Source organism: Micromonospora sp. AB353 (assembly GCF_049538395.1).
Taxonomy (GTDB): Bacteria; Actinomycetota; Actinomycetes; order Mycobacteriales; family Micromonosporaceae; genus Micromonospora; species Micromonospora aurantiaca.
In genome coordinates, this window is record NZ_JBMVFV010000009.1 from 1 (window position 1) to 55,381 (window position 55,381).

Below are 55,381 nucleotides of genomic sequence, written 5' to 3' on the forward strand. Positions count from 1 at the left end.
TCGACGTGGACGTGATCGCGGTCTGGGACGACGCCGGCGAGCCGGTGCTCCGCGACGACCCCGAGCTGATCCTGCCGCACCCCCGGGCCCACCTGCGCGCCTTCGTGCTGCGCCCGTGGATCGACATCGAGCCGCACGGCCGGCTGCCCGGGCACGGCTGGCTGACCGATCTGCTCAACGCCGAGCCGCTCGCCGCGGACGCCCTGGAACTGAGCCCGCGACCCGATCTGGCGCTAGAGTCGGACACATGACCCGGTGGATCGTGGCCCGGCAGTGGCGAGCTGAGGAGGTGCGGTGAGCACCGACCGCTCCCCGCAGGGGCCCGACCGCTTCCGGATGGGGCCGACCCGGGCCTCCACGCTCGTGGTGGCCGGCCTGGCCGCCGCCGCGGTGGCCTGGCTGCTGATCAGCGGCTTCTACTACGACTTCGCGCCCGACCTGCCCTGGTTGCCGGTGATCACGCTGGCCGGGCTGGCCGTGCTGGAGGGCTACGCGGCGGTGAACACCCGGGGCCGGATCGAGCGGCGGCCCGGCCGGGAGCCGGTCAACCCGCTGCTGGTCGCCCGGTTCGTCGTACTGGCCAAGGCGTCGGCGCTGGCCGGGGCCATCTTCGCCGGCTTCTACGCCGGGCTGACCGGCTGGCTGTTCGTGGAACGCACGAACGCCGCGATGGGCGATCGGCCGGCCGCGCTCGGCGGCCTCATCGCCGCGCTGGCGCTGGTAGTGGCCGCGCTCTGGCTGGAACGCTCCTGCCGGGTGCCGGAGCAGGAGGACGACGAGGACCGCGAGCCCGGTGACCGGGAGACGCCCCGCGGCCGTCTCTGAGGGTTCCCCCCACCCCGGCCCGGCGGTACCGTCCCTGGCGACCGGAGAGCGACGGCCGCCACCGGTCCGCCCGCCCGTGGGCCGGACGCGGCCACCTGGGGGAGGCGCGAGCCAATGGCGTACGACGATGCGGGCCGGACAGCGCCGCCGCCGGAGACGTCGTCCGGGGTGCCCGCTGCCGTACTGGAGAACGTCTTCGACGACCCGGCGCACGGCGAACCCGGCCGGGACCGGATCGCGGTACACGTGTTCTGGGAGTTCGTGCTGCTCGCCGGTCTGGTCGCGATGGCCTGGCTGCTCTGGCGGGAGGACTCGGACGCGCTGCGCGGCGGCTCCCTGAAGACGCTGCTCGTCGACGTGGCGGCGCTCGGCCTGCTCGCCCTCGCCGCCGGCCTGAGCCTGCGGGCCGGCGCGGTGAACCTGGCGATCGGGCCGGTCGCGCTGGCCGCCGCCCTGCACTTCGCCGAGCAGGGCGACCGGGGCATGCGGGAGGCGCTGCTGCCGGCGCTGGCGATCGCGGCCGCGGCCGGGCTGGCGCTCGCCCTGGCCGTGGTGGTGCTGCACGTGCCCGGATGGGCGGCGAGCCTGGCCGGGGCGGCCGGCGTGATCGTCTACCTGGAACGGCGGACCGCGCCGGTGACGGTGCAGGGCGACTACGACCCACGCGGCAGCGCGCTGTACTTCTTCGTCGGCTTCGCCGCGGTCGCCGTCCTGGGTGGCCTGTTCGCCGCGATGAAACCGGTACGCCGGCTGATCGGCCGGTTCCGCCCGGTCGCCGACCCGGCCCGGCGGCGCGGCGTGGCGGCCGCCACGGTGACCGCGCTGGCGCTCGTCGGGTCCACCGTGCTGGCGATGCTGGGCGGCGTGCTGATCGCGGCGAACGGGGACGGTCAGGTCGCGCCCGGCACCGGACTGGACTGGACCGTGCTGGCGGTCGGCACGGTGATGCTCGCCGGCACCAGCGCGTACGGGCGGCGCGGCGGCATCTTCGGCACCCTGTTCGCGGTCTGCCTGGTGGTGGTGTTCCTGGCCTGGACCGTGCCGCACGGCTGGACGGTCAGCCGGTGGGCGCTCGGCGGCGCCGTGCTCGGGGCCGGCCTGCTCGTCACTCGGCTGGTCGAGACGTTCGGCCGTCCCCGCCCGGCACCGCCGGGTCCGCTCGGCCCGGTCCGCCCGGCCCGGGACGGCGCGCTGAGCGGCGGCTGGACGATGACCCCGCCGCCCGAACCGGCCGACGCCTGGCCCTCGGTGCTCCCGGTACGCCAGCACGACACCCCCGTCGAGGCATGGGAGGCGCCGCGCTGGGACACCGAACCCCGGCGCTGGGACGCCGACGACCGCTGACCCCGGCGGTGGCCGTGCGTCCGGCGCGCCCGGACTGATCTCTCCGGTTAGGCTCGGCGGCATGACCGATACTCCTGCCCCCGGTGGCCGCACCTTCGACGAGCTCGACAAGCTCTCCACCGAGGAACTGCGCGAGCAGGCGTTCAACCTGGCGCGCGACCGCCGCGACGTGGGCTTCTTCTGGTCGGTCCTGCGGCACCTGCCCAACGCCGACGAGGCCGCCGCGCTGGACGGCGCGCCGAACTCGATCGGCCCGACCATCGACGAGGCGAACGCGCTCTGGCGTGAGCTGACCGGGCACGGCTACGACGAGTCCGCGCCGCTGCTGCGCGCCGCCTTCATCGACTACCTGATGAAGCACTGAGGTCGATGGCTGCCCGTCGGCCGACGGCGGCCGACCGGTTGCGCAGGTTTGCCCGGCGGGACCGGCCGGGAACTGACCGCCGCATGGCTCTGAGCAACCGCCCCCGCACCGTCCCCCGGTACGGCACGGCCGCCGGCACCGGCACGCTCGCCGCGTTCCTGCTCGTCGCCGTCGGCGGCAGTCCGTTGTACGTGGACTGGGCGCAGCGCGGCACCGACCCGACCGGCGCGGGTGGCTGGTTCCTGCGGCTGCTCGCCTGGCCGTCCTGGCGGTGGCAGGCCGACGAGGGCGTGTTCGCCACCAACCTGCGGGCGATCCTGTTGCTCGTGCTGGCGGCGGTCCTGCTGTACCTGCTGCCCGGCCCGCAGGTCGACCGCGTGACGTCCTCGGGCAGCCAGTTCCTCTCCGGCTGGGGCGCGTACGCGCTCGCGGGCGGGCTCAGTGCCCTGCTCGCCACGCTCCTCGGCCCGCACGGCTCGCTGTTCGCCGCGTTCCAGGCCGCCAGCACCGGCGTCACGTACGGCTTCTTCGCCGGCTGGATCGTCGGACTGGCCAGCCTCGGCGGCCGGGCCTGACCTCAGTCCACAGCACCGAGCGCCAGCACCCGGGTGCGGGTGAGCAGCCCCACCGCCCGGCCCTCCTCGGTCACCACCGCGTGCTCGGCGCCGGAGGTGAGCAGCGCGCCGAGCGCGTCGTACGCCGAGTCGCCGAGCGCGACGGTGGGCAGGCCGGTGCCGCCGTCGGCCGGGAGCGGGTCGAGCACCGCGCGGGTCACCGGCGTCACCGCGAGCCGCCGGATGCCCCGGTCGGCGCCGACGAACTCGCGGACGAAGTCCGAGGCGGGCGAGCCGAGCAGCGCGGCCGGTGTGTCGTACTGCTCCAGCCGGCCGCCCTCGGACAGCACCGCGATCCGGTCGCCCAGCCGGACCGCCTCGTCGAGGTCGTGGGTGACCAGCACGATCGTCTTGCGTACCTCGGCCTGCAACCGCAGGAACTCCTCCTGCAGGCGGGTCCGGACGATCGGGTCCACCGCCGAGAACGGCTCGTCCATCAGCAGCACCACCGGGTCGGCGGCGAGCGCCCGGGCCACGCCGACCCGCTGCCGCTGCCCGCCGGACAGCTCGTGCGGGTACCGCCTGCCGAACTGCGCCGGGTCCAGACCGACGAGTTCCAGCAGCTCGCCGACCCGGTCCCGGGTGCGCTGCCTGGGCCAGCCCAGCAGCCCCGGCACGGTCGCCACGTTCGCGGCGACGGTCTGGTGCGGGAACAGTCCGACGTTCTGGATGACGTACCCGATGCGGCGGCGCAGCGCCACCGGGTCGACCCGGGTGACGTCGTCGTCCCCGAGCAGGATCCGCCCGTCGGTCGGCTCGATCAGCCGGTTGATCATGCGCAGCACCGTCGACTTGCCGCAGCCGGACGGGCCGATCAGCACCACCAGTTCGCCGGCCGCGACCTCCAGGCTCAGCTCGCGTACCGCCTCGGTGCCGTCCGGGTAGCGCTTGCGGATGCGCTCCAGCGTGATCGACGCCGCGCCGCCTCCGGCGGCGCTTCCCGGGGTACCGTCCACGTGTGTCCCTCCACCTGAGCTACCGGGCCGACCCGGGTAATCCGTGGTTCTCCTGGCAGTACGTGCGGGACAACTCTGACACGATCCTCGCCGCGCTGCGGGAGCACACCTGGCTGACCGCCCGCGCCGTGGTGATCGCCGCGCTGGTGGCGCTGCCGCTGGCGGTGCTCGCGTACTGGTTCCGGTCGCTGTCGGCGCCGATCCTGGCGGTGACCGGGGTGCTCTACACCGTCCCGTCGCTGGCGTTGTTCGCGTTCCTCGCGCCGTACCTGGGCATCGGTGCGATCACCGTGCTCACCGTCGTCGCGCTGTACGCGCTGCTGGTGATCGTGCGCAACGCGCTGGCCGGGCTGAACCAGGTGCCGCCCGAGGTCCGCGAGGCCGCCGAGGGCATGGGGTACGGCAGGTGGGGCCGGCTGTTCCGGATCGAGCTGCCGCTGGCGCTGCCCGGCATCCTCACCGGCGTACGGCTGGCGACCGTGTCCACCGTCGCGCTCGTCACCGTCGGGGTGGTGGTCGGCCGGGGCGGGCTCGGGCAGCTCATCTTCGCGGGCTTCCAGAACAACTTCTACAAGGCGCAGATCATGGCCGGCACGGTGCTGTGCGTGCTGCTGGCGCTGGTGCTCGACCTGGTGCTGGCGGGCGTGGGCCGCCTGCTCACCCCCTGGCTGCGCGGGAGGTCCGCCCGGTGAACCCCGTCGAGCAGGCAGTGGTCTGGCTGAACGACCCGCTGAACTGGACCAACCCCGGCGGCGTGCTGGACCGCCTCGGCGAGCACCTGAGCATGTCCGCGCTGGCGGTGCTGCTGGGCTGCCTGGTGGCCTGGCCGATCGGGCTCTGGCTCGGGCACAGCGGCCGGGGCGGCGGGCTGGTCCTGCTGGTCTCCAACGTCACACTGGCGATCCCGACGCTGGCGCTGCTGACCATCCTGCCGCTGACGTTCCTCGGCTTCGGCCGCCCGGCCGTGGTGGTGGCGCTCGCGGTCTTCGCGATTCCGCCGCTGCTGGCGAACGCGTTCACCGGAGTGCGGCAGGCCGACCCGGAGGCCCGGGACGCGGCCCGGGGGATGGGCCTGTCCGGCGGGCAGGTGCTGCGCCGGGTGGAGCTGCCGCTCGCGGTGCCCTACCTGGCGGCCGGCTTCCGCACCGCGGCGGTGCAGGTGGTGGCCACCGCCGCGCTCGCCTCGTTCGTCAACGGCGGTGGGCTGGGCCAGATCATCCGGGCCGGGTTCGGGCTCGACATCGCCGCCGGCGGCGGCCAGATCATCGCCGGCGGGGTGCTGGTGGCCGGGTTGGCCCTGCTCGTCGAGGGGGTGCTCGCGCTGGTGGAGCGGGTGGTCACGCCCCGCCCGCTGCGTCGGGAACGTACGCGGGCGAACCGTCGGGCGACGGCGGCGACGACCGGCAGTTGAGCCGTCGGTGACGATCAGATGACGAAAACCGCTCCGAGTTTGTCGGTCGGGTCCGGAGGATATTGGCTGGAGTCGCGGGTGGCCGTCCGGATCGCCCGTCGGACACGCGGCCGGCCCGAGGGGGTCGCGCCGGGACACGGAAGGCGGGCACTGATGCGCGCGCGTACGACACTGGCCGCGGGGGCGCTCGGCGCACTCACCGCGGCTGTTCTCCTCACCGGCTGCGGCGACGCCGGCTCGTCCGGCACCGACGCGCCCGAGCAGGGCGCCTCGGGGGCGGGCTGTGCTCCGGTGGCCGGTGACCAGCTCGTCGTCCTGACCGACGACAAGAAGCTCCAGAACACCGACAACGTCATCCCGGCGATCAACGCGAAGGCGGCCACGCCGCAGCTCGTCGCCGCGCTGGACAAGGTCTCCGCGAAGCTCGACACCCCGAAGCTGATCCAGCTCAACCGGGCGGTCGACGTCGACCGCAAGACGCCCCAGGTCGCGGCGCAGGAGTTCGCCTCCGCAAACGGCGTGACCGACGGCATCGAGAAGGGCCCGGGCGGTCAGATCACCGTCGGTGCCGGCAACTTCAGCGAGAGCCAGACCATCGCCGAGCTGTACAAGATCGCGCTCACCGCGGCCGGCTACCAGGTCAAGGTGCAGACCATCGGCAACCGGGAGCTCTACGAGCCGGCCCTGGAGAAGGGCCAGATCCAGGTCGTCCCGGAGTACGCCGCCACCATGGCGGAGTTCCTCAACACCAAGGCCAACGGCAAGGACGCCCAGCCCGTCTCGTCCCCGGAGCTGGACAAGACCGTCGCGGCGCTGAAGACCGAGGGTGACAAGGCCGGCCTGGTCTTCGGCCAGCCGTCCCAGGCGCAGGACCAGAACGCGTTCGCGGTGACCAAGGCGTTCGCCGACAAGTACGGCGTGTCCACGCTCTCCGAGCTGGCCGCCAAGTGCTCCGGCCAGGCCACCGTGCTGGCCGGGCCGCCGGAGTGCCCGCAGCGGCCGAAGTGCCAGGCCGGTCTGGTCGAGGTGTACGACTTCAAGGCCGGCTCGTTCAGCTCGCTGGACGCGGGCGGCCCGCAGACCAAGAACGCGCTGAAGACCGGCTCGGCGAGCGTCGGCCTGGTCTTCTCCTCCGACGCGGCGCTGGCCACGAGCTGACGCGGCACCGCCGGCCGGCGCCACGTGTGCCGGCCGGCGGCACGGGTGGCCCGTTCGGCGGGCCGCTCATCGAGTGGCGCCGACCCGTTCCCCTCCGGTGGAACTCTCGGTACTCTGCTCAGCCATGCCAGCCTCGGTCGCGCCCGCCGACAAGAGCACGCCCACCCTGCTCACCGTCCTGTTCTGGGTCGGTGTGGGGCTGGCGCCCCTGGCCGCGCTCATCCTGCTGATCGCCGACGGAAACGGTTCGCTCCGGTTCGGCGCGGTCCTGGCGATCCTCGCGGTCGTGCTCATCGGCCTGTCCATCGCGTTGCGGCCGGACGGCGCTCCCGGGGGCGTGGCGTCCGAGGAGATGCGCGAGGAGCTGGCGCAGCTCCGGCGCGAGTTGCGGGCCGAGATCGTGGCCGCCGCCCAGCGCGGCAACCAGGCGCTCGACCAGGCACGACGGGCCGAGGAGGTGGCCGGCGCGGTACGGCACCGGCTCGACGCGGCCGCCGCCGGGCTGGCCTCCGCACCCGTGTCCGCCTCGGCGTCCCCCTCCGCGTCGGCGCCGGAGCGCCCGAGTGGCGCGGCGAGGGTGCCGGTCGCCGGCACGCCCGACGTCGGCCGGGCGCACCCGGCCGGCCGGGACGAGGACGAACCGGCGCGGGCCGGTCGGCACGACTCCGAGCCGGCGCGGGCCACCGCACGGCCGGACCGGCAGGCGAGCGGGGTGTACGGCGCGGCGCGGGTGTCCGAGCCGATGCCCAGGCCGGAGACCCGCCCGGTCGGCGTGGTCCACCACACCGAGACGGTGCACGTCACCACCCGGCACACGATCGTCGGCGGTGGTGAGCCGGCCGGAAGCCGGTACGGCGGATTCCCCGGCGGCTGGTCGGACGAGGAGCGGTCCCGGGGCACGGAGCCGGCCGGCCAGTGGCGCGCGGGCCATCGCGAACCGGGCCGGGACGACCGGGCAGGCCGTCGGGCCGGACCTGACGACGACGGCTGGGGCGCCGGGTCCGCCGACGGCGGGCCCTCGTGGACCGACCCCGGAGGTCCGGGTTCCGAGCATCCGTGGGCGGGCGTCGGCCGGGCCGCCGCCGGCGAACAGGGCTGGTCGGGGCCTTCAGCAGGCGAACCGGGCTGGTCCGGGCGTACCGCCGGGGAGCCGGCCTGGTCCGGGCCGTCAGCCGGGGAACCGGGCTGGTCGGGGCGTACCGCCGGGGGTGGATGGTCGACCGACCAGGGCCGCGCGGCGGCGGAGGAGCGGCGGCAGTGGTCCGGCGGTGGTGAGGACCGGGCAGGCCGGGCGGCGAGCACCTGGCCGGCGGCGGCGGGCGAAACGGCGGACCGGGCGAGCACCGACGGCGACCAGTGGTCCGAGATGCGTGCCGGCAATCGGTGGGCGGCGGTCCGCGACGACGGTGACGGCCGGGAGATCCGGCTCGGGGAACGGCGGGCCGCAGTGCACGCCGACGGCGGCGGCACCGAGTACCGGGTCGAGGATCGGTGGGCGTCGGTACGCGGCGGCAGGCCGGACGCGGGCGGGCCGGACGGAACCGGCGACCGCTGGTCCGGGGAGAGGGAGAGCCACCCGGCGCTGCCAGCCGGTGGGGTGCCGGTACCGGACGAGTGGCGGCCGCCGACGCAGCGCAGCGGCCAGCCGGAATGGCGTCAGCCGCCGCCCGAGTGGCACCGGCCCGAACCGGAGTGGACTCAGTCGGAACCGAACCGGCACCAGGCCGAACCGGAGTGGCGAACGCACCAGGTCGAGCCGGAATGGCGTCAACCGGACGCGCGGCAGCCAGAACCGGAGTGGCGTCAGCCGGAACCGCGGCAGACCGAGTCGCACTGGCGGCGGCCCGAGCCGGAATGGCGGCCGGCGGAACCGGAGTGGCGCAGCCCGGAGCACGGTGCGCACGGCCGGCCGTACCGGGACACCGCCGACCGCTGGCGCTGACCCCGCCGGCTACTTGTCGATGTCGCCCACCACGAAGAACATCGAGCCGAGGATGGCGATCAGGTCCGGCACCAGGCAGCCGGGCAGCAGCGACGACAGCGCCTGCACGTTGGCGTACGAGGCGGTGCGCAGCTTCATCCGCCACGGCGTCTTCTCGCCCCGGGACACCAGGTAGTAACCGTTGATGCCGAGCGGGTTCTCGGTCCAGGCGTACGTGTGCCCCTCCGGCGCCTTCAGCACCTTCGGCAGCCGGGTGTTCACCGGCCCGCTGATCCGGTCCACCCGGTCCAGGCACTGCTCGGCGAGGTCGAGCGAGACGTACACCTGGTCGAGCAGCACCTCGAACCGGGCGTGACAGTCACCGGCGGTCTTCGTCACCACCGGCACGTCGAGCTGGTCGTAGGCCAGGTACGGCTCGTCGCGACGCAGGTCGAGGTCGAGCCCGGAAGCGCGGGCGACCGGCCCGGACGCGCCGAACGCGGCGGCGTCGGCGGCGGAGAGCACACCGACCCCGACGGTACGGGCCAGGAAGATCTCGTTGCGCCGGATCAAGTTGTCCAGGTCCGGCATCCGGCGGCGTACCTCGGCGATGGCGGCGCGGGCACGCCCGGTCCAGCCGGACGGCACCTCCTCCTTCAGGCCGCCGACCCGGTTGAACATGTAGTGGATCCGGCCGCCGGAGACCTCCTCCATCACCGCCTGGATGGTCTCCCGTTCCCGGAACGCGTAGAACATCGGCGTGATCGCGCCGATCTCCAGCGGGTACGAGCCGAGGAACATCAGGTGGTTGAGCACCCGGTTCAGCTCGGCCAGCACCATCCGCAGCCAGGTGGCGCGCTCCGGCACCTCCATGCCCATCAGCCGCTCGACGGCGAGCACCACGCCCAGCTCGTTGGAGAACGCCGACAGCCAGTCGTGCCGGTTCGCCAGCACGATGATCTGCCGGTAGTCGCGTACCTCGAAGAGCTTCTCCGCCCCCCGGTGCATGTAGCCGACGATCGGTTCGGCGGCGACCACCCGCTCCCCGTCGAGCACCAGCTTCAGCCGCAGCACGCCGTGCGTCGAGGGGTGCTGCGGCCCGATGTTGAGCACCATGTCGGTGCCGAGCTGCTCACCGCCGGCGCCGGTACCGACTGTCAGCTCGCGGAGGTCGGCGGCGTCCGTGGTCATGCCCGTCATCGTGCCACGACCGCGTCGAGCGCGACGCCGACCGGCTGCCGCAGCCACAGGTGCCCGCCGAGCCCGGCCGGGTCGGTCAGCTCCGCCGCCGCCGACGCCGCGGCGAGCGCCCGCAGGTAGCCGGCCGGGTCGCGGGAGGCCAGGCTCAGCGGCGGTCGCCCGCCGTCGGCCCCGAGCGCCCGCAGCGCCTCCCGCTGAGAGACCAGGGAGTACGCGCACCGCGCGACCCGCTCACCGGCGGAGGCGACCGAGTCCATGGCGACGTGCGCCGTCACGTCGCACGACCCGTCCGGGACCGGCGGCACCTGCCGCCCACCCCGATACCCGGTCAACGTCCCGTCCGGGGGACGCGAGTCCCGCAGATGCCCGTAGTCCACCGCAAGCGCCAGCCCGCGCGTCACCTTCCCCACAGCCCCGGCCCAGGCCAGATCCCGTCCCGACCCGATCTCCGCCCTCCCGCCGCCCTGCCCGGCGTCGGTGATCAAGGAGTTCGTGTCCCGATCCGGGCCCTCCGCAGCCACAAACTCCTTGATCACCGGGGTGGGAGCGGGGGTGGGGACCGGGGGGAGGGTGGGGGGCCACCAGGTGGTCAGCCAGGTGGTGTCGGTGGGGGTAGGGGGCGGGCCCATCGTCTCCTCGCCGGTCTTCGGGTTCACCAGGAGGAGGCGCCAGCCCTCGGGGGTGGGGACTGCCACGTCCACGGGGACGTTGTCCAGCCATTCCGTCGCCACGAGCAGGCCGGTGATGCCGTCGGGGATGTCGGTGCGCCAGTCGATCTCCGGGGGCAGGTCCGGCGGGCGGGCGGCCCGTTCCACAGCCACCGGGTGGAGCCGGGCGGCCAGCTCGGGTGCGGCCTGGGCCAGCAGCGCCCGGAGCAGTTCGCCCCGGCCCGCGCCCACGTCCACCACGTCCAGCCGGTCCGGGTGCCCCAGCGCCGCGTCCACCGTGCCGAGCTGCCGCAGCACGCAGGCGGTGAAGACGGGCGAGGCGTGCACGCTCGTGCGGAAGTGCGCGGCGGGCCCGGCGCCCGAGACGAAGAAGCCGTCCGGCCCGTACAGCGCCCGCTCCATCGCGTCGCACCAGCGCAGCGGGGAGGTCACCGGGCCGACCCTACGGGACGTACCCGAACGAGCGGTTTGCCCGCCAGCGCAGCAGCCGCTTCCGGCGGTCGGTGAAGGTTTTCACACCTCCTTGTTCCGGGTCTGTCACCCGGGCGCATACTTGCCATCGACCGGTACCCCCTTCGAGGACTGGATCGCCGCCATGAGCGCACCGCTGCGCCCCCGGGCCACCGCTGCCCCGCTCGTCTTCCCGCGTACCCTCGCCGTCGGCGTCCTCGGCGCCGGCCGGGTCGGCGCCGTGCTGGGCGCGGCCCTCGCCGCTGCCGGTCACCGGGTGGTCGCCGCGTCCGGTGCCTCGGGCGCGACGAAGGCCCGGCTGGCGCTGCTGCTGCCGCAGACCCCGCACCGTTCCGCGTCCGCCGTGGCGCGCGCCGCCGCCGACCTGCTGATCGTCGCGGTCCCGGACGACGCGCTCGCGGGCGTGGTCGCGGACCTGGCCGCGAGCGGCGCGCTGCGCCCCGGCCAGGTGGTGGCGCACACGTCCGGCGCGCACGGGCTCGCCGCGCTGGCCCCGGCCGTCGAGGCGGGCGCCCGGCCGCTCGCGCTGCACCCCGCGATGACCTTCACCGGTACGCCGGACGACCTGTCCCGCCTGCCCGGCATCTCCTACGGGGTGACCGCCCCGGCCGAGCTGCGCCCGTTCGCGGCCCGGCTGGTGGCCGACCTGGGCGGCGTACCGGAGTGGGTCGGTGAGAACGACCGCCCGCTCTACCACGCGGCTCTCGCGCACGGCGCGAACCACCTGGTGACGCTCGTCAACGAGGCCGCCGACCGGCTGCGCGACGCCGGGGTGGAGCGGCCGGAGAAGGTGCTCGCCCCGCTGCTGCGGGCCGCGCTGGAGAACGCGCTGCGGCTGGGCGACGACGCGCTCACCGGCCCGGTGTCGCGCGGTGACGCGGGCACCGTACGCCGGCATCTGGACCGGCTGGCGCGGACCGCGCCGGAATCCGTACCCGCGTATCTGGCGTTGGCACGACGGACGGCGGATCGTGCCGTCGCGGTCGGCCGCCTTCGCCCGGCGGACGCGGCCGCACTGCGCAACGTGCTCGACGGAATCGAGGTGGCGGCCTGATGGCCGAGGTGCTGCACACGCGCAAGGAACTGGCGGCGGCCCGCGAGGCGATGGCCGGCCCGGTCGGCGTGGTGATGACCATGGGCGCGCTGCACGCCGGGCACGAGGCGCTGCTGCGGGCCGCCCGCGAGCGCGCCGGCCACGTCATCGTCACGATCTTCGTGAACCCGCTGCAGTTCGGCCCGAACGAGGACTTCGACCGCTACCCGCGCACGCTCGACACCGACCTGGAGATCTGCCGCCGGGCAGGGGTGGACGTGGTGTTCGCGCCCTCGGTGACCGAGATGTACCCGGAGGGCCGCCCGGCCGTGCGGCTCGACCCGGGTCCGCTCGGCGAGGACCTGGAGGGCCTGAGCCGTCCCGGCTTCTTCCACGGCGTGCTCACAGTGGTCATGAAGCTGCTCCAGCTCACCCGCCCGGACCTGGCGTTCTTCGGCGAGAAGGACTACCAGCAGCTCACCCTGGTCCGCCGGATGGTCCGCGACCTCGACGTGCCGGCCGAGATCGTCGGCGTGCCGACCGTACGGGAACCGGACGGGCTGGCCATGTCCAGCCGTAACCGGTACCTGTCGGCGGCCGAGCGGGAGACCGCGCTGAGCCTGTCCGCCGCGTTGCGGGCCGGCGCGACGGCGGCCGAGCGGGGTGAGGACGCGGGCGCGGTGCTTGCCGCCGCGCACCGGGCCTTCGACGCGCCGGACGCCCGCCTGGACTACCTGGTGCTCACCGACGCCGAGCTGGAACCGGGCCCGGTCGCCGGTCCGGCCCGGCTGCTGATCGCGGCCTGGGTCGGCGCCACCCGTCTGATCGACAACACGGCGATCCACCTCGCGCCGCGTCCCTGAACCCCACCACGAATGCGGAAAGGCACCCCGATGCTGCGGACCATGCTCAAGTCGAAGATCCATCGGGCCACCGTGACCCAGGCCGACCTGCACTACGTCGGCTCGGTGACTGTGGACGAGGACCTGCTCGACGCGGCGGACCTGATCCCCGGCGAGCAGGTCGCGATCGTGGACATCACAAACGGCGCCCGGCTGGAGACGTACGTGATCCCGGGGCGGCGGGGCAGCGGGGTGATCGGCATCAACGGCGCCGCCGCGCACCTGGTGCACCCCGGTGACCTGGTCATCCTGATCTCGTACGGGCAGATGGACGACGCCGAGGCCCGCGCGTACCGCCCGAAGGTGGTGCACGTGGACGCGGAGAACAAGGTCGTCGACCTCTCCGCCGACCCGGCGACCGCGGCCCCCGGCACCGCAGGCGCCCCCGTCCCCAACCCCCTCGCCGCCGCCCACAGCTGACCCTCCCGGCCGCGGGCGGGGCGCAAGGGCGGGGAACGCGGTCTGTCACCGGAAGGTCATTTTCGGCTACCCTGGGCGGACCGTCGGGGATCGACGGTCGTCGGCTGGGGGAGGCCGCGATGCGCCGTGCGATGAGCTTCCTGGTCGCCGCGATGGTCGCGAGCGCCGCCCTGACCGGCTGTGCCGGAACCGGCGGGCTGGACGGCGACCTCACCGACGACTGGGCCGCGATGGCCGCACCCGGGCCGTTCACCCCGGCGGCCGGGGTCTGCCAGGTCGCCGACTTCACTCCGAGCGTCGGCCTGGCCGCGTACGCGCCGGTCGGCTGCGAGCTGCCGCACCGGGTGGAGACCGTGCACGTCGGGGCCTTCACCGCCGACCGGCCCACCCCGCCGCCGCTCGCCTCGCCCGAGCTGCGTACCGCGTTCGCCGACTGCGACAAGCGGGCCGCCGGGTACGTGGGTGACGACTGGCGCGCCGGGCGGCTCCGGCTCGCGGTGGCGGTGCCGACGGGCACCGGCTGGACGGCGGGCTCCCGTTGGTACCGGTGCGACCTGTCCGAGCTGACCACGGTCGAGGCGGCGGCCACCGTGGTCACCCGGACGGGCAGCCTGCGCGACGCGCTCAAGGCGCACTCCCCGCTGCGGCTGGGCTGCCAGCGTTCGGTACGGGACACGAACCGCGTGGAGCGGCTCAACCCGGTCGACTGCGCTGTCGCGCACGACGCCGAGTTCGTCGGCGTGTGGGCCGCGCCGGACCGCCCGTACCCGAAGAAGCCCGAGGACTGGGTCCCGCTCTACGACGGCTGCTTCGGTGTGATCGCCCGGTACGCCGGGGTGCCCGCCGACGGGCTGCTGCGCTACCGCAGCGACGTGGTGGTCCGTCCGCCCGCTGCCGGTCGCTGGGCGGTCGGCGACCGGGGAGTGCGCTGCTACCTGTGGCTCAGCGACCGGACGGTGACCACCTCACTGAAGGGCGCCGGACCGGCCGGCCTGCCGCGCCGGACGAGGTAGCGGACCGCACTCGTCACGCCCCCCGCGCCCGAGCCGAGTTCGCTTCGGGTTGACTGTGCTCATGGACCTACCGACCGTCGACCTGCCGGCGCTGCCCCGGCTGCTCGCCGCGCCCGCCCCCGGCTGGGTGGAGACGACAGACGTGATCGTGGTCGGCTCCGGCGTGGCCGGGCTGACCGCCGCGCTGCACCTGCGCGAGGCCGGCCTGCACGTCACGGTGGTCACCAAGGTCGACATGGACGAGGGCTCGACCCGCTGGGCGCAGGGCGGGATCGCCGCCGTGCTGGACCCGGCGGACACGCCGGACGCGCACGCGTACGACACGGAGGTCGCCGGCGTCGGCCTGTGCGACCCGGCGGCGGTCCGCGCACTGGTGGCCGAGGGCCCGACCCGGCTGCGCGAGTTGATGCGGATCGGGGCGGAGTTCGACCGCAACCCGGACGGCTCGCTGATGCTGACCCGGGAGGGCGGCCACCGGGCCGACCGGATCGTGCACGCGGGCGGCGACGCCACCGGCGCGGAGGTGCAGCGGGCGCTGCACGACGCGGTCCGCCGCGACCCGTGGATCCGGCTGGTCGAGCACGCGCTGGTGCTGGACCTGCTGCGCGCACCGGGCGACGGACCGGACGGGCTCGGCCCGGCCTGCGGCATCACGCTGCACGTGCTCGGCGAGGGCAGCGAGGACGGCGTCGGCGCCATCCTCGGCCGCGCGGTGGTGCTGGCCACCGGCGGCATGGGGCAGATCTTCGCCGCCACCACCAACCCGGCGGTCTCCACCGGGGACGGGGTGGCGCTGGCGTTGCGCGCGGGCGCGGCGGTCACCGACGTGGAGTTCGTCCAGTTCCACCCGACCGCGCTGATCGTGCCGCCCGGCGGTCCGGGTGCGGGGCTGGCCCAGCAGCCGCTGGTCTCCGAGGCGCTGCGCGGCGAGGGCGCCCACCTGGTCGACGGCGACGGCAAGCGGTTCATGGTCGGCCAGCACGAACTGGCCGAGCTGGCGCCGCGCGACGTGGTCGCGAAGGGCATCCACCGGGTGCTCCTCGCGTCCGGCGCGGACCACGTGTTCCTGGACGCCCGCCACCTGGGCGGCGACTTCCTGGCCCGGCGGTTCCCCACCATCGTGGCGTCCTGCCTGGCCATCGGCGTGGACCCGGCGACCGACCTGATCCCGGTCGCGCCGGCCGCGCACTACGCCTCCGGCGGCGTCCGGACGGACCTGCGCGGCCGTACCTCCATCCCCGGCCTGTACGCCTGCGGCGAGGTCGCCTGCACCGGCGTGCACGGCGCGAACCGGCTGGCCAGCAACTCGCTGCTGGAAGGGCTGGTCTTCTCCCGCCGGATCGCCGAGGACATCGCCGCCGGGCTGCCCGAGCAGGCCCGCCCGGCGGAGACCGGCGCCTGGGTGGGCGGTCCTGGCGCGCTGGTGCCGGCGTCCGGCACGGCGGAGCTGCAACGGGCGATGACGCGGGGTGCTGGCGTGCTCCGCTCGGCGGACACGCTGGAAGCCACCGCCGCCACGCTCACCGGGCTGGGCGCGGGCCGGGGCGTGCCGCGTACCGCCGACTGGGAGGCGACGAACCTGCTGACTGTGGCGTCGACGCTGGTCGCTGCCGCGTACGCGCGCCAGGAGACGCGGGGCTGCCACTGGCGGGAGGACTTCCCGACGGCCGACGAGCGGTGGCTGGGCCACCTGGTGGCCGAGGTGGGCACGGACGGCATTGTGGCCGAGCGCTGGGAGGAGAAGCACTCATGAGGGAGCCGACGGAGCGGGCGCTGCGGGACGGCGGCCTGGACCCGGAGCGGGTCCGGCACGTCGTCGTCGACACGCTGCACGAGGATCTCGGACCCGACTTCCTCGACGTGACGAGCGTGGCCACCATCCCGGACGAGCAGCACGACACGGCCGACCTGGTGGCGCGCGCCGACGGCGTGGTGGCCGGGCTGCCGGTCGCCGCCGCCGTGTTCGAGCTGGTCGGCGAGGTGACCGGCGCGGGGCGTACGGTCGAGGTCTCGCTCGTGGCTCACGACGGGCAGCGGGTGGCGCGCGGCGACGTGCTGGCTACCGTGACCGGGCCGACCCGGCTGCTGCTGACCGCCGAGCGGACGGCGTTGAACCTGCTGTCCCGCATGTCCGGGGTGGCGACGCACACCCGGGCCTGGGCCGACGCGCTGGCCGGCACGAAGGCGATGGTGCTGGACACCCGCAAGACCACGCCGGGCCTGCGGGCACTGGAGAAGTACGCGGTCCGGGCCGGCGGCGGCACCAACAAGCGGATGGGCCTGTACGACGTCGCCATGATCAAGGACAACCACAAGGTCGCGGCGGGCGGGATCGGTGCCGCGTTCCGCCGGGTCCGGGAGGCGTTCCCCGACGTCGCGGTGCAGGTCGAGGTGGACACGCCGGCCGAGGCGGTGGAGGCGGTCGAGGCGGGGGCCCGGTTCCTGCTGCTGGACAACATGACGCCGGCGCAGTTGCGCGAGGTGGTGGCGTCGGTGGGCGACCGGGCGGAGCTGGAGGCCACCGGCGGGCTGACGCTGCCGATGGCCGCCGAGTACGGCGCGACGGGCGTCGACTTCCTCTCCGTCGGCGCGCTCACCCACTCCTCACCGATCCTGGACATCGCCCTCGACCTGCGTGACGTCTAGGCTGCCGCTGTGCTGCTCTGCATCGACATTGGAAACACGAACACCGTGCTGGCGACCTTCGACGGCGACAAGCTGGTGCATTCGTGGCGGATCAAGACCGACGCCCGTTCCACAGCGGACGAGCTGGGTCTGATGTTCCGCGGCCTGCTCGCCGGGGACGCCGTGGAGATCACCGGCGTGGCCGCCTGCTCGACCGTGCCGGCCGCGCTGCGCTCGCTGCGCACCATGCTCGACAGGTACTACGCCGACCTGCCCAGCGTGATCGTCGAGCCGGGCGTCCGGACGGGCGTGCAGCTCGCCATCGACAACCCGAAGGAGGTGGGCGCGGACCGGGTGGTGAACACGCTGGCCGCGTACACGCTCTACGGCGGGCCGTCGATCGTCGTGGACTTCGGCACCACCACGAACTTCGACCTGGTCAGCAGCCGGGGGGAGTTCCTCGGCGGCGCGTTCGCGCCCGGCATCGAGATCTCCTTCGACGCGCTGGCCGCCCGCGCCGCCCAGCTGCGCAAGGTGGAGGCGACCCGTCCGCGTTCGGTGATCGGCAAGAACACCGTCGAGTGCCTCCAGGCCGGGCTGTACTTCGGCTTCGCCGGGCAGGTGGACCGGATCGTCGAGCGGATGTCCGAGGAACTGGGCGGCGTCAAGGCGGTCATCGCCACCGGCGGCCTGGCCTCGCTGGTGCTCGGCGAGTGCCACACCATCACCCACCACGAGCCGATGATCACGCTGATCGGCCTGCGGATGGTCTACGACCGCAACGTCTGAGGTGCAAGGAAGGGCCCCCTGTTAACGCCTCCGGTAGAGGAGGGGCCCCTTCTTAACGCCGGCGCGCCCGGAGCACCATCGTGCGGTACGGCAGCTCGACCGTCTCCCGGCCGGCCAGGTCGGGGTGGCCGGCGAACAGCTCCGCCAGCTCCGCGTCGACCCGTCGCCGCTCGTCCGCGTCGGCGGTCAGCCAGAACGAGCGGGTGTGCAGCATGCCCACCACCTCGTCCGGCGTCAGTGTGGTGGCGTGCGCGAACTCGCCCACCTCGACAGCGGTGAAGGCGGCGCCGAAGTCCGCGTACCGCTGGGTCACGTCGCCCGCGTTGTCGCCGAGGTGGGCGATCCGGGTCAGCTCCGCCACCCAGCCGACCCGCTCGTCCCGGATGTTCCAGACCGGCGCGAACGTGCCGCCCGGGCGCAGCACCCGGGCCACCTCGGCGTGCGCCCGCTCCCTGTCGAACCAGTGGTAGGCCTGCCCGGCCAGCACCGCGTCCGCCGACCCGTCCGGCAGCGGCACCGCCTCGGCGCTGCCGGCCAGCGCCGTCGCACCCGGCGTCGCGGCGGCCAGTTGCGCCCGCATCCCCGGATCAGGTTCCACGGGTACGACCTGAGCCACCGGCCCGGTCAGCGCCAGGAGCCCGCGGGTGAGGATGCCGGTGCCGGCGCCGAGGTCCACCACCCGGGCGTCGTGCAGCCCGTCCAGCGCCCAGCGCAGCGCGGCCTCCGGATAGCGGGGACGGAACCGGTCGTAATCGGCCGCGGCGGCGCCGAACGAGAGGGCCGCAGTGGGGTCGGTCATGGCGGGCAGGTTATCCCGTAACGGCCGCCACGGCGCTTGAGTACGCTCATGTGCTGACCCCGCCGATGTCCCCAAGGCCTGAGGAAGCGTGCCGTGACCGAGCAGAACGCCCTGCCAACAGACCCCGCCGACGACCTTCCGGAGCAGATGAAGGTCCGCCGGGAGAAGCGGGACCGGATGCTCGCCGAGGGCGTCGAGCCGTACCCGGTGGGTTTCCCGCGCACCACGACGCTCGCGCGGCTGCGCGAGCGCTACGGCGACCTGCCCACCGACACCGCCACCGGCGACCGGGTCTCGGTCACCGGCCGGGTGATCTTCATTCGCAACACCGGCAAGCTCTGCTTCGCGACCCTGCGGGACGGTGACGGCACCGAGGTCCAGGCGATGCTCTCGCTGGACCGGGTCGGCGCCGAGCGGCTGGGGGACTGGAAGCGCCTGGTCGACCTGGGCGACCACGTCGGCGTGACCGGCGAGGTGATCACCAGCCGGCGCGGCGAGCTGTCCGTTCTCGCCGAGGAGTGGGCGGTGACCGCGAAGGCGCTGCGTCCGCTGCCGGTGGCGCACAAGCCGCTCAGCGAGGAGTCCCGGGTCCGTCAGCGCTACGTGGACCTGGTGGTCCGGCCGCAGGCGCGGCAGATGGTCCGTACCCGGGCCACCGCCGTCCGCAGTCTGCGCGACACCCTGCACGGGCAGGACTTCATCGAGGTCGAGACGCCGATGCTGCAACTGCTGCACGGCGGGGCGGCGGCACGCCCATTCGTGACCCACAGCAATGCGCTCGACACGGATCTGTATCTGCGAATCGCGCCGGAACTGTTTCTCAAGCGCGCGGTGGTCGGTGGCGTCGACCGCGTCTTCGAGATCAACCGCAACTTCCGTAATGAGGGCATCGACTCTTCGCACTCGCCCGAGTTCGCGATGCTGGAGGCGTACCAGGCGTACGGCGACTACCACACGATGGCGGAGCTGACCCGAAATCTGGTACAGCAGGCCGCAGTGGCGGTCGCCGGCTCGACGGTGGTGACGCACGCCGACGGGCGTGAGTTCGATCTGGGCGGCGAGTGGCGGTCGGTGTCGCTGTTCGGTGTTCTTTCCGAAGCGCTCGGTGAGGAGGTCACCGTCCGCACCGAAAGGGCACGCCTGGTCGAGTACGCGGACAAGGTCGGTCTCTCCGTCGACCCGAAGTGGGGACCGGGCAAGCTGGCCGAGGAGTTGTTCGAGGAACTGGTCGTGCCGTCGCTTCAGGCGCCGACGTTCGTCATGGACTACCCGGAGGAGACCAGCCCGCTGACCCGGGCCCACCGCAGCGAGCCGGGCCTGGCCGAGAAGTGGGACCTCTACGTGCTCGGATTCGAGCTGGGCACCGCGTACTCGGAGCTGGTGGACCCGGTCGTGCAGCGGGAGCGGCTGGTGGCCCAGGCGCAGCTCGCGGCGCGTGGGGACGACGAGGCGATGCGACTGGACGAGGATTTTCTCCGAGCGATGGAGTATGGAATGCCGCCGTCCGGTGGCATGGGAATGGGAATCGACCGGCTGCTGATGGCACTGACGGGGCTCGGAATTCGGGAAACGATCCTGTTCCCGTTGGTCCGGCCCGAGTAGGCGCTCGCCCGCAAGCCTTCTCCGGCTCGTTACCCGATCCTATTGACGGAACAAGCGCCGGACGGGTTATTGTGCTCGGAGTATTGCAGGAGTACAACCCTGCTCGAAAGGAATGTGGGACGTGGCCAAGCAGATCATTCACAAGCTGGTCGATGACCTGGACGGCGGGGACGCTGACGAGACCGTCAAGTTCGCGCTCGACGGTGTGCAGTACGAGATCGACCTCTCCGCATCCAACGCCGGTAAATTGCGTGACGTATTCGCGCCGTACATCGCGAACGGAACGAAGGTCGGTCGCGGGGGTGTGGTCGTGGGTGGCCGTGCCGCTCGTGGCCGGGGCGGCGCGACCGCCGACCGCGAGCAGAACCGGGCCATCCGCGAATGGGCCAAGAAGGCCGGCAAGGACATCTCCGACCGGGGCCGGATCCCGCAGGAGATCGTGGACGAGTACCACGCGAAGGCGGGGCACTGACCCGACCTCGTCACGGGCGACGCGACGCCGGACCGGAGTGCGACTCCGGGCCGGCGTCGCCGTTTCCGGTCCGCGGTCACGGTCGGACCGCGCCGTACCGGTCCCGTCGTCCCTGTGCCGGATGTCCGGTCCGGCCCACAGTGCCGCCCTCGATGGCGGCGGCAGGGAAGAAAACCCCGCCGGGGACGGTTGTCCACAGGCGGTGGAGACTTCATCCACAGGCTGTGGACGGCCCGGCGGACGCATCGGTTGCCGCCTCCGGTCCACTCGACCGGCCGTTCGGGTGCCGGTCGAATTTCGCTCTGCGCGTACAGGCAGGGGCCCCGGAACACCTCCTGAGCGTGGACGGTTGTCAGAAACGACGTCGGAACGGTCATTCGCGGGGGCACACGACCTCAGCGGAGACGGTCCGCGGCGATAGAGTAAGGAGGCACGGACGCCCGTCCCGGACGTCCGCGCACCGGCCCCGCCGAGATCTGACCATCAAGGCGCACGGCACGTGAGGAGCACGAGGGCATGTTCGAGCGGTTCACCGACCGAGCGCGACGGGTTGTCGTCCTGGCCCAAGAAGAGGCCCGGATGCTCAACCACAACTACATCGGTACGGAACACATCCTGCTGGGCCTGATCCACGAGGGTGAGGGTGTCGCGGCAAAGGCCCTGGAGAGCCTCGGCATCTCCCTGGAGGGCGTGCGTCAGCAGGTCGAGGAGATCATCGGCCAGGGCCAGCAGGCGCCGAGCGGGCACATCCCGTTCACGCCGCGGGCCAAGAAGGTGCTGGAGCTGTCGCTGCGCGAGGCGCTGCAGCTCGGCCACAACTACATCGGCACCGAGCACATCCTGCTCGGCCTGATCCGCGAGGGCGAGGGCGTCGCCGCCCAGGTCCTGGTGAAGCTGGGCGCCGACCTGAACCGGGTCCGCCAGCAGGTCATCCAGCTGCTCTCCGGCTACCAGGGCAAGGAGCCGGCCGCCGCCGGTGCCGCGCCGGGTGAGGCCGCGCCGTCGACCAGCCTCGTGCTGGACCAGTTCGGCCGCAACCTGACCCAGGCCGCCCGCGAGGGCAAGCTCGACCCGGTCATCGGGCGGGAGAAGGAGATCGAGCGGGTCATGCAGGTGCTGTCCCGCCGCACCAAGAACAACCCGGTGCTGATCGGTGAGCCCGGCGTCGGCAAGACCGCCGTGGTGGAGGGCCTGTCCCAGAAGATCATCAAGGGCGAGGTGCCCGAGACGCTGAAGGACAAGCAGCTCTACACGCTCGACCTCGGTGCCCTGGTCGCCGGTTCCCGCTACCGCGGTGACTTCGAGGAGCGCCTGAAGAAGGTGCTCAAGGAGATCCGCACCCGCGGCGACATCATCCTGTTCATCGACGAGATCCACACGCTCGTCGGTGCGGGCGCGGCCGAGGGCGCGATCGACGCCGCCAGCATCCTCAAGCCGATGCTGGCCCGTGGTGAGCTGCAGACCATCGGCGCCACCACGCTCGACGAGTACCGCAAGCACCTGGAGAAGGACGCCGCTCTGGAGCGTCGTTTCCAGCCGATCCAGGTGGGTGAGCCGTCGCTGGCCCACACCATCGAGATCCTCAAGGGCCTGCGGGACCGCTACGAGGCGCACCACCGCGTCTCCATCACCGACGCCGCCCTGGTCGCCGCCGCGACGCTCGCCGACCGGTACATCTCCGACCGGTTCCTGCCGGACAAGGCGATCGACCTGATCGACGAGGCGGGCGCCCGGATGCGGATCCGCCGGATGACCGCGCCGCCGGACCTGCGCGACTTCGACGAGCGCATCGCCCAGGTGCGCCGCGACAAGGAGTCCGCGATCGACGCGCAGGACTTCGAGCGGGCCGCGCAGCTGCGTGACACCGAGAAGCAGCTGCTGGGCCAGAAGGCGCAGCGGGAGAAGGAGTGGAAGGCCGGTGACCTGGACGTCGTCAGCGAGGTCGACGACGAGCAGATCGCCGAGGTGCTCGGCAACTGGACCGGCATCCCGGTCTACAAGCTGACCGAGGAGGAGACCTCGCGCCTGCTGCGCATGGAGGACGAGCTGCACAAGCGCGTCATCGGCCAGGAGGACGCGGTCAAGGCGGTCTCGAAGGCGATCCGGCGTACCCGGGCCGGCCTGAAGGACCCGAAGCGCCCGTCCGGCTCGTTCATCTTCGCCGGCCCGTCCGGCGTCGGTAAGACCGAGCTGTCCAAGGCGCTCGCCGAGTTCCTGTTCGGCAGCGAGGACGCCCTCATCCAGCTCGACATGTCGGAGTTCCACGACCGGTACACCGTGTCCCGGCTCGTCGGTGCCCCTCCCGGCTACGTCGGCTACGACGAGGGCGGGCAGCTGACCGAGAAGGTGCGTCGCCGGCCGTTCTCGGTGGTCCTCTTCGACGAGATCGAGAAGGCCCACCCGGACGTGTTCAACACGCTCCTCCAGATCCTGGAGGACGGGCGCCTCACCGACGGCCAGGGCCGGATCGTGGACTTCAAGAACACGGTCATCATCCTGACCACCAACCTCGGTACGCGCGACGTCGCCAAGGCGGTCTCGCTGGGCTTCCAGGCCTCTGAGGACTCCGAGTCGAACTACGACCGGATGAAGCAGAAGGTCAACGACGAGCTCAAGCAGCACTTCCGGCCCGAGTTCCTGAACCGGATCGACGACACCATCGTCTTCCACCAGCTGCGCGAGACCGAGATCCTCTCGATCGTCGACATCATGATCCAGCGCATCGAGACCCAGTTGCGCAACAAGGACATGGGCCTGGAGCTGACCGACAACGCGAAGAAGTACCTCGCGAAGAAGGGCTTCGACCCGGTGCTGGGCGCGCGGCCGCTGCGCCGCACGATCCAGCGCGACATCGAGGACAACCTGTCCGAGCGGATCCTGTTCAACGAGCTGACCCCGGGTCAGATCGTGGTCGTGGACTGCGAGGGCGACCCGGAGAACATCGACAAGTCCAAGCTCGTCTTCCGCGGTGCGGACCGGCCGGACGCCGTGCCGGACGCGGTCCCGGCGGACCTCGGCGGCACCGCCGCCACGGGCGCTGACGACGCCGCGTAGGTCAGCACAGTTCGAGGGCGACGGCCCCGGTAGGCGAAAGCCACCGGGGCCGTCGCCTTTCCGTGCCCACCCACCACGCCCTCCTCGCTCCAGCCCCGCCGTGGTCGATCATGAGGTTGACCGCACTTGGCGCCCGATTGGTCGCCGCTAACTTCATGATCAACGGGGCGAGCCGAGGGCGGGCGGAGGCGGAGGCGGGGCGGGGTCAGGGGAGGGGGAGGGGGACGGCAGGGCCGTCGCCGGCCAGGCGGAAGGACTCCTCGCCCACCGGTTCCACCAGGCCGTCGGTGACCAGGCCGGCCAGCGCCCGCGCCCGCTGCACGTCGTCGTGCCACACCTGGTCCAGTCGCTGGTGCGGCACCGGGCCGGTGGACTCCCGCAGCACCGCGAGCAGTAGTCCGCGTACCTGCCGGTCGGTGCCGGCGTAGCGCTGCGGCCGGCGGGTCGGTCCCGTGGGGGCGGCCTGCCCGGAGGCCCGCCAGGCGCAGCTCGACTCGACCGGGCAGATCGCGCAGCGCGGCGCGCGGGCGGTGCAGACGACGGCACCGAGTTCCATGAACGCGGCGCTGGCGAGCGCGGCGGCGGCCGGCTCGACCGGCAGCAGTTCCTCGGTGGCGACCAGGTCGGCGGGACGGGTGGTGGGGCCGGCGTCGGGTTCACCGGCGATCGCCCGGCACACCACGCGCCGAACGTTCGTGTCGACCACCGGGTGCCGCTGCCCGTACGCGAACGCGGCGACCGCGCGGGCCGTGTACGTGCCGACACCGGGTAGCGCCAGCAGTTGGTCGAGCCGGTCGGGCACCACGCCGCCGTGGCGTTCCACGATCGCCACCGCGCACTCGCGCAGGCGTACCGCCCGGCGGGGGTAGCCGAGCCGCCCCCACATCCGGATCGCCTCGGCCGGGGTGTCCTCGGCGAGCGCGCGCGGGTCGGGCCAGCGGGCCAGCCACGCCTCCCACGCGGGCACCACGCGGACCACGGGGGTCTGCTGGAGCATGACCTCGCTGACCAGGATCGCCCAGGCGCCGATGCCCGGCTTGCGCCAGGGCAGGTCGCGGGCGTTGCGCTCGTACCACCGGCTGACCTGGGTGGCGAATGTGGGATCGGACATCGCGTCGCCGATCATGTCACGGCTGTCTTTCCCGCAGGTTGGGCGGGCCGGGTGGCCGGGCGCGATCGATCATGGGCGACGGGGCAGAATGTCCGAATGAACGAGCTCGCGATCACCGTCATCGGCCGGGACCGGCCGGGCATCGTGGCCGACGTCGCGGAGGTCCTCGCCCGGCTCGGCGCGAACCTCACCGACTCGACGATGACCCGGCTGCGGGGACACTTCGCGATGACCCTGATCTGCGTGGGCCCGGCCGCCGCCGACGTCGAGGCCGCGCTGGGCCCGCTCGCCGCCGACGGCCACCTGCTGGCGACCGTACGCGAGGTGACGCCCGACGGCGGCAGCGAGCCCACCGGGGAGCCGTACGTGCTCGCGGTGCACGGCGCCGACCGGATGGGCATCGTCGCGGCGATGACCCGGGTGCTCACCGACGCGGGCGGGAACGTGACCGACCTGAGCACCCGGCTGACCGGTTCGCTGTATGTGGTGGTCGCCGAGGTCGAGCTGCCGCCGGGCGTGTCGGACGAGGTGGCCGGCCGGCTCACCCGGGTCGCCGCGGAGCTGGGCGTGGGGGTCAGCCTCCGCCCGGCGGACACGGATCTGCTGTGACCGGGCCGGAGTACGCGGGCCTGGGCGGCTGGACCCCGGAGAAGCTCGGCATCCCCGGCGCGGTACGACCGGTGGTCACCGCCCCGGAGCCGGTGCTGAGCCGACCGGGCCCGGAGGTCGACCCGACGTCTGCCGAGGTGGTGCGCCTCGCCGCCGACCTGGTGGCCACCATGCGTGTCTCGCCCGGTTGTGTGGGTCTGGCGGCGCCGCAGGTCGGTGTGAGCGCGCAGGTGTTCGCGGTGGACGTGACGGGGCATCCGAAGGCGGTCACCGTGCACGGCACGTTCGTGCTGTGCAACGCCCGCGTGGTGGAGGCGTCCCGGTGGAAGGCCGGCCGGGAGGGCTGCATGTCGGTGCCGGACCTGACCGGCGACGTGAAGCGGGCCAGCCGCCTGGTGGTGGAGGGCGCGCTTCCCGGCAGCGGCGAGCCGGTCCGGCTGGTGACCGACGGCTTCGAGGCGCGGGCGCTCCAGCACGAGATCGACCACTGCGCCGGGCTGCTCTTCCTCGACCGGGTGGCCGGCGCGCACGCGATCTACCAGCGCAAGGTCTACCTCTGACGGTGGCTGCCGGAATCCAGTGTGGACGAGCGTGGCCGTACGGCGGCGGGTCCTCGGCGCGTCGGATCGGCGAGCCGTGCGCCGCGCGGCTACGGTAGGCGCATCATGCGTCTGACGGTCGGCCCCCTGCCCCCTGCCGTGTACTGGCGGCGTCGTGCCGTCGTGCTCGGAGCGGGGCTGCTCTTCCTGATTGTCCTGTTGTATTCGTGCACCGGTACGGACCGCAACACCGGCGCGCCGGGCACTGACCCGTCGCCGACCGGTTCCGCCGGGGCGCAGCCCGACCCGTCCGGATCGGTGCTGACCCCGCAGTCGGGCAGCCCGTCACCGACATCCGGCGACGCGGGCGGCGGCAACACCGGCGGCGGTACGGGCGACGGCGGCACGAACACCGGTGGCGGCAACACCGGGGGCGGCACGAACAACGGGGGCGGCACCGGCAACGGCGGCGCGACCGGTCAGCCGGTCTCCGACGACGGCACCTGCACCGACTCCGAGCTTCTGGTGACGCCGGTGGCGGTCCCCGCCACCGCCCAGCGGGGCACTGTGGTCACGCTGCGCCTCAAGGTCAAGAACGTGTCGAACCGTACGTGCAGCCGGGACGTCGGCGCCGACCTCCAGGAGCTGTACGTCAAGTCGGGCGCGGAGAAGGTCTGGTCGTCGGACACCTGCGGCACCGGCAAGGGCTCGGACGTGCAGTCGTTCACGCCGAACTTCGAGCGCTCCTACGAGCTGGGCTGGAACGGCCGGCTGGACAACAAGTGCGCGAACGGGCTGGCGAACGGTGAGTTCGCCGCGATCGGCGCGTACCAGGTGTTCGCCCGGGTCGGCACCAAGATCAGCGAGCCGGTGAAGCTGACCGTCACCGGCTGAGCGGCCGGTCAGACGTACCGTTCGAGGATGCTGGCCTCGGCGAGCCGGGACAGGCCCTCGCGGACGCCGCGGGCGCGGGCGTCGCCCACGCCCTCGACCGCCTGGAGGTCTTCCACCGTCGCGCCGAGCAGCCGCTGGAGGCTGCCGAAGTGCACCACCAGCCGGTCGACCACGGCGACAGGCAGCCGGGGCACCTTCGCCAGCAGGCGGAACCCGCGCGGGCTGACCGCGGCGTCGAGCGCATCGGAGGCGGACGGGTAGCCGATCGCCTTCGCCACCGCCACGAGGTCGATGAGTTCGGTGGCGCTGAGCAGGTCGAGTTCGACGAGCGCCTCGTCGAGCGTGCGCGACTTGCGGCCGGTCGGCAGGTAGTCGCGGATGACCAGGGTGCGGTCGGCGTCCACGCCGGCCATCAGCTCGTCGAGCTGAAGGGCCAGCAGGCGGCCGTCGGTGCCCAGCTCCACCACGTAGCCGGCGATCTCGTCGGCGATCCGGCGGACCATCTCCAGCCGCTGCACCACCGCCACCGCGTCGCGGACGGTGACCAGATCCTCGATCTCCAGCGCGGAGAGCGTGCCGGAGACCTCGTCCAGCCGCAGCTTGTAGCGCTCCAGCGTGGCGAGCGCCTGGTTGGCGCGGGACAGGATGGCCGCCGAGTCGTCGAGGACGTGCCGCTGGCCGTTGACGTAGAGGCTGATGATCCGCATCGACTGGCTGACCGAGATGACCGGGTAACCGGTCTGCCGGGCCACCCGCTCGGCGGTGCGGTGCCGGGTGCCGGACTCCTCGGTGGGGATGGACGGGTCGGGCATCAGGTGCGCGCCGGCCTGCACGATCCGGGTGCCGTCGCTGGACAGCACCACCGCGCCGTCCATCTTGCACAGCTCCCGGACCCGGGTGGCGGAGAACTCCACGTCCATCGGGAAGCCGCCGGTGCAGATCTGCTCGACCACCTTGTCGTAGCCGAGCACGATCAGCGCGCCGGTGCGGCCGCGCAGGATCCGCTCCAGGCCGTCCCGTAGGGCGGTGCCCGGAGCCATCAGGGCGAGGTTGGCGCGCAGCGGATCGGCGCCGGCCCCGCCGCCCACGCTTCCGTTGACGCTCACGCTGATGGCACGAGCGGGGTTGCCGGTCACGGCGCCGGTACGGGCGTGCGGCGTCGCCGTTGCGGGCTTGGTGGCATCGCGGTCGATCGGCACGGGCACAGTCTACGGACTGCCATGCGGGGGGTGCTCGCGTGGTTACTGTGATGTGTCACGATGCGCGGCTCGGGCGGGTCGGTGCGGCCTGCGTGGCCTGCCCGGAAACGCCCGGCGGATCCCACCGTGTCACTCCGCCGACGCGCGCGCGGCCGCCTGGAGGGCGGCACGCACGTCAGTGACCTCGATCACGCGCATGTTCTCCGGCCCGGCGCCACTGCTCTCCGGCCCGCACCCGGGCGGCACGAGGGCCAGCCGGAAGCCGAGCCGGGCGGCCTCGGCCAGCCGCCGGGGCACCGCGCCGACCCGACGGACCTCACCGGTGAGGCCCACCTCGCCGATGGCCACCAGGTGCGGGTTGAGCGCCAGGTTGAGCCCCCCGGAGGCGACAGCGAGCGCCACCGCCAGGTCGGCCGCCGGCTCCACCACCCGGATGCCGCCGACGGTGGCGGCGAAGACCTCCCGGTCGTGCAGCGTGAGCCGCTCGGTGCGGCGCTGGAGCACCGCGAGGACCATCGCGAGGCGGGCGCTGTCGAGGCCGGAGACGGTACGCCGCGGCGAGCCGGCGACGGTGGCCCCGATCAGCGCCTGCACCTCGGTCACCAGCGCCCGGCGCCCCTCCATCGCCACCGTCACGCAGGTGCCCGGCACCGGTTCGGAGTAGCGGGTCAGGAACAGGCCCGACGGGTCGGCCAGGCTGCTGATGCCGCCCTCGTGCATCTCGAAGCAGCCCACCTCGTCGGCCGCGCCGAAGCGGTTCTTCACGCCGCGCACCATGCGCAGCGAGGAGTGCTTGTCGCCCTCGAAGTGCAGCACCACGTCGACCAGGTGCTCCAGCACCCGGGGGCCGGCCACCTGGCCGTCCTTGGTGACGTGCCCGACCAGCACGGTGGCGATGCCGCGCTCCTTGGCGACCGCGACCAGGGCGGCGGTGACCGCGCGGACCTGGGTGACGCCGCCCGGCACGCCCTCGGTGCCGGTGGTCGAGATGGTCTGCACCGAGTCGAGCACCAGCAGCCCCGGCTTGACCGCGTCGAGGTGGCCGAGCACCGCCGACAGGTCGCTCTCGGCGGCCAGGTAGAGCTGGTCGTGCAGGGTGCCCATCCGCTCGGCGCGCAACCGCACCTGGCTGACCGACTCCTCGCCGCTGACCACCAGCGACGGGCTGCCGGCACCGGCCGCCCACTGCTGGGCCACGTCGAGCAGCAGCGTCGACTTGCCCACGCCGGGCTCACCGGCGAGCAGCACCACCGCGCCGGGGACCAGGCCGCCGCCGAGCACCCGGTCGAGCTCGCTGACACCTGTGGGACGCGCCCGGGCGGGCGCGGCGCTGATCGTGGCGATCGGCCGGGCCGGCTCGGCCGGCATCCGCGAGCTGACCACCCGGCCGGAGACCATCGGGCCGGTGACGGTGCACTCGACCACCGAACCCCACTCGCCGCACTCGGGGCACCGGCCCACCCACTTCGGGGGCTGGTGGCCGCAGGCGTCGCACTCGTAGGCCGGGCGGGGTTCGCGGGTGGAGGCGCGACCGCGGCCGGCACCGGCGCGGGAGGGGGTCGATCGGGGCGTGGTCACCACCGGACGCTAACCGGCCCGTACGACGAAAGCCCACCCGGAACGGCGACACCGCCGGCGTGGCGCTGGCCACGACGGCGGTGCCGACGGAAGAAGGGGAGAGGTCAGTGGCCGCCCTCGACGCCGCTGTCCTCACCGACGTGCCGCGGCTCCACGATCTTCGACGGCGTGGCCTCCGGGGTCAGCGGGACGCCGATCGGCGCCGGGGTCGTGACGACCTTGCCGTTGCCGAAGTCGAAGGTCAGGTTGACCTGCTGGCCGACGAGCAGCTTCTCGTTCAGGCCGATGAGCTGGAGGAACCGCGGGTTGCCGGCGTTGAGCTGGGCGTAGCTGAGCGCCGGGATCTCGATCCGGGCCGGCTGGCCGGCGGGCGCGGACTCGCTCTCGCTCGGCGACGGGCTGGCCGACGGCGACTCGGACGTCTCCAGCGACTGGCTCGGCGACGCGCTCGGGTCGGTGGCGGTCGGCGAGGCGGTGGCCGGCTCGGTGGGCGAGCCGGTCGGGGTGGCCGCGCCGCTCTCGCCCGCGCCGGAACCGGTGAGCACGATCTCCCGGGCGCTGTCGGTGGTGACCGTCACGGTCACCGGCTTCTCGCTGTCGTTGTAGATCACCACGTTGACCGGCGCGTTCGACCCGGCCTCGTAGCCCTTCGGGCCCGGGAACTGCACGTACAGCCCGCGCACCTTGTAGAGGTTGTCGGAGGTCTGGACGTTGACGCCCTGGACCGACGGGATCTTGTTGGCGGTCTCGGAAATCTGCCCGGCGCCGCACCCGGACAGCAGCAGGCTCGCCGCCGCCGTGCCGGCCAGCAGCAGGGCCGGCCCCCGGGAACCCCTGATCGAGCGCGTCACGTCGGTCCTCCTCGTCACGATCCCCGCCCGGTCGACCCCCGGGCACGGGGTGGCCATACCCGCGCAGACCGCGCTCCAGGGTAGTTGGAGCTGATCGAGGCCCGCACGCGGACCCGGCAATACCACCTCGGGAGGGACCGCTCAGACGACCCGGCCGCTCGTCACCAGCAGCACCACATCGATCAGCGCCACCACCAGCACCGCCCGGAAGGCGGTCGCCGAGCGTCCGGCGGTCGCGCGTCCCGCGTACCAGCCGACGGCCGGCACGGCCACGGCGGCCGCGACGGCCGACAGGCCGGTCCACGACGGCGGCCCGGGCGGGCCGAGGACCAGCGCGACGGTGGCCGCGAGCAGCAGCCCGGCGGCGGCCAGCCGGCTGCCCACCGGCCCGAGCCGGTGCGGCAGGCCGCGCACCCCGGTCCGGGCGTCGTCGGCCAGGTCCGGCAGCACGTTCGCGAAGTGCGCGCCGGCGCCGAGCAGCGCGGCGGCGGCCACCAGCCAGGCCGGGGGCATCGGCGAGCCGGGCAGCGCCAGCACCACGAACGCGGGCAGCGCGCCGAACGAGACCGCGTAGGGCAGCACCGACACCGGCGTCGACTTCAGCGGCCGGTTGTAGAGCAGCGCGGAGACCAGGCCCAGCGTGGCGCAGGCCGCCGCGGCCGGGCCGCCGGCCAGCGCCAGCACCGGCACGGCGACGGCGGCCACCGCTGTGGCCCGGGCCAGCGCCGGCCGGGCGACCTCGCCGGTGGTCACCGGTTTGTCGGTACGCCCCACCGCGGCGTCCCGGTCGGCGTCGATGAGGTCGTTGCTCCACCCGACGGCGAGCTGGCTGGCCAGCACCGTCAACGCCACCGCGGCGACGCCCGCCGCGGAGTGCCCGACACCGGCGGCGAGCAGCGCGGCGACCACTGTGACCGCCGCCGCGGGCTCCGGATGGCTCGCCCTGACCAGCCCTAACACCCGTGTCGACATAAGGGAAGTCTGGTCGTTACCGGGCAGTCGTGCCACGCTCGACGCATGCCCGACGCGTCGCCGGTGTCCACTCCGTACCGGGTGCTGCCGCCGAACGACCCCCGGCAGTACGACGACCTGGCCGGCGAGTGGTGGCGGCCGGACGGCGCGTTCGCGATGCTGCACTGGCTGGCCCGGGCCCGGGCGGCGCTGGTACCAACGGCGTCCACGCCGGACGACCTGCTCGTCGACCTGGGTTGCGGCGCCGGGCTGCTGGCCCCGCACCTGGCCGGCAAGGGCTACCGCCACGTCGGGGTCGACCTGACCCGCTCCGCGCTCGACCAGGCCGCCACGCACGGCGTGACGGTGGTCCAGGCCGACGCCACGGCGGTGCCGCTGACGGACGGCTGCGCGGCGGTGGTCTCCGCGGGGGAACTGCTGGAACACGTGCCGGACTGGCGGCGGGCCGTCGCCGAGGCGTGCCGGCTGCTGCGCCCGGGCGGCCTGCTGGTGCTGGACACGCTCAACGACACGCTGCTGGCCCGGCTGGTGGCGGTGGAGCTGGGCGAACGGCTGCCCACGGTGCCGCGCGGCATCCACGACCCGCGGTTGTTCGTCGACGCCCGCGCGCTGGTCGCCGAGTGCGCCCGGCACGGCGTGTCGTTGACGGTGCGCGGGGTCCGCCCGGAGCTGGGCGGCACGCTGGCCTGGCTGCTGCGCCGCATGCGCGGCGGCGCCGACCGTCCGGGCAGGACCGAACCGCGCATCGTGCCGACCCGGTCGACCGCGGTGCTGTACCAGGGCTGGGGGCGCCGGGGCGGGTAGCCGGGGCCGCCCGGGGTAAAGGACGCCGAGAAGGGGGCGACATGACTGTGCACGCGCTGGAGGCGGCCCGCCGGTTGGCGCCGCGACTGGCCGCCCGCGCGGCCGAGCACGACCGCGACGGCTCGTTCCCCGTGGACGACTTCGCGGACCTGCGGGAAGCAGGGCTGTTCGGCCTGATGGTGCCCCCCGAGCTGGGCGGTACGGGCGCGAGCTTCGCCGAGTACGCCGCCGTCGCCACCGAACTGGCCCGGGGCAACGGCGCCACCGCGCTGGTGTTCAACATGCACGCCTCGGTCACCGGCGCGCTGGGCGCGGTCACCGAGGAACTGGCCGAGGCGCTCGGCGTACCGGACGAGGCGCTGGCGGCGCGGGACCGGCTGCTGCGCGCGGCGGCGGACGGCGCCTGGTACGCGGTGGCGATGAGCGAACGCGGCGCCGGCGCCCGGTTGTCGCAGCTCAGCACCGTCTACGAGCCGGTCGACGGCGGCTGGCACATCAAGGGCAGCAAGACGTTCTGCTCCGGTGCCGGCCACCCGGACGGCTACCTGGTGGCCGCCCGCAGCGCCGCCGACCAGTCCGTCGTGTCGCAGTTCCTGGTCCCGGCCGGGGACGGGATCACCGTCGAGCCCACCTGGGACTCGCTCGGCATGCGGGCCACCTCCTCGCACGACGTGCACCTGGACGTGACGGTCCCGGCCGACCGGCTGCTCGGCGGCGTCGAAGGGCTGGCCCTGGTCGTCGCCCAGCTCATGCCGCACTGGCTGGTGGCGAGCTACGCGGCGGTCTACGTCGGCGTGGCCCGGGCCGCCGTCGACGCCGCGGCCGAGCACCTCAACGCCCGTAACCTCGCCGGGCTGCCCGCGGTGCGGGCCCGCCTGGGCCGGGCCGACGCGGCCACCGCCGCCGCCGGACTGGTGGTCGCCGAGGCGGCCCGCCGGGTCGACGAGGCGCCCGGCGACGCCGAGACGAACCGCTGGGTGTGGCGGGCCAAGCTGCTCGCCGGCACCACAGCCGCCGAGGTGGCCGCCTCGATGCTGGAGGCGGCGGGTACGTCGGCGACCCGGCGCGGGCATCCGCTGGAGCGCCTCTACCGGGACGCCCGCTGCGGCTCGCTGCATCCGGCCACGTCCGACGTGTGCGCCGACTGGCTCGGCATCGCCGCGCTGGGCGGCGACCCGGACCGGGACAGCGCGCTCCCTCGTTGGTGACCAGGGTTGGTGCGAGAGATGAGGGAGGGGTGGGGGACGTGGGCATACCGGTGATCGCGGGTCTGGGTACGGCGCAGCCGCCGGCCGCGATGCAGGACGAACTGTGGACGGGTTTCTTCGCCAAGCACTTCCAGGGGAACACCAGGGCGCTGGCCGAGCGGATCTTCGCGAACTCGGGCGTCACCCGGCGGCAGGCGGCGGTCAACCCGCTGCTGGAGGACGTCTCGGAGTGGCCGACCGAGCGCCGGATGCGCCGCTACCAGGTCGAGGCGTTGCCCTTGGGCAAGGAGGCGGTCAGCCGGGCACTCACCGCCGCCGGTCTGGACGCCTCCGACATCGGGCTGTTCATCGTCTGCTCCTGCACCGGGTACGCCACCCCGGGGCTGGACATCCTGCTCGCCCGGGATCTGGGCATGTCCCCGGCCACCCAGCGCATGTTCGTCGGGCACATGGGCTGCTACGCGGCCCTGCCCGGGCTGGGCGCGGCGAGCGACTTCGTCACCGCCCGCGGGCGGCCCGCGCTGCTGCTCTGCACGGAGCTGACCAGCCTGCACATCCAGCCGCCGGGTGCCCGGGTGGACACCCAGCAGATCGTCTCCCACGCGCTGTTCTCGGACGCCGCGGTCGCCGCCGTGGTCGTCCCCGGCGGCCGGGGGTACGCGCTGCGCGAGGTCACCTCGGTCACCGACACCTCCACCGCCGACCACATGACCTGGGACGTCACCGACACCGGTTTCCGGATGGGGCTGTCGCCGAAGGTGCCGCAGGTCCTGTCCCGGCACGTGCGGACGCTCATCGACGAGCTGCTGGCGCGGCACGGATGCGAGCGCTCCGACGTGGACGGCTGGGCGGTGCACCCGGGCGGGCCGCGGATCCTCAACGTGGTGGAGCGTGAGCTGGCCCTGCCGCCGGACGGCCTCGCCGCCTCACGGGGCACGCTCGCCGAGCACGGCAACTGCTCGTCCCCTACCGTACTGCTGATCCTGGACCGGTTGTGGCGTACGGAGCCGTCGCCGCCGCGCTGGGTGGTGATGCTCGCGTTCGGACCGGGACTGACGCTCTACGCGGTGCTGCTGGAACGGGTGGGCTGACGGCTCGCCCCGCCCGGGCCGCGCGGATACGCTGCCGTCATGGCCTCCGACGAGCGGGACGGGCGGGTACCGCTGACGGTCCTGACCGTTCTGGCACTGGTGGCCGGGGCGACCTGGTGGCGGGCGGCGGCGCCGGAGCCGGGTGCGGCCACTGCCGTGCCCGTGCCGCCCGCGAGCGCCGAACCGATCGCCCGTACCTGGCGGGTCGACCCGTCGACAGGCGACGCCTGGCCGGCACGGCCGGGGCGCGACCCGACGCCCCTGGCACTCCGTGCGCCGGCCACGGCACCGGACCGGTCGGTGGTGATCCGGGTCGAGGACGACGGCACCTCGCGTGTGCTCCAGGTGTCGCACGTGGTGTGGCGGGAGACGTCCGACCTGACGCCGGACGGGCCACCCGTCGTACGGCAGGTGAATCCCTCGCGGGGCGACGACTACCGGCTGACGGTGAGCTGCTCCGGGGACGGGGCGGTCGCCGTCCAGCTCTCCGGTACCGGGTCCGGCGACGCGCGCCGGTTCCTCCGTTGCGGCGGGCGACTGGAGTTGCCCTTGTTGGGCGACACCGGCGCGCCGGTGCTGGTGCGGTTCACCGGGGTACGCGGCCGGGCCGAACTGGACGCCCGGCTCGAAGCGCTCTACTGACCGCTGCCGCGCGCCGGGCACCGGCGGCTCGCCGCGTCCCCGGGCCGGCAGCTCAGCGCCCTGGGCGGCGCTCTCGGGCCGCCTGTCAGCCGCCCAGCCGGGCCAGGTCGGCGCCGTAGTCCGACAGCGGGCCCAGCTCCGGCACCACCCGGACCAGCGCGCCCTGCCGGTCCACGAGTAGCGCGGCGGCGGTGCCGGGATGGGCGGACAGGTGCAGGTAGGAGCGCAGGCCGCCGGCCGGGTCGCCGAGCGGGCGTACCCCGGGGACGCTCGCGGGTCCGGCGCTGCGGCCCTCGGTCACGGTGACCACCGTGACGCCGGGCGGCGCGGCGCGCGCCGCGGTGCCGACCTGCTCGGCGCAGGCGCAGGCGTCGACCAGGATGATCATGGCGGGTAGCAGGCTGCGCAGCGGTACCGGCGTGTCGTCCGCGCCGACCAGGTCCAGCGCGGGCAGCGGGCCGACCGGTTGCGGCGCGGTGGTGGAGCGGGGGAGCACCGTCGGCGCGCCGGACCGCGTGGTGGTGCGCGGCCAGGTGACGGCGGCCAGCCCGGCGAGCGTGACGAGCATCGACACGAGCAGGATCAGCACCGGCAGCCCGAGGCGGGCCGGAACGGCACGCCGGCCGGAGCCCTGCCGCGCGCGGCGCAGCTCCCGGCGGACCTGCCGGGCCTCGTCGGCGAGCGCCGAGGCGTCGTCGGGGACGACCACCCGGCCCCACTCCGGAGGCAGGCCGGGCAGCCCGTCCGGCGGCCCCTGGCCGTCAGCGTCAGGCACGCCCATCGGACCCCCAGGAACGTCTCGGTGAGCGGACGTCACGTCCCTCACCAGCGTCCCGCACCGACCGCCGTAACGCCACACCTGGGCGCGGACGGAGTTGCGGAGCTACCATGGAAGGAGCGCATTGCCCTAGATCTGGACGCTCCCGTCACCCCTTACCGGGTTGTCACGTGTTCCTCACGGAGCGTGTCGAAACCATCGGTTTGACCGCCTGTCAAGCTGAAGAAATACCTCTCACAGGGCCCCTGAGCTGCGCCAACGGTCAGGACAGCGGTGAGACATCGGTGCCTGAGCGTGTTACCCTAGACACAGCGAAAGGGGTTTCGAACCTATGGTTTTCAGTGTCGGCGAGACCGTTGTTTACCCCCACCACGGGGCCGCACTCATCGAGGCAATCGAGACTCGGGTCATCAAGGGCGAGCCCAAGCAATACCTCGTCCTGAGGGTCGCACAGGGTGACCTGACGGTCCGGGTTCCCGCTGAGAACGCCGAGATCGTGGGTGTGCGCGAGGTGGTTGGCGAAGAGGGCCTGGGCAAGGTCTTCGACGTGCTCCGTGCACCACACACCGAGGAGCCGACCAACTGGTCGCGGCGTTACAAGGCGAATCTGGAGAAGCTGGCCTCCGGAAACCCGCTGAAGGTGGCCGAGGTCGTCCGCGACCTGTGGCGCCGGGAGCGGGAGCGGGGCCTGTCGGCGGGCGAGAAGCGGATGCTCGCCAAGGCTCGTGACATCCTCGTCGGCGAGGTCGCGCTGGCGGAGAAGAGCACCAAGGACGAGGCCGAGACGCTGCTCGACAAGGTGCTGACCGAGGCCTGATCCACGCCTCTGCCTCTACCCACCCCGCAGCGAACGAATCCGAGGACCGCGACGTGACCGCGCAGCTCAATCCGCGCGGTGACGTCGCGGTCCTCGTTCCTGCGGCGGGTGCCGGGGTACGCCTCGGACCCGGCGCCCCGAAGGCACTCCGGCTGCTCGCCGGTGAGCCGCTGCTCGTGCACGCGGTCCGCCGGATCGCCGCCGCGCCCTCCGTGCACACGATCGTGGTGGCCGCACCGGCCACCGAGGTCGAGGCGGTACGCGCGATGCTCGCCCCCGTGGCCCCGGTGACTGTGGTGCCCGGTGGCGCCGAACGCCAGGAGTCGGTTGCGGCGGCCCTCGCAGCGGTTCCCGCCGGTCCGGAGATCGTCCTCGTGCACGACGCGGCCCGCGCGCTCACCCCGCCCCACCTGGTCGAGTCGGTGGCCGCGGCGGTCCGCGACGGGCACGACGCGGTGATCCCGGTACTGCCGGTGGTCGACACGATCAAGGAGGTCGACGCGGCCGAGCGGGTGCTCGGCACCGTCGACAGATCCGCGTTGCGGGCGGTGCAGACGCCGCAGGGCTTCCGCCGGTCGGTGCTGATCGCGGCCCACCGGTCGGCGGGTGACGCGCTGACCGATGACGCCGGCCTGGTCGAGAAGCAGGGGATCGCGGTGACCTGCGTACCCGGCTCCGAGTTGGCCCTGAAGATCACCCGCCCGTTCGACATGGCCCTGGCCGAGCACCTCCTGACCACAGGCGCATAGCGGCGCCCTCGCGGCACGCGGGCTTCGAGATCTTGGTACGAACTGGCCCCCATAGGGGCCGTTTCCTACCAAGATCTACTCGGATCCTGGGATCTGGAACGTGGATCCCATTTAGCCAACCACAGCCCGGGCCGCGGTCAAGGCGCGACGCGTACCCTCTGGTCATGATCGTTCCTCGGGTGGCTGTCGGCACCGACGTGCACGCGTTCGCGGCCGGGCGGCCCTGCTGGGTCGCGGGCCTGCACTGGCCGGACCAGGACGGCCTGGCCGGTCACTCCGACGCCGACGTGGCGGCGCACGCCGCCTGCAACGCCCTGCTCTCCGCCGCCGGTCTCGGCGACCTGGGCGCGAACTTCGGCGTGGACCAGCCGGAGTGGGCCGGTGCCTCCGGGGTGGCGCTGCTGACCGAGAGCGCACGCCGGGTACGGGCGGCGGGCTTCCAGATCGGCAACGTGTCGGTGCAGGTCATCGGCAACCGCCCCAAGATCGGGCCGCGCCGGGAGGAGGCGCAGCGGGTGCTCTCCGAGGCGGTGGGTGCGCCGGTGACCGTCTCCGCCGCCACCACCGACGGGCTGGGCTTCACCGGGCGCGGGGAAGGGCTGGCCGGGATCGCGGTGGCCCTGGTGTACGAGGCCCCGGTCGGCTGACGCGGTGACCGGGGACGCCGGTCACCGCGTCCACCCGATCAGTCGACGTCGGTACAGACGTTGTGGGTGGTGCCGTGGAGCATCGTGATGGTCTTGTCGAAGGTGGGGGAGAACTCCACCCGAAACCGGCCGTCGACGATCCACAGCCCCTTCGGCAGCGTGCCGGCGTTCTCCCGGAAGCCGAGCAGCACCGGCCCGGTCACGTACCAGGTCATCGAGCCGTCGGTGCGGTAGACGACGAGGGCGGTGCCGCTCGCGTCCGCCGTCGAGGTGGCGCCGGTCTCCAGGTTCGTCACCCGGTTGATCAGATCGCCGGTGAACAACTCCCGCTTCGGCGCGCCGTCCGGGTAGGTCTCGATCGTCAGCTTCCGCACCTCGTCCACGATCGGCTCGACCCGTACCGCGAACTCGCATCGCGCGCCGGCCGGCATCTCGAACGGCGCCTGGGGCGCGGGTTCCCAGGCGCCGGGGGCGGGATGCCGCTCCGGGGCGGCGGACGCCGACCCGGGCAGGGCCGCGACCACCGCCACCACGACGCTCGCCACCGCGATACTCATCCTGAACCGCATGTTCCACTCCATCCCTCGCTGGTCCGGGTGGCGAGCATCGCCGGGCCCGCTCACCACCGGCTCACCGCCTCGCGCGGCAGGCGGCGCCCGGGCGGACCCGTCCGGCCGGGTTCCTCACCACGCGATCACCGGCGGGCGACAACCCCGGGCCGGTACCGGATCGTCCTGTTCGGTATGGAGTTCCGCCTGCTCGGGCCGTTCGAGGCCCGCCACGACGGCCGGCCGGTCGAGGTCGGCAGCCGGCGCCAGGAGCGTTGCCTGCTCGGGGTGCTGCTGCTCGACGTGGGCCGGGTGGTGCCGACCGACCGCCTCATCGACCTGCTCTGGAACGGCAGGCCGCCGGCCACCGCCCGGAGCGCGGTGCAGACGTACATCGGGCGGCTGCGGGGCTCGCTCCACCCGTACGGGGTGCGGATCAGCACCCGGGGCGAGGGCTACGCGGTGGAGGAGGACGGGCACCGGGTCGACGTCGACGAGTTCGCCGACCTGGTCCGGGCGGCCGGGCGGACCGCCGATCCCGCCGAGCGGGTGCGGTCGCTCGACCGGGCGCTCGCCCTCTGGCGCGGGCCGTTGCTCGCCGACGCGGCGGACGACGAGCTGCGGGACCGGCTGCACGGCACGCTCGAGGAACTTCGCCTCGTCGCCGTGGAACTGCGCGCCGAGGCGCAGCTCGCGCTGGGCCGGCACACGCGGGCCATCGCCGACCTGATGCCGCTGGCCGCCCGGCACCCGACGCGGGAACACCTCGTGGCGGTCCTGATGACCGCCCTCTACCGGGGCGACCGGCGCGCCGACGCGCTGCGCCTCTACCGCGCCACCCGGGATCTGCTCGCGGCCGACTTCGGCGTCGAGCCGGGGCCCCGGCTCCGGGAGGTGCAGCGCCGGGTGCTCGCGGGCGACGACCGGCTGGATCGGGCCGCCCGGCCGATGCACGAGATCCGGGTCGGCGACGAGAGCCTGCCGTGGAGCGTGGGCGGCCACCCGGCCCTGGACTTCTGCAACACGCTCGCCGGGTGGGGGCACGAGCCGCCGTTGCCCGGCGCCGAGTGGCTGCGCGGCTACCGCACCCTCGCCGTCTGGGCCGGCCATGTCGGGCTGGTGGACGGGGTCTCGACGAACCGCCTCCTGCACCTCGCGCGCCGCGACCCGGCAGCGGCGGAGGCAGTGCTCGGCGAGGCCCGGACGCTCCGCGCTGCGCTCTACGCCAGCCTGGTCGACCCGGACGACGGCCCGGCCTTCGAGACCGTCGCGCGGGCCGCCGAGGCCGCCGCCCGTACGCTCGTCTTCCGGCGCGAGGCAGACGGACGCGGCAGATGGTGGCCCGACCTGGCGGCCGGGCTGCGGCTGCCGGTGCACGCCGCCGCGTTCAGCGGCGCGCAACTGCTCGCCGATCCGGCCCGGTTCACGGTGCGGGTCTGTCCGGACCGGCGGTGCGGGTGGCTTTTCCTGGACGAGAGCGGGCTGCGCCGGTGGTGCAGCCTGGGGACGTGCGGCGGCCGGGCGGGCGCGTCCTGCCGGAGTGCCTGATGCCGGGCACCCTCGGCGCGCTGTGGGTCCGGGCGGATACGCTCGCCGGGATGCCGAGTGACGCCGCTCCCGACCAGTCCGCCGCCGACGGTTACCTGCAACGCGCCCACCTGCTCGCCGAGCTGGGGCGCTACGATGAGGGGATCGGCGAACTCACCGCGCTGATCGCGACCGAGCCGGCGCACGTGCCCGCGTTGACCATGCTGGCCCGGATGCACCTGGCCGCCGACCGCCCGGCCGAGGCGCTCGCCGCCGCGGAGGCGGCAGTAGCCACCATCGGCGACACGCCCGCCCACGAACCGCCCGCTCCCGAACCGCCGGTGTCCGGGACGCCCGCCCGCGACCACGTGCCGGCGCTCGTGGCGCGGGGGTTCGCGCTCCTCGACCTGGAACGCTGGAAGGAGGCGGCGGCGACCGCCGACGAGATCCTGGCGCGTGCGCCGGGCGACGCGTACGCGCAGCGCAGTGCCGCCGCCGTCCTCTCCGCGTCGCGCAACGGGCAGGCGGCGCTGGACGCGGCGTGGCGCGGGGTGGAGCTGGCCCAGGACGAGCCGGAGGCGCACCTGGTGCTCGGCCTGGTCGCGGTGCGGTTGCAGCTGTTCGACCTGGCCGAGCGGGCCTACCGGGAGGCGCTGCGGCTGGACCCGGAGCTGGGTGAGGCGGGGCAGGACGTGGGCGTGGCCCGGCTGGAACGCCGCCGGTACGCCGAGACGCTCGAACGCCTGACCGCGCTGGCGGACCTGCCGGTGGCGCGTCCCGACCCGGCGCGGACGGTGGACGACGGCGTCCGGCGGCTCCTGCTGTCGGTGGCCGGCTGGTCGCTGCTCGCGAGCGTGCTGGTCGCCGCGCTGGCCCCGGCCTCGTCCGGCGCGTCCCGGCTGCTCGCGGTGCTGGCGGTGGCCGGGACGGCGGTGCTGCTGCGGCGCCCGGCGACGTGGCGGCCCGGCCTACGGGAGGCGATGTCACGCGGCCTGGTCGTGCCGGTCTGCGCGGCCGCCGCCGCGGCGGTGCTGCTGCTCGTGTACGCGCTGGTCGGCGGTCCGTTCCCGCTGGTCGGGGCGATCACCGCGTCGGTGGTGGCCGGAGTCACCGCGTTCGTTCGCCGGTGAGAGGGTAGGAGGACCGGAAACACCGGCTGAAGGAAGCGGGACTCAGTGCTCACCGTCAACGCCTACGCGGCGACGTCCGCGACCGAACCGCTCGCCCCGACCACCATCGAGCGGCGCGATCTCGGACCGGACGACGTTCTCATCGACATCAGGTTCTCCGGCATCTGCCACTCCGACATCCACACCGCGCGCAGCGAGTGGGGCCCGACCCGCTACCCGATCGTGGTGGGTCACGAGATCGCGGGCGTGGTACGTGAGGTCGGCTCGGCGGTCACGAAGTTCGCCGTCGGCGACCGGGTCGGCGTCGGCTGCCTCGTCGACTCCTGCCGGGAGTGCGACAACTGCCGCAAGGGGCTGGAGCAGTACTGCCTGAAGGGCAGCACCGGCACGTACGGCGGGGTGGGGCGGGACGGCAAGCCGACCCAGGGCGGCTACTCGCAGGCCATCGTGGTCACCGAGGACTTCGTGCTGCGCATCCCGGACGGCATCGAGCTGGACGCCGCCGCGCCGCTGCTCTGCGCCGGCATCACCACGTACTCGCCGCTGCGGCACTGGAACGCCGGGCCGGGCCGCCGGGTGGCGGTGATCGGCATGGGCGGTCTCGGCCACATGGCCGTGAAGCTGGCGCACGCGATGGGCGCCGAGGTGACGGTGCTGTCGCAGTCGCTGAAGAAGCGGGAGGACGGGCTGCGGCTCGGTGCCGACCACTACTACGCGACAGCCGACGAGGACACGTTCACCGAGCTGGCCGGCTCGTTCGACCTGATCATCAACACGGTGAGCGCGACCCTCGACATGGACGCGTACCTGCGGCTGCTCGCGGTGGACGGGACGCTGGTCAACGTGGGCGCCCCGGAGAAGCCGCTGTCGGTGCACGCGTTCTCACTGATCCCGGCCCGGCGGTCGTTCGCCGGGTCGAACATCGGCGGCATCGCGGAGACCCAGGAGATGCTCGACTTCTGCGCCGAGCACGGGCTGGGCGCCGAGATCGAGGTGATTCCGGCCGAGAAGATCAACGAAGCGTACGAGCGGGTGCTCGACTCCGACGTGCGATACCGCTTCGTCATCGACGCGTCCACGTTCTGACGACCGTGTGCGAAGGGGCCGCGTCCGTGCCGGGCGCGGCCCCTTCTCGCGTACGTCAGGACTTGCGCGCCCAGGTCCAGGCGTAGCCGTCGTCCTCGCAGCCGGCGGCCGCGTCGCACAGGTCGAGCGGGCGGAACGTGTCCACCATGACCGCCAGCTCGTCGAAGAACTCCGCGCCGATCGAGCGCTCGGCCGCGCCCGGCTGGGGGCCGTGCGTGAAGCCGGACGGGTGCAGCGAGATCGAGCCCTGCTCGATGCCGGAGCCGCGCCGGGCCTCGTAGTTGCCGCCGGTGTAGAACAGCATCTCGTCGGAGTCGACGTTGTGGTGGTTGTACGGCACCGGGATGGCGGCCGGGTGGTAGTCCACCTTGCGCGGCACGAACGAGCAGATCACGAAGTTCGGGCCCTGGAACGTCTGGTGCACGGGCGGCGGCTGGTGGATCCGCCCGGTGATCGGCTCGAAGTCGTGGATGGAGAACGCCCACGGGTACATGTGCCCGTCCCAGCCGACCACGTCGAACGGGTGGTTGGCGTAGACGTACCTCGTCCAGCCGCGGCGGTGCTTGACCAGCACCTCCACCTCCTCGCCGTCGACGAGCAGCGGGGTGTCCGGTCCCCGGACGTCGCGCTCGCAGTAGGGCGCGTGCTCCAGGAACTGCCCGCGTACGGAGAGGTAGCGCTTGGGCGGCCCGATGTGCCCGGACGCCTCGACGGCGAGCAGCCGGGTCGGTTCGTCGCCGGTGGGCACCAGGCGGTGGATGGTCGAGGTGGGGATGACGACGTAGTCGCCCGCTACCGCGTCGAGCACGCCGAACGGCGACTCGACCCGCATCGACCCGGCCTCCAGGTAGAGGCAGTGGTCGCCGGTGGCGTCGCGGAACAGCGGCGACGGCCGGTCGGCGAGCACGTACGCGATGCGTACGTCGTCGTTGGCGAGCAGGTACTGCCGGCCGAGCACCGGGTCCGCGCCGGTGCCGTCGAGCTTGTGCGTGCGTAGGTGGCGCGGCTTGAGCGGCAGGTTCGGCACGCGGGTGACTGTGGGCGGGGCGTACTCCTGCGCGGCGAGGATCGCGGTCGGCGCGTGCCGGTGGTAGAGCAGCGACGAGTCGGAGGAGAAGCCCTCCTGGCCGACCAGTTCCTCCGCGTAGAGCGTGCCGTCGGGCTGGCGGAACTGGGTGTGGCGCTTGCGCGGCACGTCGCCGACGCTGCGGTAGTACGGCATCTCGCCTCCCGATATGTCCCGTTCTCCGGCCGGTGGCGTCCGATAATCGGACGCTGTTGTCCGTTCCTCGTAGCGTCCCGTACATTCTTGTCTCGTGTCAACGCAGGTGCCCCGCCTCCTCTCCGGCCTGGTGGACGACGCCGCGGTCTTCCCGCCCGGCAACGCCCCGCTGCCCGACGCGGTGACCGCGCACCGCACCCACCGCACCGCCTGGTACGCGGACATGGTCGGCCCGCTGCTGCTGCCCGCCTCGGAGATCCAGCGTGGATCGCTGAACGGCCTGGTGGACCCGGCCGAGGGCCTGGTGATCGGGCTGATCGGCGACACCGGCCTGGACCAGCTCCCGCAGGCGCTGGACGCGCTCGCGCCCGACGGGGTGACCGCCCGGCAGATCGAGGCGCCGGTCGCCAAGCGCGGCGAGGATCCGCAACCCGGGCTGTCCGAGCTGATGACGCTCGCCGGCCGGCTCGACGGCACCCCCGTGTACGCGGAGATCCCGCTGACCTTCGGGCTGATGGGCGCGCTCGACACGCTCGCCGAGGCACGCGCCGCCGGGCTGCCGGTGGCCGCCAAGTTCCGTACCGGCGGGCTCGCCGCCGAGCTGTTCCCCACCCCGGTCGAGCTGGCCGCGGTGATCTGCGCGTGCCGGGACCGTAAGCTGCCGTTCAAGCTCACCGCCGGGCTGCACCACGCGATCCGGCACCGCGACCCGGAGACCGGCTTCAACCACCACGGTTTCGTCAACGTGCTGGGTGCCACGCTCGCCGCCGTCGGGGGAGCCGAGGTGGACGGCGTGGCCGAGCTGCTCGCCGCCACCGACCCGGTACGCGTGGTCGAGCCGGCCCGGGCGCACCGCGACGCCGAGCGCCCGCTCTGGGTCGGGTACGGCTCGTGCAGCATCTCCGAACCACTTACCGATCTGATCCGGCTGGGGCTGGTGAACGGAGGCTTCGAGGCATGACCTGGGTACCAGGGGCGGCGGGGTCGCCGTACGGGGTGACGAACCTGCCGTACGGCGTGTTCCGGCACGGCGGAGGTGAGCCGCGTATCGGCGTCCGCATCGGTGACCTCGCGCTGGACCTGGCCGGCGCGGAGGCCGCCGGTCTGGTGCTGGCCGGCGGCGCGCTGGGCCGGCCGACGCTCAACGCCTTCATGGCGCTCGGCCGCCCGCAGTGGACGGCGGTCCGGCAGCGGATCGTCGAGCTGCTCACCGAGCCGGGGCACCGGGCGGCGGTCGAGCCGCTGCTGGTGCCGCTGCGTGAGGTCGAGATGGCGCTGCCGTTCGAGGTGGCCGACTACGTCGACTTCTACTCCTCGGAGCACCACGCCTCGAACGTCGGACAGATCTTCCGGCCCGGGCAGCCGCCGCTGCTGCCGAACTGGAAGCACGTGCCGATCGGCTACCACGGCCGGGCCGGCACCGTAGTCGTCTCCGGCACCCCGGTGATCCGCCCGACCGGCCAGCGGGCCAGCGCGCAGGGCCCGACGACCGGCGCCTCGGTCCGGCTGGACATCGAGGCCGAGGTGGGCTTCGTGGTGGGCGTGCCGAGCCGGCTCGGCGAGCGGGTGCCGGTGGCCGACTTCGCCGACCACGTCTTCGGCGTGGTGCTCGTCAACGACTGGTCGGCGCGGGACATCCAGGCGTGGGAGTACCAGCCGCTCGGACCGTTCCTCGGCAAGTCGTTCGCCACCTCCGTCGCGGCCTGGGTGACGCCGCTGGAGGCGCTGGCCGACGCGTTCGTACCCGCGCCGGACCAGGATCCGCCGGTGCAGGACTACCTGCGCGACACCCCGCACCTCGGGCTGGACCTGACGCTGTCGGTCGAGTGGAACGGCGAGCGGGTCGCCGAGCCGCCGTTCGCCGGCATGTACTGGACCCCGGCGCAGCAGCTCGCGCACCTCACCGTCAACGGCGCGTCGCTGCGTACCGGCGACCTCTACGCCTCCGGCACCGTCTCCGGTCCGGAGCGCGGCCAGGTCGGGTCGTTCCTGGAGCTGACCTGGGGCGGATCCGAGCCGGTCAAGTTCGCCGACGGCAGCGAGCGGACGTTCCTGGAGGACGGCGACACGGTGACGATCACCGCCACCGCGCCCGGCCCGGACGGCACCACAGTCGCCTTGGGCGAGGTCACCGGGACGATCCTCCCGGCCCGCTGAGATCCGACCTTCCGAACCGGCCCCGGTCGCACCCGATGTGCGACCGGGGCCGTTTCCTTCGCCGTTGATCGCTCCGGATCACGTGCGCCCCGGCCGGTGGCTCCTCCCGGGAGCGCCCGCGGTGCCGGGCCGGGCGTACCAGCGGAAGCCGAAACAGGAAGGACCGAGCATGACCGAGTTGACCGGTGCCGTCTGGCGCACCAGCAGCCGCTCGAACGATCAGGGTCTCTGCGTCGAGGTGGCGACGAACGTGGTCGCCGCGCACGGCGTGGTGGGCGTGCGCGACTCGAAGGACCCGGACGGTCCGGCGCTCGCGGTGAGCCCGCCGGGCTGGGCCGCGTTCGTCACCGCGCTGCGAGGCGGCACGCTCCGCGGCTGACCGCTCTCGCGCCACACCGGTGCCCCGGCCGGGGCACCGGTGGTGGAAATGTCACCGGGAGGCTCCCCGTTTCCGGTCACGGCCCGTACCGTGTACGACACGGGAGGTGCCATGTCGACGGTGACCGTTTCCGCATTCATCGAAGCGCAGGACGCCGACCTGTGGCGGCTGCTCACGGACCTCCCGGCCCGCGCCGGCTGGCTCTCGGCGGTGGACGCGGTCGAGGTCCTCGGCACCGGCGGCTTCGGACCGGGCACGGTGTGGCGGGAGACCCGCGTCCGGCCGGACGGCGGCACCGAACCGGAGGAGTTCGAGGTGATCGAGGCGGTCGCGCCCGGCCGCCTGGTGCTCGGCTCGCGCGGCGCCGGCGCCGACTACCGGATCACCTGGACGCTGCGCACCGTCGAGCGTCGGCGGCGCGGCTGCACCGAGGTCACCGTCGAGCAGGAGGCGGTGCCGACCCGGGCGTACGGACGGGTGCTGGCCCTGATCCTCGGCGGCCTGGCCGCCCGCGCGGTCGAGGGCGCGCTCCGGCGTGACCTGGCCGACCTGGCGCTGGCCGCCGGTCCCGCCCGGTCCACCGAGGCCGCCTGAGCCGACCCGGCCGCTCCCCGCACCCCGCCCGCACACGGCCGGTAGGGTGCCGGGGCGGAGGTGACGGATGGCGAAGGCCGCGAAGCGGCGGGCCGTGGTGGCGCTGGTGGCGGTACTCGCCGTCGCGGCGTCGGTCGCCGTGGTCGTCCGGGTGCTGGCACCCGCCGAGGTCGACACCCCGGCCCGCAAGCCGTACCCGGCGGCGCCCGCGCCGACCGCCGGGGTGCTCGCGCGGCTGCCGGTGGCGCCGCTCGTCGTGGACGGCCGCCTCCGCGTCTACGCGGGCGCCCGTCAGGTGTACGCGGACCAGCCGGTCACCGGGCGGCACCGGGTCACCCCGTTCTGGTCCTTCCGCCGCTGGCCGGCAACGCTGGTCGGCGTGCTCGCCGAGGGGACCACAGTGGTCAGCCGCTGGTCCGACGGGAAGCTGGTGGCGCTCGACGCGCGTACCGGGCGGGTGGCGTGGCGGGCCGACGGCCCGCATCCGGGGTCGGTGCCGGAACCGCGACGCACCTTCGCCGCCACGGTCTGGGATCCGGCCGGGCTGCACGTGGCGCGCGCTGCCGACGGGCGGACCGTGCTGCTCGCGGCCGGTCCGGGCGGGCTCGGCGGCTACGACCTGGCCGACGGCCGCCGGCTCTGGCGCGCGGACGTGGGCAGGGGTTGCCGGTCCGACGTGGGCACCACCGCGAGCGGCGAGCTGGTCGGGGTGGAGAGCTGCGACGGTCCGGCCGCGGTCGAGCTGCGGGACGCGGCGACCGGTACGGTGCGGACCCGCTGGCGGCCGCCGGACGCGCCGGAGCAACTCGTCGTCACGCCTGTGGGCTGCCCGCACGGGCACTCCGGTTGCCGCGGGCTGCGTACCGCCGGGCCGGACGGTGCGGGCAGCCGGGGCTGGCTGGTGGCCGACCCGGGTGAGCCGGCCGCCGCGCCGGGCCTGGACCACCCGGACACGGTGCTGGACGGCGAGCGGGCGGTGGACACGTCCGGCCCGGTGGTGGTCGGGCGCTCGGCGCGTACCGGCGAGGAGTTGTGGCGCCGGGCGGACATCCATCCGGCCCGGGTGCTCGCGACCGAGCCGGGGCGGGTGCACCTGCTGACCGACCGGCGGGAACTGGTCACCGTCGACCCGCTCACCGGGACGACCCGGTCGAGTTTCGTGTTCGACCTGGGACGGGACGGGATCGGCTGGCGGCCGGGCCGGGCGTACGCGGTGGACGGCTACGTCGCCGTGGAGCGGCTGCGGGAGCAGGCCGCTCCGGAGGACGACGACCAGGGCTACTTCCTGATGGCCGAGCCGGTGTTGCTCGCGGTGACCTGATCCGGCGGGTCAAGCCACAAATCGGACAAAAGCACCTATAGTCCTCTTGTCTGATCGGTCGGACGAAGACGCCCGGTGCCGGTCCGTAGGGGGTTGACGGACCGACGCCGGGCGCGCCCGGTCAGGCCAGCGCGGCCTCTGCGGCGGCCAGGAACGCGTCGTTCTCGGCCGGGGTGCCGATGGTGACCCGGACACCGTCGCCGGGGAACGGGCGGACGATCACGCCACGCGCCTCGCACGCCCGGCCGAACTCCACCGCCCGCTCGCCCAGCGGCAGCCAGACGAAGTTGGCCTGGCTGTCCGGCACGTCCGGGACGAACTTGCGCAGCGCCTCGGTGACCCGGTCCCGCTCGGCCACGACCAGCGCACAGCGCCGCTCCACCTCGTCGGCCTGCGCCAGCGCGGCCAGCGCGCCGGCCTGGGCGGCCATGCTGGTGGAGAACGGGGTGACCACCTTGCGCACCGCGGCGGCCACCTCCGGCGCCGCGACCAGCCAGCCGATCCGCAGACCGGCCAGGCCCCACGCCTTGGACAGCGTGCGCAGCACCGCCACGTTCGGCCGGTCCAGGTAGGTCAGGCCGTCCGGCACGTCGGGGTCGGTGACGAACTCCCGGTACGCCTCGTCGATCACCACGAGCACGTCGTCCGGCACCGCGTCGAGGAAGCGGTCCAGATCGGCCCGGCGCACCGCCGTACCGGTGGGGTTGTTCGGGTTGCAGACCAGGACCATCCGGGTCCGGTCGGTCACCGCCGCCGCCATCGCGTCCAGGTCGTGACCGTGGCCGGCGTCGTTCGGCACCCGCACGCTCGTCGCGCCGCTGGTCGCCGCGATGATCGGGTACGCCTCGAAGGAGCGCCACGAGTAGAGCAGCTCGTCACCGGGCAGGCAGGTGGCGCGCACCAGGTGCTCGGCCAGCGCCACCGAACCGCAGCCGGTGGCGATCCGGTCGGCGTCCACGCCGTACCGCTCGGCGAGCGCCTGACGCAGCGCCACCACGCCCATGTCCGGGTAGCGGTGCGAACCCGCCACCGCCTCCGCGACCGCCTCCACCACGCCCGGCAGCGGGCCGTACGGCACCTCGTTGCTGGCCAGCTTGATCGCCTCGGCCAGTCCCAGCTCGCGGGCCAGGTCGGCCGGGCTGCGGCCGGGCACGTAGTTGGGCAGCGCGTCCAGGTCGGCGCGGGTGAGCCGCAGCGCGGGCTGCTGGCGTCCGGTGTCGGTCATGGGGTGTCTCCCGGGGTGTCGGCGCTCTCGGGCGGGGTGGTACGGGGGTCACGCTTGCGGGGGAGCTGGACCACCACCGTCTGCGCCCGCTTGTCGTGCAGGGCCTGGCGCAGCGGATGGTCGAACAGGGGCGATACCGCGTCGATGAGCTGGAGCACCAGGCCCAGTCCGCAGCAGTACCAGAGCAGCGTCGGCAGGCCGAGCGTGCTCCAGCGCCGGGTGGCCCGGCCGAAGCCGAGCGGCTGGTCCGCCTCGACCGGCAGCGCGCGGATGCCCATCAACCGCTTGCCGAAGGTCTGGCCGCGTGCCGCCATCGACGGCACCTCGTACGCGTACCAGAGCGCGGTGGCGATCACCAGGATCGCGATCTGGAGGCCGCCGGCCTGGTCGTCGATCTGGGGCAGTCCCTCGGTGGACGTGTCGCCGTTCAGCGCCCGGCGCACCGACTCGCGCAGGTACGGGGAGACCGCCTCGATGTAGCGCCACACGAACCAGCCGTTGACCACGGCGTTGAGCAGGAACACCACGCCGAAGTCGATCAGGCGCGCGACCAGCCGGGCGCCGTACGACGCCAGTGGCAGTCCGTGCGGGCGCGGGATCGGCTGCGCTCCGGGCCAGTGCGGATACGGCCAGCCCGGCGGCGGGCCCTGCATGCCCGGCCCGGCCTGTCCCGGCTGGCCCGGCCACGGGTTCACCTGACCCGGCTGACCCGGCCACGGGCCGCCCTGGCCCGGCTGTCCCGGCCACGGGCTCGGTCCGCCCGGTCCGCCGGGCGTGCCGGACGTCGGGGTCGCGTCGGGGCGGCCGCCGGGACCGGCGGCCTGCTGGCCGGCGGCCGGCGTCGCGGCGGCCGGCGCGGGCTCCGGTTCGGGGGGCGGCGGGCCCTCGGGCGGGGTGACGTCGACCGGGATCGGCGCGCCGATCCAGCCCTCGCCGTCCCACCACCTGCGGGTCTCCTTGTCGGCGGGGTCGACGTACCAGCCGGGTTCCAAACTCACGATGCTGTCCTCATTCGCGACTGCGGGGCTCGCAGACCCGGCTCACTCCTCGCGCTCACGATGCCCCCTCAGTTCGCGACTGCGGGGCTCGCAGACCCGGCTCACTCCTCGCGCTCACGGGCCAACCTTAACGACGACCGTTCCGGCGAACTTGTCGTGGAGGCACTGCTGCCAGGGCTTGTCCCACAGTTGCCAGAAACCGTCGAGGTAGCTGAGGAACGGCACGAACATCCCGCCGGCGAACTCGACGACCCAGCGCTTGCCGAGCATGCCCCGGCTCAGCGCGGCGTCCGGCTGCACCGGCACGATCCGCAGCTTCATCACCTTCTTGCCCAGCGTCTGCCCGGTCCGGCGGGCGTACTCGACGTGGTAGACCCAGTAGAAGGCGAGCATCAGCAGCAGAACCCCGAGCTCGGCGGCGAACAGCGGCAGGAACACGCTCGTCCAGAGTTCGGCCGGGTCGGGGCCGTTCGGCCCGGACTGCTCGATCTCGTCGATCATCCGGACGAAGACGAGGAAGAAGACCGGCAGGAACAGTGCCATCATCACCGCCATGGCGACTGCGGTGTCGATCAGGTAGGCGAGCAGCCGGTCACCGAAGCTCGCCAGCGGCTGCCCGTTCGGCGCCACCGGGGGCGGAAGAGGCGCCGGGGCGTACCCGGGCGGGGGGTAGCCGGGCGGGCCGGCGTACCCCGGAGGAACGTGCTGCGCGGGCACCGCCGGTCCGCCGGGCGGCGCGAAGCCGCCGCCCGCGGGTGCAGGACCGGCGGGCGGCGGCGTCGGGTTCGGAGGAGGCTGGGTCACGCGGACAGTGTTACAGGTTCCCGCGCTTCTCCTGCTCGCGCTCGATCGCCTCGAACAGGGCCTTGAAGTTGCCCTTGCCGAAGCCGAGCGAGCCGTGCCGCTCGATCAGCTCGAAGAAGACGGTGGGGCGGTCCTGCACCGGCTTGGTGAAGATCTGGAGCAGGTAGCCGTCCTCGTCCCGGTCGACCAGGATCTTGCGGGACTGAAGCTCCTCGATCGGCACCCGGACGTTGCCGATGCGGGCGCGCAGCTCCGGGTCCTCGTAGTACGAGTCCGGGGTGTCCAGGAACTCGACGCCCGCCGCGCGCATGGCGTCCACGCTGGCCAGGATGTCGTTCGTGGCCACGGCGATGTGCTGGGCGCCGGGGCCCTGGTAGAACTCCAGGTACTCGTCGATCTGCGACTTCTTGCGGGCCACGGCCGGCTCGTTGAGCGGGAACTTCACCTTGCGGGTGCCGTTGGCGACGACCTTGCTCATCAGCGCCGAGTAGTCGGTGGCGATGTCGTCGCCGATGAACTCCGCCATGTTCGAGAAGCCCATGACGCGCTTGTAGAACTCGACCCACTCGTCCATCCGGCCCAGCTCCACGTTGCCGACCACGTGGTCGACGGCCTGGAAGAACCGCTTCGGCTGGAGGCTGGCGTCGATCATCGGCTGCCGGTCCACGATCGGGCCGCGGGCCACGAAGCCGGGCAGGAACGGGCCGGTGTAGCGGGACCTGTCGACCAGGCTGTGCCGGGTGTCGCCGTACGCGGCGATGGACGCCATCCGCACGGTGCCGTGCTCGTCGCTGACGTCGTGCGGCTCGACCAGGCCGGTCGCGCCCTGCGCCACGGCGTGCGCGTACGCGGCGTCCACGTCCGGCACCTCCAGCGCGATGTCGGAGACGCCGTCGCTGTGCTTCGCCACGTGCTCGGCGCCGTCGGCGTCCGGGCGGACCGCGCCGGTCAGCACGAAGCGGGCCGAACCGCTGGTGAGCACGTACTGCGCGTGGTCGCGGTAGCCCTGCTCCGGCCCCCGGTACGCCACGCAGGTCATGCCGAACGCGGTGGAGTAGTAGTGCGCGGCCTGCTTGGCGTTCCCCACCAGGAAGTGGACGTGGTCCATGCCCTTGACCGGGAACGGGTCGCGGGTGATGTCGTGGTCGACTGCGCCGACGAGAGCGTCGACGTCGACCTCCTCGGTCGACTGGGGTCGGTCGATCGCCTGGGTCATGGTGGCCTCCCTCGCGTACCGGCCGGCCTCGTGGGCCGCCGTGGATGTGCTCTTCCGGCGAGGATCTACGGACCGCGGTGAGTTGGGCAACAGTTGACGTTATTCCTGGTCAGGTTGTGCATTCGGTACGGTCGGACACCATGAACACTGGTCAGGATGTACAGCTCGACGAGCTCGACGCGCGCTTGATCGAACTGCTCGCGGAGGAGCCCCGGATCGGCGTGCTGGAGTGCTCCCGGCGCCTCGGCGTCGCCCGCGGCACGGTCCAGGCCCGGCTCGACAAGCTCGTCGACCGGGGCGTGGTGACCGGGTTCGGGCCGGACATCACCCCCGCCGCGATCGGGTTCGGGGTGACCAGCTTCGTCACCCTGGAGATCAGCCAGCGGCACGGCCACGACCAGGTCACCGCGCACCTCGCCGCGATCCCCGAGGTGCTGGAGGCGCACACCATCACCGGCTCCAGCGACCTGCTCTGCCGCATCGTCGCCCGGTCGAACACCGACCTCCAGCGGGTCATCGACCAGATCGTCGCCTCGGAGGGCATCCGCCGCGCGTCCACCATCATCGCGCTGGCCGAGCAGATCCCGTACCGCACGCTGCCGCTGGTCCGCTCCGCCGCCCGCGGGTAAGGAAGGGCCCCCTATTAACGCCTCCGGAGGTGGAAGGGCCCCTCATTAACACCCCGGACCGCCCAAGAAGCGCCGCGACACGCACCGCACGCGGCCCGGGGGACCGGTGATCGTCGCTACCGTGTGCGGTGTGAAGGGCCTAGGGGTACGCGGCTGGTTGCTGCTCGGGCTCGTCACCGTGGTCGTCCTCGCCGCGACAGGCGTCTGGAACCCGTTCCCGGCGCTCTGGGACTGGGTCGACCGCAGCAAGCCGATCAGCGAGCCCGACGTGGTCTGGCAGCAGCGCGTCGGCGGCACGCCGCGCAGCGTCACCATCGCCGGCGACACCGTGATCGTCGAGCAGCGCACCCGCATCGAGGCGCGCAACCTCGCCGACGGCGGCCAGCTGTGGGAACGCAAGGCCGACTGGTCGGCGGTCGCGGGCAGCGGCCGGGAGTCGGTCGTCGCCGTGGGCAAGCTGCTCGACAAGGGGTACGAGGTGCTCGACCCGGTCAGCGGCGTGACCCGGCGCCGTGACGATCGCGCGATCGCCGTCTGGACCTACCGGAACCTGCTGCTGGACGCGTACTGCGTGCAGGCCACCGACTGCACGCTGCGCGCCTGGGATCCGCGCGGCACCGCTCCGCTGTGGAGCGCGTTCCTGCCCGGCGTGCACAGCGGCGTGCTCGCCGACAACCCGGAACTTCTCGGCACCCGGCGGCTCGGCGCCACCCGGATCGACGGCGGGGTGGCCGGGCCGGAGTCCGTCCCGCCGCTGCTCGGCTTCCCGGTCGACGGACGGGTGCACGTGGTGGACACCGCCACCGGCCGGGTGCTCCAGAACGTCCAGCCCGGCCGGGAGGAGCGGCTCGCCGTGGTCGGCGGCCGGCTGCTGCGGATCGCGGCCACCTCCCGCGACGGGAGCTGCTACTACGCGGTCACCGCAGTGGACCCGGCCACCGGTCAGCAGGTGTGGCGGCGTACCGGGATCAACCTGCGCACCGCCGACTACGCCGGCTGTGTGCAGCGGGAGGACCCGCAGGGCGGACGCAACGTCCTCATCGGGGTCGCCCCGGACGGCCGGGAGGCGGTGCTCGACGGGTACGACGGCCGGCTGCTCCACGTCGGCGCGGACGGCGAGAAGCTGCTCGCCGTGGACGACCGCTACGCCGTGGTGCGCAGCGCCGACAAGGACTCGCTGCTGGGCCGGGAGCTGTCCGCCGACCGGACCCGCTGGACCCGCCCGGCGGGCGGCAAGGCCGGCGCGGCGCTCACCCCGTACGCGGCGGTGATCAGCGAGGAGAAGCCGTCCCGGCTGATCGCGGTCGGGCCCCGGGACGGCCGGGTGCTGGTCGAACTGCGCACCTCCGCGAACGCGCTGGCGGTCGGCCCGAACGGCATGATCATCGGCGAGGGGCGGGAGATCGGGTACGTCCGCTGGGGCGCCGGCACGTCCGAGGCGCCCGGGCCGGACCAGGACGGCGCGCCGGTGGCGCCCGACCCGGGAGGCAGTTGGCGCCCGCCGAGCGACCAGGGAAGTTGCGGACCGAAACGGGAACTCTGCGCCGACGGCAAGTGACAGCGGGTGAGAGGGTCGTCCCAGGACCGACCTGCGGGTGCCACCGATCGACGCCTCTGCCCTAGGCTTTTCGGTCATGAGCAGTGCCGCCGCCTTCTCGTACGCACCCCTGCTGCCGACCGGTCCCGACCAGACCGAATACCGCCTGGTCACCGACGAGGGCGTGGACGTCGTCAACGGCCCCGGAGGCCGCCGGTTCCTCACCGTGGATCCGGGCGCGCTGACCGCGCTGACGGCCGAGGCGATGCACGACATCGCCCACTTCCTGCGCCCGGCCCACCTGGCTCAGCTCCGCGCGATCATCGACGATCCGGCGGCCTCGCCGAACGACCGCTTCGTCGCGCTCGACCTGCTGCGCAACGCCAACATCGCGGCCGGCGGTGTGCTGCCGATGTGCCAGGACACCGGCACCGCGATCGTGATGGGAAAGCGCGGCCGGCACGTGCTCACCGACGGCACCGACGCGGAGGCGATCTCGCGTGGTGTCTACCAGGCGTACACCCGGCTCAACCTGCGCTACTCGCAGCTCGCCCCGCTGACCATGTGGGACGAGCGGAACACCGGCAGCAACCTGCCCGCCCAGGTGGAGCTGTACGCCGAGGACCCGGACGGCCACGCCGACGCGTACAAGTTCCTGTTCATGGCCAAGGGTGGCGGCTCGGCCAACAAGTCCTACCTCTACCAGGAGACCAAGGCGCTGCTGAACCCCACGCGGATGATGCAGTTCCTGGAGGAGAAGCTGCGGCTCATCGGCACCGCGGCCTGCCCGCCCTACCACCTGGCGATCGTCATCGGCGGCACCTCCGCCGAGTACGCGCTGAAGACCGCGAAGTACGCCTCCGCGAAGTACCTCGACG

Annotated in this window: 56 protein-coding genes (1 of these 56 cut by a window edge); 40 read left to right on the forward strand and 16 right to left on the reverse strand. The window is 73.6% G+C overall.

The features are described 5' to 3' along the window. The 5 genes from ACPCK6_RS06705 to ACPCK6_RS06725 all read left to right on the forward strand — a co-directional run. Positions 1-251, forward strand: a 251-nt coding sequence (locus tag ACPCK6_RS06705) for a 2-amino-4-hydroxy-6-hydroxymethyldihydropteridine diphosphokinase (RefSeq protein ID WP_423480639.1), incomplete at its 5' end; no start/stop codon positions are given. An 85-nt stretch (positions 252-336) separates the two neighbouring features. After that, positions 337-825 carry a DUF3180 domain-containing protein gene (locus ACPCK6_RS06710; protein WP_423480694.1) on the forward strand — a complete coding sequence of 163 codons (489 nt, stop codon included), beginning with the start codon at positions 337-339 and terminating at the stop codon, positions 823-825. A 114-nt stretch (positions 826-939) separates the two neighbouring features. Beyond that, positions 940-2,169 (forward strand): ABC transporter permease, encoded by a 1,230-nt coding sequence (locus ACPCK6_RS06715; protein ID WP_423480640.1) that lies wholly within the window; start codon positions 940-942, stop codon positions 2,167-2,169. A 61-nt stretch (positions 2,170-2,230) separates the two neighbouring features. Continuing rightward, positions 2,231-2,533, forward strand: a complete 303-nt coding sequence (locus ACPCK6_RS06720; RefSeq protein WP_135242344.1) for a hypothetical protein — start codon at positions 2,231-2,233, stop codon at positions 2,531-2,533. An 83-nt stretch (positions 2,534-2,616) separates the two neighbouring features. Next, complete coding sequence (locus tag ACPCK6_RS06725; protein WP_423480641.1) at positions 2,617-3,108, forward strand: hypothetical protein; 492 nt, start codon at positions 2,617-2,619, stop codon at positions 3,106-3,108. 2 nt (positions 3,109-3,110) lie between these two features. Here ACPCK6_RS06725 and ACPCK6_RS06730 read toward each other — a convergent pair whose 3' ends face one another. Continuing rightward, entirely contained in the window at positions 3,111-4,103 is a 993-nt protein-coding gene (locus tag ACPCK6_RS06730) for an ABC transporter ATP-binding protein (protein WP_423480642.1), read from the reverse strand. 2 nt (positions 4,104-4,105) lie between these two features. Here ACPCK6_RS06730 and ACPCK6_RS06735 point away from each other — a divergent pair, with 2 nt between their 5' ends. The 4 genes from ACPCK6_RS06735 to ACPCK6_RS06750 all read left to right on the forward strand — a co-directional run bounded on the left by ACPCK6_RS06735 (position 4,106) and on the right by ACPCK6_RS06750 (position 8,614). Next, the gene (locus ACPCK6_RS06735; RefSeq protein WP_013288967.1) at positions 4,106-4,795 is read left to right on the forward strand and encodes an ABC transporter permease; all 690 of its coding nucleotides are present in this window, start codon (positions 4,106-4,108) and stop codon (positions 4,793-4,795) included. Next, complete coding sequence (locus ACPCK6_RS06740) at positions 4,792-5,514, forward strand: ABC transporter permease (RefSeq protein ID WP_318335991.1); 723 nt, start codon at positions 4,792-4,794, stop codon at positions 5,512-5,514. Before ACPCK6_RS06735 ends, ACPCK6_RS06740 begins: the two co-directional genes overlap by 4 nt. 153 nt (positions 5,515-5,667) lie before the next feature. Further along, positions 5,668-6,672 (forward strand): glycine betaine ABC transporter substrate-binding protein, encoded by a 1,005-nt coding sequence (locus ACPCK6_RS06745; protein ID WP_091425701.1) that lies wholly within the window; start codon positions 5,668-5,670, stop codon positions 6,670-6,672. A gap of 124 nt (positions 6,673-6,796) precedes the next feature. Next, entirely contained in the window at positions 6,797-8,614 is a 1,818-nt protein-coding gene (locus ACPCK6_RS06750) for a hypothetical protein (RefSeq protein WP_423480643.1), read from the forward strand. 9 nt (positions 8,615-8,623) lie between these two features. Here ACPCK6_RS06750 and ACPCK6_RS06755 read toward each other — a convergent pair whose 3' ends face one another. Together ACPCK6_RS06755 and ACPCK6_RS06760 are read right to left on the reverse strand one after the other, a co-directional pair. After that, positions 8,624-9,793 (reverse strand): NADH-quinone oxidoreductase subunit D, encoded by a 1,170-nt coding sequence (locus ACPCK6_RS06755; RefSeq protein WP_423480644.1) that lies wholly within the window; start codon positions 9,791-9,793, stop codon positions 8,624-8,626. Beyond that, positions 9,790-10,863, reverse strand: coding sequence for an SAM-dependent methyltransferase (locus tag ACPCK6_RS06760; protein ID WP_423480695.1), 1,074 nt, complete (start codon positions 10,861-10,863; stop codon positions 9,790-9,792). Before ACPCK6_RS06760 ends, ACPCK6_RS06755 begins: the two co-directional genes overlap by 4 nt. Before the next feature lie 193 nt (positions 10,864-11,056). On the opposite strand from ACPCK6_RS06760, the gene ACPCK6_RS06765 reads away from it, so the two are divergent. From ACPCK6_RS06765 to ACPCK6_RS06795, 7 genes are all read left to right on the forward strand, one after another. After that, positions 11,057-11,986, forward strand: coding sequence for a Rossmann-like and DUF2520 domain-containing protein (locus ACPCK6_RS06765; RefSeq protein WP_030273714.1), 930 nt, complete (start codon positions 11,057-11,059; stop codon positions 11,984-11,986). Then, entirely contained in the window at positions 11,986-12,828 is an 843-nt protein-coding gene (gene panC / locus ACPCK6_RS06770; RefSeq protein ID WP_423480645.1) for a pantoate--beta-alanine ligase, read from the forward strand. Before ACPCK6_RS06765 ends, panC begins: the two co-directional genes overlap by 1 nt. Positions 12,829-12,858: 30 nt before the next feature. Further along, positions 12,859-13,287: an aspartate 1-decarboxylase gene (gene panD / locus ACPCK6_RS06775; protein ID WP_396880882.1), complete on the forward strand. Its 429-nt coding sequence runs from the start codon at positions 12,859-12,861 to the stop codon at positions 13,285-13,287. Between the two features lie 119 nt (positions 13,288-13,406). Beyond that, entirely contained in the window at positions 13,407-14,300 is an 894-nt protein-coding gene (locus ACPCK6_RS06780; RefSeq protein WP_423480646.1) for a septum formation family protein, read from the forward strand. Between the two features lie 61 nt (positions 14,301-14,361). Then, a complete protein-coding gene (locus ACPCK6_RS06785) occupies positions 14,362-16,053 on the forward strand; it encodes an L-aspartate oxidase (RefSeq protein ID WP_423480647.1) in 1,692 nt (563 codons plus the stop codon). Beyond that, positions 16,050-16,946 carry a carboxylating nicotinate-nucleotide diphosphorylase gene (nadC, locus tag ACPCK6_RS06790; protein WP_423480648.1) on the forward strand — a complete coding sequence of 299 codons (897 nt, stop codon included), beginning with the start codon at positions 16,050-16,052 and terminating at the stop codon, positions 16,944-16,946. The genes ACPCK6_RS06785 and nadC overlap by 4 nt, the downstream gene beginning before the upstream one ends. A 9-nt stretch (positions 16,947-16,955) precedes the next feature. Continuing rightward, complete coding sequence (locus ACPCK6_RS06795) at positions 16,956-17,714, forward strand: type III pantothenate kinase (RefSeq protein WP_013288955.1); 759 nt, start codon at positions 16,956-16,958, stop codon at positions 17,712-17,714. Positions 17,715-17,766: 52 nt separating this feature from the next. Here the strand turns inward: ACPCK6_RS06795 and ACPCK6_RS06800 are convergent, their stop codons facing one another. Next, positions 17,767-18,513 carry a class I SAM-dependent methyltransferase gene (locus ACPCK6_RS06800; protein WP_396880885.1) on the reverse strand — a complete coding sequence of 249 codons (747 nt, stop codon included), beginning with the start codon at positions 18,511-18,513 and terminating at the stop codon, positions 17,767-17,769. Between the two features lie 93 nt (positions 18,514-18,606). Here ACPCK6_RS06800 and lysS point away from each other — a divergent pair, with 93 nt between their 5' ends. From lysS to ACPCK6_RS06815, 3 genes are all read left to right on the forward strand, one after another. Beyond that, positions 18,607-20,115: a lysine--tRNA ligase gene (lysS, locus tag ACPCK6_RS06805; protein ID WP_318335981.1), complete on the forward strand. Its 1,509-nt coding sequence runs from the start codon at positions 18,607-18,609 to the stop codon at positions 20,113-20,115. Between the two features lie 121 nt (positions 20,116-20,236). After that, positions 20,237-20,587, forward strand: coding sequence for a histone-like nucleoid-structuring protein Lsr2 (locus tag ACPCK6_RS06810; protein ID WP_013288952.1), 351 nt, complete (start codon positions 20,237-20,239; stop codon positions 20,585-20,587). A gap of 516 nt (positions 20,588-21,103) precedes the next feature. Further along, positions 21,104-23,641, forward strand: coding sequence for an ATP-dependent Clp protease ATP-binding subunit (locus tag ACPCK6_RS06815; protein WP_064446770.1), 2,538 nt, complete (start codon positions 21,104-21,106; stop codon positions 23,639-23,641). A gap of 205 nt (positions 23,642-23,846) precedes the next feature. Here ACPCK6_RS06815 and ACPCK6_RS06820 read toward each other — a convergent pair whose 3' ends face one another. Then, a complete protein-coding gene (locus ACPCK6_RS06820) occupies positions 23,847-24,752 on the reverse strand; it encodes an HhH-GPD family protein (RefSeq protein ID WP_423480649.1) in 906 nt (301 codons plus the stop codon). 96 nt (positions 24,753-24,848) lie between these two features. On the opposite strand from ACPCK6_RS06820, the gene ACPCK6_RS06825 reads away from it, so the two are divergent. The 3 genes from ACPCK6_RS06825 to ACPCK6_RS06835 all read left to right on the forward strand — a co-directional run bounded on the left by ACPCK6_RS06825 (position 24,849) and on the right by ACPCK6_RS06835 (position 26,794). Continuing rightward, positions 24,849-25,361: a glycine cleavage system transcriptional repressor gene (locus ACPCK6_RS06825; protein WP_423480650.1), complete on the forward strand. Its 513-nt coding sequence runs from the start codon at positions 24,849-24,851 to the stop codon at positions 25,359-25,361. Next, positions 25,358-25,921, forward strand: a complete 564-nt coding sequence (locus tag ACPCK6_RS06830; protein ID WP_318335979.1) for a peptide deformylase — start codon at positions 25,358-25,360, stop codon at positions 25,919-25,921. The genes ACPCK6_RS06825 and ACPCK6_RS06830 overlap by 4 nt, the downstream gene beginning before the upstream one ends. Positions 25,922-26,026: 105 nt before the next feature. Next, positions 26,027-26,794 carry a hypothetical protein gene (locus tag ACPCK6_RS06835; RefSeq protein WP_423480651.1) on the forward strand — a complete coding sequence of 256 codons (768 nt, stop codon included), beginning with the start codon at positions 26,027-26,029 and terminating at the stop codon, positions 26,792-26,794. Between the two features lie 8 nt (positions 26,795-26,802). Here the strand turns inward: ACPCK6_RS06835 and disA are convergent, their stop codons facing one another. The 4 genes from disA to ACPCK6_RS06855 all read right to left on the reverse strand — a co-directional run bounded on the left by disA (position 26,803) and on the right by ACPCK6_RS06855 (position 31,394). After that, positions 26,803-27,993: a DNA integrity scanning diadenylate cyclase DisA gene (gene disA / locus ACPCK6_RS06840; protein WP_318335977.1), complete on the reverse strand. Its 1,191-nt coding sequence runs from the start codon at positions 27,991-27,993 to the stop codon at positions 26,803-26,805. A gap of 129 nt (positions 27,994-28,122) precedes the next feature. Further along, entirely contained in the window at positions 28,123-29,571 is a 1,449-nt protein-coding gene (gene radA, locus ACPCK6_RS06845; RefSeq protein WP_396880889.1) for a DNA repair protein RadA, read from the reverse strand. A 104-nt stretch (positions 29,572-29,675) separates the two neighbouring features. Beyond that, complete coding sequence (locus ACPCK6_RS06850) at positions 29,676-30,422, reverse strand: hypothetical protein (protein ID WP_423480652.1); 747 nt, start codon at positions 30,420-30,422, stop codon at positions 29,676-29,678. Between the two features lie 141 nt (positions 30,423-30,563). Next, the gene (locus ACPCK6_RS06855; RefSeq protein WP_423480653.1) at positions 30,564-31,394 is read right to left on the reverse strand and encodes a UbiA family prenyltransferase; all 831 of its coding nucleotides are present in this window, start codon (positions 31,392-31,394) and stop codon (positions 30,564-30,566) included. Positions 31,395-31,439: 45 nt separating this feature from the next. On the opposite strand from ACPCK6_RS06855, the gene ACPCK6_RS06860 reads away from it, so the two are divergent. The 4 genes from ACPCK6_RS06860 to ACPCK6_RS06875 are packed head-to-tail and all read left to right on the forward strand — an operon-like array spanning position 31,440 to position 35,139. Next, complete coding sequence (locus ACPCK6_RS06860) at positions 31,440-32,198, forward strand: methyltransferase domain-containing protein (RefSeq protein ID WP_396880892.1); 759 nt, start codon at positions 31,440-31,442, stop codon at positions 32,196-32,198. A 41-nt stretch (positions 32,199-32,239) separates the two neighbouring features. Continuing rightward, entirely contained in the window at positions 32,240-33,406 is a 1,167-nt protein-coding gene (locus tag ACPCK6_RS06865; protein ID WP_423480654.1) for an acyl-CoA dehydrogenase family protein, read from the forward strand. Between the two features lie 38 nt (positions 33,407-33,444). After that, the gene (locus ACPCK6_RS06870; RefSeq protein WP_396880894.1) at positions 33,445-34,497 is read left to right on the forward strand and encodes a type III polyketide synthase; all 1,053 of its coding nucleotides are present in this window, start codon (positions 33,445-33,447) and stop codon (positions 34,495-34,497) included. Between the two features lie 39 nt (positions 34,498-34,536). Further along, the gene (locus tag ACPCK6_RS06875; protein WP_396880895.1) at positions 34,537-35,139 is read left to right on the forward strand and encodes a hypothetical protein; all 603 of its coding nucleotides are present in this window, start codon (positions 34,537-34,539) and stop codon (positions 35,137-35,139) included. Positions 35,140-35,224: 85 nt separating this feature from the next. Here ACPCK6_RS06875 and ACPCK6_RS06880 read toward each other — a convergent pair whose 3' ends face one another. Then, positions 35,225-35,920: a hypothetical protein gene (locus tag ACPCK6_RS06880; RefSeq protein ID WP_423480655.1), complete on the reverse strand. Its 696-nt coding sequence runs from the start codon at positions 35,918-35,920 to the stop codon at positions 35,225-35,227. Between the two features lie 328 nt (positions 35,921-36,248). Between ACPCK6_RS06880 and ACPCK6_RS06885 the strand changes: the two genes are divergently transcribed. The 3 genes from ACPCK6_RS06885 to ispF all read left to right on the forward strand — a co-directional run bounded on the left by ACPCK6_RS06885 (position 36,249) and on the right by ispF (position 38,130). Beyond that, the gene (locus ACPCK6_RS06885) at positions 36,249-36,734 is read left to right on the forward strand and encodes a CarD family transcriptional regulator (RefSeq protein ID WP_007073334.1); all 486 of its coding nucleotides are present in this window, start codon (positions 36,249-36,251) and stop codon (positions 36,732-36,734) included. Positions 36,735-36,787: 53 nt separating this feature from the next. Next, positions 36,788-37,483: a 2-C-methyl-D-erythritol 4-phosphate cytidylyltransferase gene (ispD, locus tag ACPCK6_RS06890; protein ID WP_269697760.1), complete on the forward strand. Its 696-nt coding sequence runs from the start codon at positions 36,788-36,790 to the stop codon at positions 37,481-37,483. Between the two features lie 164 nt (positions 37,484-37,647). Beyond that, positions 37,648-38,130: a 2-C-methyl-D-erythritol 2,4-cyclodiphosphate synthase gene (gene ispF, locus ACPCK6_RS06895; RefSeq protein ID WP_423480656.1), complete on the forward strand. Its 483-nt coding sequence runs from the start codon at positions 37,648-37,650 to the stop codon at positions 38,128-38,130. Between the two features lie 38 nt (positions 38,131-38,168). Here ispF and ACPCK6_RS06900 read toward each other — a convergent pair whose 3' ends face one another. Beyond that, entirely contained in the window at positions 38,169-38,699 is a 531-nt protein-coding gene (locus ACPCK6_RS06900; RefSeq protein ID WP_396880898.1) for a hypothetical protein, read from the reverse strand. Between the two features lie 174 nt (positions 38,700-38,873). Between ACPCK6_RS06900 and ACPCK6_RS06905 the strand changes: the two genes are divergently transcribed. From ACPCK6_RS06905 to ACPCK6_RS06915, 3 genes are read left to right on the forward strand one after another with little or no spacing between them, the layout of a single operon-like run. Then, positions 38,874-40,226, forward strand: coding sequence for a BTAD domain-containing putative transcriptional regulator (locus tag ACPCK6_RS06905; RefSeq protein ID WP_423480657.1), 1,353 nt, complete (start codon positions 38,874-38,876; stop codon positions 40,224-40,226). Between the two features lie 50 nt (positions 40,227-40,276). Beyond that, a complete protein-coding gene (locus tag ACPCK6_RS06910; RefSeq protein ID WP_423480658.1) occupies positions 40,277-41,335 on the forward strand; it encodes a tetratricopeptide repeat protein in 1,059 nt (352 codons plus the stop codon). 45 nt (positions 41,336-41,380) lie between these two features. Then, on the forward strand, positions 41,381-42,421 hold the full coding sequence (locus ACPCK6_RS06915) for an NAD(P)-dependent alcohol dehydrogenase (RefSeq protein ID WP_423480659.1): 1,041 nt from the start codon (positions 41,381-41,383) through the stop codon (positions 42,419-42,421). A gap of 55 nt (positions 42,422-42,476) precedes the next feature. On the opposite strand, the gene ACPCK6_RS06920 is transcribed toward ACPCK6_RS06915, so the two are convergent. Next, entirely contained in the window at positions 42,477-43,643 is a 1,167-nt protein-coding gene (locus tag ACPCK6_RS06920) for a homogentisate 1,2-dioxygenase (protein ID WP_423480660.1), read from the reverse strand. 94 nt (positions 43,644-43,737) lie between these two features. On the opposite strand from ACPCK6_RS06920, the gene ACPCK6_RS06925 reads away from it, so the two are divergent. The 5 genes from ACPCK6_RS06925 (at position 43,738) to ACPCK6_RS06945 (ending at position 48,094) form a co-directional block, all read left to right on the forward strand. After that, positions 43,738-44,604 carry a hypothetical protein gene (locus ACPCK6_RS06925; protein ID WP_396880903.1) on the forward strand — a complete coding sequence of 289 codons (867 nt, stop codon included), beginning with the start codon at positions 43,738-43,740 and terminating at the stop codon, positions 44,602-44,604. Further along, positions 44,601-45,800, forward strand: a complete 1,200-nt coding sequence (gene fahA, locus ACPCK6_RS06930; RefSeq protein ID WP_423480661.1) for a fumarylacetoacetase — start codon at positions 44,601-44,603, stop codon at positions 45,798-45,800. The genes ACPCK6_RS06925 and fahA overlap by 4 nt, the downstream gene beginning before the upstream one ends. Before the next feature lie 169 nt (positions 45,801-45,969). Continuing rightward, positions 45,970-46,179 carry a DUF397 domain-containing protein gene (locus ACPCK6_RS06935; protein ID WP_135242308.1) on the forward strand — a complete coding sequence of 70 codons (210 nt, stop codon included), beginning with the start codon at positions 45,970-45,972 and terminating at the stop codon, positions 46,177-46,179. A gap of 111 nt (positions 46,180-46,290) precedes the next feature. Beyond that, complete coding sequence (locus tag ACPCK6_RS06940; protein ID WP_396880905.1) at positions 46,291-46,773, forward strand: SRPBCC family protein; 483 nt, start codon at positions 46,291-46,293, stop codon at positions 46,771-46,773. Between the two features lie 67 nt (positions 46,774-46,840). Further along, on the forward strand, positions 46,841-48,094 hold the full coding sequence (locus ACPCK6_RS06945; RefSeq protein WP_423480662.1) for an outer membrane protein assembly factor BamB family protein: 1,254 nt from the start codon (positions 46,841-46,843) through the stop codon (positions 48,092-48,094). A 121-nt stretch (positions 48,095-48,215) separates the two neighbouring features. Here the strand turns inward: ACPCK6_RS06945 and hisC are convergent, their stop codons facing one another. The 4 genes from hisC to hppD all read right to left on the reverse strand — a co-directional run bounded on the left by hisC (position 48,216) and on the right by hppD (position 52,337). Then, positions 48,216-49,319 carry a histidinol-phosphate transaminase gene (gene hisC / locus ACPCK6_RS06950; protein WP_423480663.1) on the reverse strand — a complete coding sequence of 368 codons (1,104 nt, stop codon included), beginning with the start codon at positions 49,317-49,319 and terminating at the stop codon, positions 48,216-48,218. Next, entirely contained in the window at positions 49,316-50,317 is a 1,002-nt protein-coding gene (locus ACPCK6_RS06955; RefSeq protein ID WP_423480664.1) for an RDD family protein, read from the reverse strand. Before ACPCK6_RS06955 ends, hisC begins: the two co-directional genes overlap by 4 nt. Before the next feature lie 114 nt (positions 50,318-50,431). Further along, positions 50,432-51,121 (reverse strand): RDD family protein, encoded by a 690-nt coding sequence (locus ACPCK6_RS06960; protein ID WP_396880909.1) that lies wholly within the window; start codon positions 51,119-51,121, stop codon positions 50,432-50,434. Positions 51,122-51,131: 10 nt separating this feature from the next. Beyond that, on the reverse strand, positions 51,132-52,337 hold the full coding sequence (gene hppD, locus ACPCK6_RS06965; RefSeq protein ID WP_423480665.1) for a 4-hydroxyphenylpyruvate dioxygenase: 1,206 nt from the start codon (positions 52,335-52,337) through the stop codon (positions 51,132-51,134). Positions 52,338-52,477: 140 nt separating this feature from the next. Here hppD and ACPCK6_RS06970 point away from each other — a divergent pair, with 140 nt between their 5' ends. The 3 genes from ACPCK6_RS06970 to ACPCK6_RS06980 all read left to right on the forward strand — a co-directional run. Further along, positions 52,478-52,966, forward strand: a complete 489-nt coding sequence (locus ACPCK6_RS06970; protein ID WP_318335956.1) for an Lrp/AsnC family transcriptional regulator — start codon at positions 52,478-52,480, stop codon at positions 52,964-52,966. A gap of 121 nt (positions 52,967-53,087) precedes the next feature. Beyond that, complete coding sequence (locus tag ACPCK6_RS06975; RefSeq protein ID WP_423480666.1) at positions 53,088-54,524, forward strand: outer membrane protein assembly factor BamB family protein; 1,437 nt, start codon at positions 53,088-53,090, stop codon at positions 54,522-54,524. 76 nt (positions 54,525-54,600) lie between these two features. Further along, positions 54,601-55,381, forward strand: partial view of a fumarate hydratase gene (locus tag ACPCK6_RS06980; RefSeq protein ID WP_013288918.1) — the start only. Its footprint extends 887 nt past the window's final position; 781 of the gene's 1,668 nt are visible here — the first part of the coding sequence; its start codon is at positions 54,601-54,603; its stop codon lies off the right edge, out of view.

What these genes read in the sequence shown, in the direction of transcription:
- ACPCK6_RS06710 (WP_423480694.1), top strand. Translation starts at nt 337, where the DNA reads ATGGGGCCGACCCGGGCCTCCACGCTCGTGGTGGCCGGCCTGGCCGCC.
- ACPCK6_RS06715 (WP_423480640.1), top strand. Translation starts at nt 940, where the DNA reads ATGGCGTACGACGATGCGGGCCGGACAGCGCCGCCGCCGGAGACGTCG.
- ACPCK6_RS06720 (WP_135242344.1), top strand. Translation starts at nt 2,231, where the DNA reads ATGACCGATACTCCTGCCCCCGGTGGCCGCACCTTCGACGAGCTCGAC.
- ACPCK6_RS06725 (WP_423480641.1), top strand. Translation starts at nt 2,617, where the DNA reads ATGGCTCTGAGCAACCGCCCCCGCACCGTCCCCCGGTACGGCACGGCC.
- ACPCK6_RS06745 (WP_091425701.1), top strand. Translation starts at nt 5,668, where the DNA reads ATGCGCGCGCGTACGACACTGGCCGCGGGGGCGCTCGGCGCACTCACC.
- ACPCK6_RS06750 (WP_423480643.1), top strand. Translation starts at nt 6,797, where the DNA reads ATGCCAGCCTCGGTCGCGCCCGCCGACAAGAGCACGCCCACCCTGCTC.
- ACPCK6_RS06755 (WP_423480644.1), bottom strand. Translation starts at nt 9,793, where the DNA reads ATGACGGGCATGACCACGGACGCCGCCGACCTCCGCGAGCTGACAGTC.
- ACPCK6_RS06760 (WP_423480695.1), bottom strand. Translation starts at nt 10,863, where the DNA reads ATGGAGCGGGCGCTGTACGGGCCGGACGGCTTCTTCGTCTCGGGCGCC.
- ACPCK6_RS06765 (WP_030273714.1), top strand. Translation starts at nt 11,057, where the DNA reads ATGAGCGCACCGCTGCGCCCCCGGGCCACCGCTGCCCCGCTCGTCTTC.
- panC (WP_423480645.1), top strand. Translation starts at nt 11,986, where the DNA reads ATGGCCGAGGTGCTGCACACGCGCAAGGAACTGGCGGCGGCCCGCGAG.
- panD (WP_396880882.1), top strand. Translation starts at nt 12,859, where the DNA reads ATGCTGCGGACCATGCTCAAGTCGAAGATCCATCGGGCCACCGTGACC.
- ACPCK6_RS06780 (WP_423480646.1), top strand. Translation starts at nt 13,407, where the DNA reads ATGCGCCGTGCGATGAGCTTCCTGGTCGCCGCGATGGTCGCGAGCGCC.
- ACPCK6_RS06785 (WP_423480647.1), top strand. Translation starts at nt 14,362, where the DNA reads ATGGACCTACCGACCGTCGACCTGCCGGCGCTGCCCCGGCTGCTCGCC.
- nadC (WP_423480648.1), top strand. Translation starts at nt 16,050, where the DNA reads ATGAGGGAGCCGACGGAGCGGGCGCTGCGGGACGGCGGCCTGGACCCG.
- ACPCK6_RS06800 (WP_396880885.1), bottom strand. Translation starts at nt 18,513, where the DNA reads ATGACCGACCCCACTGCGGCCCTCTCGTTCGGCGCCGCCGCGGCCGAT.
- ACPCK6_RS06815 (WP_064446770.1), top strand. Translation starts at nt 21,104, where the DNA reads ATGTTCGAGCGGTTCACCGACCGAGCGCGACGGGTTGTCGTCCTGGCC.
- ACPCK6_RS06820 (WP_423480649.1), bottom strand. Translation starts at nt 24,752, where the DNA reads ATGTCCGATCCCACATTCGCCACCCAGGTCAGCCGGTGGTACGAGCGC.
- ACPCK6_RS06825 (WP_423480650.1), top strand. Translation starts at nt 24,849, where the DNA reads ATGAACGAGCTCGCGATCACCGTCATCGGCCGGGACCGGCCGGGCATC.
- ACPCK6_RS06835 (WP_423480651.1), top strand. Translation starts at nt 26,027, where the DNA reads ATGCGTCTGACGGTCGGCCCCCTGCCCCCTGCCGTGTACTGGCGGCGT.
- ACPCK6_RS06855 (WP_423480653.1), bottom strand. Translation starts at nt 31,394, where the DNA reads ATGTCGACACGGGTGTTAGGGCTGGTCAGGGCGAGCCATCCGGAGCCC.
- ACPCK6_RS06860 (WP_396880892.1), top strand. Translation starts at nt 31,440, where the DNA reads ATGCCCGACGCGTCGCCGGTGTCCACTCCGTACCGGGTGCTGCCGCCG.
- ACPCK6_RS06865 (WP_423480654.1), top strand. Translation starts at nt 32,240, where the DNA reads ATGACTGTGCACGCGCTGGAGGCGGCCCGCCGGTTGGCGCCGCGACTG.
- ACPCK6_RS06875 (WP_396880895.1), top strand. Translation starts at nt 34,537, where the DNA reads ATGGCCTCCGACGAGCGGGACGGGCGGGTACCGCTGACGGTCCTGACC.
- ACPCK6_RS06880 (WP_423480655.1), bottom strand. Translation starts at nt 35,920, where the DNA reads ATGGGCGTGCCTGACGCTGACGGCCAGGGGCCGCCGGACGGGCTGCCC.
- ACPCK6_RS06885 (WP_007073334.1), top strand. Translation starts at nt 36,249, where the DNA reads ATGGTTTTCAGTGTCGGCGAGACCGTTGTTTACCCCCACCACGGGGCC.
- ispF (WP_423480656.1), top strand. Translation starts at nt 37,648, where the DNA reads ATGATCGTTCCTCGGGTGGCTGTCGGCACCGACGTGCACGCGTTCGCG.
- ACPCK6_RS06900 (WP_396880898.1), bottom strand. Translation starts at nt 38,699, where the DNA reads ATGCGGTTCAGGATGAGTATCGCGGTGGCGAGCGTCGTGGTGGCGGTG.
- ACPCK6_RS06905 (WP_423480657.1), top strand. Translation starts at nt 38,874, where the DNA reads ATGGAGTTCCGCCTGCTCGGGCCGTTCGAGGCCCGCCACGACGGCCGG.
- ACPCK6_RS06910 (WP_423480658.1), top strand. Translation starts at nt 40,277, where the DNA reads ATGCCGAGTGACGCCGCTCCCGACCAGTCCGCCGCCGACGGTTACCTG.
- ACPCK6_RS06920 (WP_423480660.1), bottom strand. Translation starts at nt 43,643, where the DNA reads ATGCCGTACTACCGCAGCGTCGGCGACGTGCCGCGCAAGCGCCACACC.
- fahA (WP_423480661.1), top strand. Translation starts at nt 44,601, where the DNA reads ATGACCTGGGTACCAGGGGCGGCGGGGTCGCCGTACGGGGTGACGAAC.
- ACPCK6_RS06935 (WP_135242308.1), top strand. Translation starts at nt 45,970, where the DNA reads ATGACCGAGTTGACCGGTGCCGTCTGGCGCACCAGCAGCCGCTCGAAC.
- ACPCK6_RS06940 (WP_396880905.1), top strand. Translation starts at nt 46,291, where the DNA reads ATGTCGACGGTGACCGTTTCCGCATTCATCGAAGCGCAGGACGCCGAC.
- ACPCK6_RS06945 (WP_423480662.1), top strand. Translation starts at nt 46,841, where the DNA reads ATGGCGAAGGCCGCGAAGCGGCGGGCCGTGGTGGCGCTGGTGGCGGTA.
- hisC (WP_423480663.1), bottom strand. Translation starts at nt 49,319, where the DNA reads ATGACCGACACCGGACGCCAGCAGCCCGCGCTGCGGCTCACCCGCGCC.
- hppD (WP_423480665.1), bottom strand. Translation starts at nt 52,337, where the DNA reads ATGACCCAGGCGATCGACCGACCCCAGTCGACCGAGGAGGTCGACGTC.
- ACPCK6_RS06970 (WP_318335956.1), top strand. Translation starts at nt 52,478, where the DNA reads ATGAACACTGGTCAGGATGTACAGCTCGACGAGCTCGACGCGCGCTTG.